Raw genomic sequence first — 57500 nt, forward strand, 5'->3', positions numbered from 1 at the left:
TGGTGCACGCCGCGGCGACCCCGGGCAGCAAGGGCTTCGCCGTGCCGGACACCGCGAAGGAGCTCGTCGACGCCTGAGCCGCATCACCACGACACAGCCTCGGGACCCGGGCCTCCACCAGGAGCGCCCGGGTTCCGGCGTGAGCGCCCCTTGGCGCGGCTTGAGCAATCCAGGTCCCGGACCGGTGGGAACGTTCCCATTGACAGCGCCGTGGCCAATCGATCACCCTGCCTATCGGTATTTCCCGATGGAAGGATGTCACCGATGGTTCAAGCCATGGGCCGGCTCGCCGACCGCGTGCTCGCGCGCCTCGCCCCGACGACGCAGGCCGACGCGGGATGCACGTACGAATGGGAGACGTGTTACTGCAAGGGCGGCCTGCGGTACCGCCGCAAGTGCATGTACGGCTGCTCGGGCGTGCCGAACCACTGCTACTCCTGCACGGTCACCGGCACGTGCTGAACCACACGACGGCCGGGCGCGCCGCGGCGGGCCACCGATGCCGGTGACCGCGGTCGCCGCCGGTGCGCTGGCCGTCGTGTTCGCGATGGCGGTCGCCGGGAAAGTTTCATCCCGGTCGTTCACCCGGTTCCGGCGCAGCGCGGCCGCGCTGTGGCCGGGACCGGGCCGCCCCGGCACCCGCACGGCGACCGCGCTCGCCGGCGCCGTGCTGCTCGCCGAGGCCGCCGTCACCGCCGCCCTGCTGTGGTGGCTGCTGCACCTGGCGACCGGCGCGGGACCCGCCCCGGCGGTGCGTCCCGCGTTCGGCGTCGCCGTGGCGCTGCTGGCCGCGTTCGCCGCCGCGCAGGTCGTCGCGCTGCGCCGGGGTCGTACCGTCACCTGCGCCTGCTTCGGCCGCGCCGACACCCCCGTCAGCCGCGTCGGCGTCGCCCGCAACGTGGCGCTCATCGCCCTCGGGGTGCTCGGCGCCGTCACCGCCGACCGCCCCGGCCCCACCGCCCTGTCCCTGGTCTGCGCGGTCGCCGGTGGCGTCGCCGGACCCATCGTCGCGTCGCTGGAGGACATCGTGTCGCTGTTCCGCATCCCGCAGGCACCAGCGAGGGGGACCGGCCGGTGAACACCGCCCTGCTCGTCGCGGTGCTGCTGCTCACCGCGCTGACCGTGTTCAACCTCGTCGTCGTCCTCGGTGTCGTCCGGCGGCTGCGGGCGTACGAGAACCGCCTCGGCGACCTGGCCGAGCCCCCGCCGGTGGCGACCGTGCGGATCGGCGAGCCCGTCGCCGACTTCGTGGCGTCCACTGTGGACGGGCAGGCGGTCGGGCGGGACTCGATCACCGGCCGCACCCTCGTCGGGTTCTTCTCCCCGGACTGCCCCGCCTGCCACGAGCGCCTCGGTGACTTCCGCACCGCCGCCGTGGGGCACCCGGGCGACGTGCTGGCGGTGGTCGTCGACGACGGCGGCGACACCGGCCCGGTCGTCGGCGCGTTCGCCGGCACCGGGGTCGCCGTCGTCGTGGAGGACCCCGAGGGGCCGGTCGCCCGCGCCTTCGGCGTCCGCGGCTTCCCCGCCTTCGTGCTCGTGCGGGACGGCGGGGTGGTCGAGTCCGTCGGCTATCAGGTGCCCGTGGCGGCGTGACCGACATGACGGGACGCGCCACCGCCGCCCTCGCGCCCGCCCGCCCGGCGGGCGCGGTGCCGGGGCGCACCATCGCCGCCCTCGCGTCCGCCGGGCGGGCGCGGTGACCGGCCGGGTCGCCGCCGCGCTCGCGCTCGCCTGGCGGGCGCGGCCCGCGCTGCTCGCCGGGTACGTGGCGGCCCGCCTGCTCGCCGGGGCCCTGCCGGCCGTCGCCGCCTGGCTCACGAAGGTCGCCATCGACCGGGTCGTGGCCGGCGGCGCGTCCGCGGCCGTGCTCCCGGTCGCCGGTGCCCTCGCCGCCGCCGGGCTGCTCGCCGCGCTCGGGCCGCCCGTGCTGCGCTACGCCCAGGCCGAGCTCGGCCGCGGCGTCGCCGTCATCGCCAAGGACCGGCTCTACGCCGCCGTCGGCAGGTTCACGCTGCTGCGGACGCTGGAGGACCCGGCGTTCCGGGACCGGCTGCGCCTCGCCGAACAGGCCGGCAACGGCGGGCCCGGGCAGGTCGTCGACAGCGTCCTGGGCGTCGCCCAGGCGGCGGTCACGCTCGCCGGCCTGGCCGGGGCGCTGGTCGCCGTGTCGCCGTGGCTCGCCGGCGGGCTCGTGGCCGCCGCCGTCCCCGCCCTCGTCGCCGAGCTGCGCCTCAGCCGCCGGCGGGCCGCGCTCACGTACACGCTGAGCCCGGCCGAACGGCGCGAGCTGTTCTACAGCGACCTGCTCACCGACCTCAGCGCCGCCAAGGAGATCCGGCTCTTCGGCGCCGGAGCGCTGCTGCGCCACCGGATGCTCGCCGAGCTGCGCACCGTCAACGCCGGGCACCGCCGCCTCGACCGCGCGGAGCTCGGCAGCCAGGTCGCGCTCGCGGCGCTGTCGGCGGTGCTCGCCGGGGCCGCGGTCATCTGGACGCTGGTCGCCGCGGCCGGCGGCACCCTCAGCGCCGGTGATGTCGGCGCCGTCGTCCTCGCCGTCGCCGGCGTGCAGGCGGCGCTGTCCGGCGGCGTGCAGCACCTGGCCCTCGCCCACCACGCGGGGCTGCTGTTCGACCACTACCGGGAGCTGCTCGCCGCCCCGGCCGACGAGCCGGCCGGTCCCACCGTTTCCGCCGGCGGACCGCGCGTCGGCGAATCCGGCATCGTCCTGGACGACGTGTGGTTCCGTTACGCCGAGGACCAGCCGTGGGTCCTGCGCGGTGTGACCGCCACCGTCGCGCCCGGCGCCGCCGTCGCCGTCGTCGGCGAGAACGGCTCCGGCAAGAGCACCCTGGTCAAGCTGCTGTGCCGCTTCTACGACCCGACCCGCGGCGCGATCCGCTGGGACGGCACCGACCTGCGCGACCTGCCCGCCGACGAGCTGCGCCGGCGGATCGCCGCGGTGTTCCAGGACTTCATGTCCTACGAGCTGACCGCCGCGGAGAACATCGCGCTCGGCGACGCCGACGGCCGCACCGACCTGGACACCGACCCGGCCCGGCTGGCCGAGCCGGCGCGCCGGGCCGGCATCCACGACACCCTGCTCGCCCTGCCCGGCGGGTACGACACGTTGCTGTCGCGCACGTTCGTCGACTACGACCGCCCCGACGGCGTGCTGCTGTCCGGCGGGCAGTGGCAGCGCCTCGCCCTCGCCCGGGCCCTGCTGCGCGGCCGGCGCGACCTGCTCATCCTCGACGAGCCCAGCTCCGGCCTGGACGCGGAGGCGGAGCACCGCATCCACCGTATGATCGCCGCCCACCGCGCCGGCCGCACCAGCGTCCTGATCTCGCACCGCCTCAACACCGTCCGCGACGCCGACCGCATCCTCGTCCTCGCCGGCGGCCGGATCGCCGAGACCGGGACCCACGAGGAGCTCATGGCCGCCGGCGGCCGTTACGCCGACCTGTTCCGGCTGCAGGCCAGCGGCTACCAGCTGGACCCCGCCTCATGATGTGGCTGACCGTGAGCGCCGTGCTCTGCGCCGCTGCCGCCTTCCTGGTGCGGCGCCGGTGGACGGTGGTCCGGGTCCGCGGCGGCAGCATGGAGCCGGCGCTGCACGACGGCGCGGTCCTGCTCGCCCGGCGCTGGACCGGCCGCCCGCCGTGCCGCGGCGACATCGTCGTGCTGCGCCGCCCGCCGGTCGTCGCCGTCCCGCCCGGCGCCACCCTCGTGCACCGCGCCCCCGGTGTCCCGCCGTGCCCGGGGGAGGGGTGGCTCATCAAACGCGTCGTCGCCGTGCCCGGCGACCCGGTGCCGCCCGGCGTGCCGAACACCGAACCGGGCCCCGTCCCGCAGGGCACCGTCATCGTGTACGGCGACCGCCCCGGCCTCGATTCCAGGCTCTTCGGCCCCGCCCCGATCGGCACCATCCACGCCACCGTCGTGCGGGCGCTGCGCTGAACACCCGATATACCTGAGCGGTGCACCTCGCCGACATCCTCGACGCGGCCGCGGCCGGCCGGTTCCCACCCGCCGACGGCGGCGTGACCGTCGTCGCGCAGCCCGCCCCGCGCGACGCGGGTGTGGTCGCGTTCACCGCACACTCGGTCGTGTTCACCGACGAGGACCCCGCGTGGGTCCACGCGACCCTCGCCGGCCTGGGCTGTGACCCCCTGGCCGCCGCGATGCACCCCAGGTTCCTCACCGCGCTGCTGGACCGTACCGGCCGGACGACCGACACCGTCGACCTGCTGACGGTCGCCCATTCGCTGCCCGGCGCCCCACCGGTGCCCCTGACCGAGGTCGGCGACCCGGAGCATCCACGCGTCCGCAGCGCCCTGCGCCGCCGCGACGACGTGCGCGTCTGGGCGGCCGACGGCGGCGTGCTCATCCTCGGCCGCGGCGTGGCCGGCCGCTGGGAGACGGCGATCGAGGTCGACGAGGCGTCCCGGCACCGTGGCCTGGGCCGCGCCCTGGCCACCGCCGCCCGCCATCTCGTGCCGGACGGCGGCCCGGTGTGGTCGCAGCAGGCGGCCGGCAACGCCCGCAGCATCCGCGCCTTCCAGGCCGCGGGATACCGCCCGGTCGCCTCCGAGGCGCTGCTCAGCCTGCCGTGACGCGTCGCGCGGTTGTTGATACCTAGTGTCCTAGGATGCCGTACGGGGTGTGCCGGGCGCCACCGCCGCCTCAGCCGAGGGCGGCGGCCACGGCGTCGCGCAGGGGTGTCGGCGGGCGGCCGAGGAGCGCCGCCAGGTCCGCCGTCTGCCGCTCCAGCAGCCCGGCCTTCGCCAGTTGCATCAGGAAGCCCAGGGGCGGCGCGACCGTGGTCTCGACGGGCTCGACCGGCCGGCCGGACAGCTCGCCCAGCACCGCCGCGAGGTCCTGGTACGTCCACAGTGGACCGGTGAGGTCGTAGGCCCGGCCGAGGTACTCGTCGCTGGTCAGTACCGTGGCGGCGGCGACGGCCAGATCGGCGCGCAGGGCGGTGTTGAGGCCGCGGCCGCCGGTGCCGTGGGTCACGGTGCCCGAGGTGACCGCGTCGCGGAGGCCGGGATTGACGAACGCCTCGGTGTAGAACGGGTGCCGCAGGATCGTGGCGGGCAGGCCGCTGCCGGCGAGCGCGCGCTCGGTGGCGTGGTGGGCGGCGTTCGGGCCGTCGCCGCCGCGGTCGGCGCCCAGGAAGCTGGTGTAGGCGAAGGCCCGCACGCCGGCGTCCACGGCCGCGTCGATCGCCGCCCGGTGCTGGCGGACGCGCACCTCGGTGTCCAGCACAGGGGAGGAGATGAGCAGCAGCCGTTCGGCGCCGCGCAGCGCGTCGCGCAGCGACGCGGGGTCGTCGTAGTCGCCGCGGCGGACGAGGGCGCCGCGGGCGGCCAGGTCCGCGGCCCGGCCGGGGTCGCGGACGGCGGCGACCACCGGCCGGTCCGGGTGGCGGGTCAGCAGCTGCTCGACGACGATCCGGCCGAGGGCGCCGGAGGCGGCGGTGACAACGATCATGGGGCCAGGCAACAGCGGTCCGCCGGACCGCGCCAGCGATTTACCAGACGCCGGTGGCCGCGGTCCGCTCGGCGTAGCCGGCGAAGTCGCGCGGCTCCCGGCCCAGGACGGCCCGCACGTCGCCGGTGGTGTACGCGTTGCGCCCGTCCAGGACCGTGGTGAACAGGTACATGAGCAGCGGCGCCACCTCGGCCGGCAGCCCGGCGGCGTAGTCCTGCGCCGGCACCCGCACGAACCTGACGTCCCGCCCGGTCGCGGCGGCGATCTCGGCGACGGCGCCGGCGAACGTGAGCAGCCGCGGCCCGGTCAGCTCGTAGACCCGCCCCTGATGCCCGTCCCCGGTCAGCGCCGCCACCGCCACGTCGGCGATGTCCTCGGCGTCCACGAACGGCTCCGGCACGTCGGCGACCGGCAGCGCGACCTCGCCGCCGGCGACCGCGTCGCGCAGGTAGTCCTCGGAGAAGTTCTGGTTGAACCAGCTGCAGCGCAGCACCGTCCACTCGACCCCGGCGTCGCGCACGACCGCCTCGCACGCCGCGGCCTCCTCCTCGCCGCGCCCGGACAGCAGCACCAGCCGGCCGACCCCGGCGGCCACCGCCTGGCGGGCGAACGCGGCGATGTCCTCCTGCGCCCCGGGCACGGCCAGGTCGGGGTGGTAGGAGACGTACACGCCGCGGACACCGTGCAGCGCGGGCGCCCAGGTCGCCCGGTCGGACCAGTCGAAGGGCAGCGGCGCGGTGCGGGATCCGACGCGGACCGGGACGCCGGCGTCCCGCAGCCGGTGCACGACGCGACGGCCGGTCTTGCCGGTGCCGCCGAGGACCAGGATCTCGTTCGTCATGCGTTCATTGCAGTCCACGCCGCTGAGACGTTCCATAGCCGAGACGCGCGGGCGCATACGCGGTCGTCTCAGCGGCGGGCGCGGCAGCCGGCGTGGGGGACGGTGGCGCAGGCGGCTGGTGGTGCCGCGGCCGCGCGGACGCCCGGTGGCAGCGGGTCGGGGTTCGGTGGCTTCGCGGCGCCGGTGAGCCAGGCGGCGAAGAACGCGGCCAGGTCCTGCCCCGACTCGTGCTCGGCGAGGGCGACGAAGTCCGGCGTCGAGGCGTTGCCGTGGCGGTACGTGGCAGTCCAGGTCCGCATGGTGCGCCAGAACGCGGCCTCGCCGATACGCAGCCGCAGGGCGTGCAGGGTCATCGCGCCTCGCTGGTACACCGAGACGACGAAGGGGGAGTCGGCGGCGGGGTCGTACGGGGGCGGGTTCCAGAACAGGTCGTCGACCGGGGTGTCGTAGAACTGGTTGAACTGCTCCCGCACCGTCATGAACCCGTCGTGCTCGCCCCACAGCCACTCGGCGTAGGTGGCGAAGCCCTCGTTGAGCCACAGGTCGCGCCAGTACCGCACGGACACGCTGTCGCCGAACCACTGGTGGGCCAGCTCGTGGGCGACTATGCCGTCGTCGAACGGGTTGGGGCCGTCGGCGAAGAAGCCGGCCGGGTAGATCGGCCGGGTCTGGGTCTCCAGGGCGAACAGCAGCGGGTCGTGCTTGTCGACGATGGCGCCGTTGGCCTCGAACGGGTACGGCCCGAACAGCGTCTCCAGGTAGTCGGTGATCTCGTCGGTGCGGCCGACCGCGTCGTCGGCGAGGGTCGGCGGCAGCGTCTCGTCGACGGCGATGATGGTCTGCCGGCCGTCGTGCGGGTGCTGGTCGAGGCGCCACCGGCCGATCGCGATGGTGCTCAGGTAGCTGGCCATCGGGCTGGTCGACGCCCACCGCCACGTGGTCCAGCCGGCGCGGGTCGTCGAGCCGCGCGGGATGCCGTTGCTCAGTGCGGTCAGCCCGGCCGGTACCGTGATCGCGACGGTGTACGTGGCCTTGTCCCGCGGGTGCTCGTTCACCGGGAACCAGGACGCCCCGGACTGCGGCTCACCCGCGACGAGCGCCCCGTCGGCGGTCGGCATGAACAGCGACTCGAGTGGGATCTCCGGGATGCGGAACGTGCGCGGCACCCCGCCGTAGCGCACGGCGACCACGAACGGCCGCCCGGCCGGCAGCCCGCGCGCCGGCGTGACGACGAGCTCGTCGCCGTCCCGGGCCCAGGTGGCGGGCCGCCCGTCGACGGTGACCCCGGTGACGGTCAGGTCCATGAGGTCGAGGTTGAACCGGGACAGGGACTGCGTGGCGGTGGCCGTGATCGTGGCGTGCCCGTCGAGGTGACGGGTGTCGGGCTGGTACCGCACCGCGAGGTCGTAGTGGCGCACGTCGTACCCGCCGTTGCCGGCGGTCGGGTACTGCGGGTCGCCGATGCCGGCGGACCCGGGTGTGAACGGCCCGCCGGTCGCGGTGGCCGCGGTGGCGGGTGCGGCGGGCAGCAGCAACGCGAGTGCCAGGGCCATGGACAATGCGCGCATCGAGTCCCCCGATCGGTCGAAGCGGTCCACAAGGACCGTCGTCCCGTGGGCCGGCCCGCGCAACGCCGGGTGGGGATCTGTGCACCTGCGGGGGTTTGTCGTACCGGTGGGCAACCGGGCACCCGTTTCGCCGGTCCCGCCGCGCTCGCTCGCCCCGTCCCACCGCATCACGGCACCGACGGCATCACTTCGCGGCCATGCCGATGCGCGGTCGTGGCAGCGCCGTGAGGAGCAGGTCAGGAGACCGATGGCGGCCAGCGGTATCCGCGCCACTGGTCCCACGTCGCGAATCCAGCCGGTGGGTCACCGATGGGTTCGCTGCCGTCGAGTTCGCCGGGAGTCGGTATCTCGATTCTGGCCGCCCATTCGGCGAGTTCCTCGTCGGACATGAGCCAGGTCGTGTGTGGCGCTCGGGCCTGGCGCTGGTCACGCCGTCTGCGCTGTTCGGCCGGCGTGAGCTCGAAGTACCGCATCTGCACCGTCGCACCCCGGTCGGCTGCTGCCTGCCGCAGGGCGGAGCGCTCATCGCGACTCCAGAGGCCGAAGTCGATGACGACATTGTTGCCCAGTTCGAGGGCACGCAGCCCGATGTCGATGAGCCGTCCTTCGATCACGTCCCCGGCCGATGGTGGATTCTCGGGCCCGAAGAGCGCCTTCACCCATTCGTCCTTCGTGAGACGCAGCGCTTCCTGCTCGATCTCGATACGTTGAGCGGCGGTGGTCTTTCCGGTACAGGGGAGTCCTACCGTCAGAAACAGCGTCGGTCGCCGCATCATCGCTCCTTCCGGCCGGACAGAACGCCTCACCATCGCCGACAGCCGTGCGTCCCGCAAATCTCGCGCGGCAACCGGGGTACGGGTTGAAGCTGCACGGCTGGTCAGGTGTGTGACGCGTTGGTGGTGTTCCTCCGGTATGTTCCTGCGCGGGCGGCGGCGACGGCGGCGTTGGCCGCGCGGTCCGCGGCGGCGTTGTCGAGGTCTTCGCCGGTGACGAGGAACCGGTAGTACAGCGGCGCGGAGACGGCTCGGATGACCTCCTGGGGGTCGGTGTCGGCGGGGAGTTCGCCGCGGGCGACGGCCTGCTCGACGCAGGGTGCCCATTCGTTGATGCGGGTGTCGTAGAAGCGGCGCAACGCCTGCGCGGTCCGGGTGTCGCCGGTGGCGGCGGCGATGATCGCTTTGAACAGCGCGCCCTGGCGCTGGTCGGTGAGGGTGCGCTGGACCAGTTGGGCGTTGGCGGTCAGGTCGCCGAGCAGCGTGCCGGTGTCGGCGCGCGGCAAGGACTGCTCGGCCATGTCCAGCAGCAGATCGGTCACCAGATTGGCCACCGTGCCCCAGCGGCGGTAGACGGTGGTCTTGCCCACGTCGGCGCGGCGGGCGACGTCGGCCAGGTCGAGTTGGGCGATGCCTCCTTCGGCCAGTGCGTCGCCGGCGGCGCGCAGGACCGCGGCGCGGACCCGGGCGGTGCGACCGCCGGGCCGGACGGTGCCGGGTTCAACGGGATCGGTCATAACGGGTCTCCAGTTCCATTAATGCACCGCCGCGTGCTAGCGTCGAGCTAACGGAACGACAGTACCGTTAACGAGGGAGATGTTCATGGAGTACAGGCGGTTGGGAGCGTCCGGGCTCACCGTGCCGGCACTGAGCTTCGGTGCCGGCACATTCGCCGGGCAGGGCCCCCTCTTCGGGGCGTGGGGCAGTACCGATGCCCAAGAGGCACGCCGGCTCGTGGACATCTGCCTGGACGCGGGCGTCACGCTGTTCGACACCGCCGACGTCTACTCCGACGGCGGGTCAGAACGCGTCCTCGGACAGGCGATCAAGGGCCGCCGGGACCGGGTGCTGGTGTCCACCAAGACCGGCCTGCCGACAGGCGAAGGCCCCGGCGACGCGGGCACCTCGCGCGCCCGGCTGATCCGCGCCTGCGAGGGCGCGCTCCGCCGGCTCGGCACCGACTACATCGACCTGCTGCAACTGCACGCGTTCGACGCCGGCACCCCGATCGACGAGGTCCTGTCCACCTTGGACGACCTCGTCAGGGCCGGCAAGGTGCGCTATGTCGGAGTCTCCAACTTCTCCGGTTGGCAGCTGATGAAATCCCTCGCGACCGCGCGGCATCATGGATGGCCCCGGTACATCGCGCATCAGGTGTACTACTCCCTCGTCGGCCGGGACTACGAATGGGAGCTCATGCCGCTCGGCCTCGACCAGGGCGTCGGCGCGCTGGTGTGGAGCCCTCTGGGCTGGGGCAGGCTCACCGGACGCGTCCGGCGCGGCCAACCATTGCCCGCCGGCAGCCGACTGCACCAGACGGCCGACTTCGGCCCACCGGTGACCGACGAGCACCTGTTCGACGTCGTCGACGCGCTCGACACGATCGCGCAGGAGACCGGCCGGACCATCCCACAGGTGGCCATCAACTGGCTGCTGCGGCAACCGACGGTTTCCTCGGTCATCATCGGCGCCCGCAACGAACGCCAGCTCCGCGACAACCTCGACGCGGTCGGCTGGAGCCTGACACCGCAGCAACTCGCGTACCTCGACACTGCCAGCAGCCGCACCGCACCGTACCCGTACTTTCCGTACTACCGGCAAGCCGGATTCGCGCGGCTCAACCCGCCGCCGACACCCCGGGCCGCGTAGCCCGCGCCGCCTGATACGCCGCGGCGACCGCCCAACCAGCACCGGACCCGAAGGCGCACATGACACGCGGGATGCCCATGGGCGTCCGGTGGCTCGTGGCGTGTGGTGAACTGGGGTGTGCAGATGCGTCCCGCGGAATTGGCGGCGATCCGTGCCGGTGACGTCGACGTGGCGTTCCGGCGGTGGGAGCGGCCCCGGGTCAGGGTCGGCACCCGGATGCGGACCGCGGTCGGGCTGGTCGAGATCACGTCCGTGGACCGGGTGCCGGTGCGGTCGCTGACCGCCGCGGACGCCCGCCGGGCCGGCGCGCCGTCGCTGGTCGCGCTCCGGGAAGGGCTGGACCGCGTGCATCCGGAGCGTCCGGTGTACCGGATCGGGCTGCGGTACGCGGGCGTGGACCCACGGCACGGGCTGCGGGAATCGGTGCCCGACGCCGCCGAGATCGAGGCGATCGTCGGGTGGCTCGACCGGCTCGACCGTGCCTCGCCGACCGGGCCCTGGACCCGGCAGACGCTGCTGCTGATCGACGAGCTGCCGGCCACCCGGGCGCCCGACCTCGCGCAACGCGTGGGCCGCGACACCCCGTCGTTCAAGCAGAACGTGCGCAAGCTCAAGGAGCGCGGCCTGACCGAGTCGCTGGACATCGGGTACCGGCTCTCGCCGCGCGGCGCCGCCGTCCTGGACCACGAGGGTCATTCCCGGCCGGGCAGGGACCGGCCGGCACCCGAGCCGGGCATCGCGCTGCCCCACCTCGGCGCACCCGCGACCCGTGCGCTCACCGCACTCGGCGTGGTCCGGCTCGAACAGGTCGCCGGCCTCAGCGAGCGCGAGGTGCTGGCACTGCACGGCGTCGGGCCCTACGCCCTGCGACACCTCCGGGCCGCGCTGGACGCGGCCGGGCTGAGCTTCCGCGACGATCCAGGCGTATCGCCGTAGATGCGCGCCGTTCCAGCAGCGTGAGTGCTCCGTCCCACGCCGCGAACGACGCGGCGTGCGGTGACCGGCCGTCAACCGCCGCACCGGGGTGCCGGCCGGCGCCGCAGGACGACCGCGTGGGGCGTCCTCAGGAAGCGGGCGGGGCGAAGTGCTGGACGCCGAACGCGATCGCCGCGGCGATGTCGTCGTCGCCGGTGCCCCAGGCGGCCTGGATGGCCGTGCCCCAGGCGTGGCAGCTGCGGGTGGCGAAGTCCTTGATTTCCGGGGCGTCCTCCCAGCCGGCCGGGTCGAGGTCGGCGCCGTGCAGGTGCAGGTCCAGGCCGAGCAGCGCGAGGTCCCAGCCGCCGCCGATGCCGATGGTGCCGCCGGGGCCGTACTGGCGCACGAGCTCGTCGACGATTTCGGCGGGCGAGGAGTGCTCCAGCTCCAGCACGGTGGTGTCGTCGGGGCCGGCGGTCAGGCGCAGCTCGACCTCGGTGTCCATGCCGCCGCCGAAGGACCAGGTCACCGCGAGCAGGTGCGGCGCCTCGCAGCGCAGGACGCGGCCGCCGGCGTTGTCCTTGAGCTGGAAGGTGCCGCCGAGGCGCAGGTCGCCGTCGACCTGGCCGAGCCACCGGCCGAGGCGGACCGGGTCGGTGCAGGCGTCCCACACGTCGTCGATCGTGGCGTCGTACGTGCGCCGCAGCAGCAGCGAACGTCCCGCGCCGGTGCTGACGGGGTGGGTGCCGACCGCGCGGTGCACGGCGTTGATCTGGTTGACGATGTCGATCACGGGTGTGGTCCTTCCTGTGTGGACGGTGGGGTGCGCGGCGTGCGCCGGCCGCGGGCCAGCTCGGTGCCGAGGGCGTCCAGCCGCTGGGACCAGAACCCGCGGAAGCGCTCCAGCCACGCGTCGACCTCCTGCAGCGGCGCGGCGTCGACGGCGTAGAGGCGCCGGGTGCCGTCGGCGCGCACGGTCGCGAACCCGGACTCGCGCAGCACCTTCAGGTGTTGCGACACCGCCGGCTGGGAGATGCCGAACTCGGCCCGCACGGTCTCGCTGACCGCGCCGGCGGTCTGCTCGCCGTCAGCGAGCAGCTCCAGGATGCGGCGCCGTACGGGGTCGCCGAGCACGTCGAACGCATGCACCGCACGACAATGTCACCCGTGCCTTATATAAGTCAAGCCTGAAATAGGCTCAGTCGATGGTGTGACCGCCGTTGACGGTGATGCGCTCGCCGGTGACGAACGACGCGGCGTCCGACAGCAGCCAGCGCACCGCCTCCGCGACGTCCCCGGGACGGCCGATGCGGCCCAGCGGCACGTCGGCGGTGTACTGCTCGACGGCGTCGGCCGGCACCCCGGCGTGCCGCTCGACCGGGATCCAGCCGGGGGCGACGGCGTTGACGGTGACGCCGTGCGGCCCGAGCTCGCGGGCCCAGGTGCGGACCAGGCCGACCTGGGCGGCCTTCGCCGCCACGTACGCCGACCAGCCGGGCAGCGCCCGGTCGAGCATGTCGGAGCCGATCAGCACCACCCGGCCGGAGCCCGCGGCGCGCATCGCCGGCAGCGCCGCGCGCACCAGCAGTGTGGGGCTCTTGACGAAGAACAGCAGCTGGCCGAGGTGGTCGTCCCAGGTGAGGTCCTCGACGGCGACCTCCGGCTGCGGGCCGGTGGCGTTGGCGACCAGCGCCGTGACCGGGCCGAGCCGGTCGCCGACCGCGGCGACCAGCGTCTCGACGCCCACCTCGTCGGTGACGTCGGCCTCGAACGCCTCGGCGGTGCCGCCCGCGGCGCGGATGTCCGCGACGACCGCCGCGGCCGCCCCGGCGCCGTGGCGGTAGTTGACCGCGACCGCCCAGCCGGACCCGGCGAGGGTCCGTGCGATCGCCGCGCCGAGGCCGCGTGACGCGCCGGTGACCAGTACCACTCCTGCATCGGGCATGGTGCGGGACGGTAGCACCCGCTACACGCCGGCGGTCAGCTCGGCGAGGGTGGCGTTGGTGGCGCGGACCGCGGACAGGTAGGCCATGGCCATGTCGGCGGTGTCGACCGACTGCTGTGCGGGCAGCGCGCCGGCCGGCGGCATCTCCGCCGACGGTGTCATGTACGCGCGGGCGGTGGCCAGCACGTCGCCGAGCGGGCCGCGGCCGGTGGTGAGGGCGTCGACCAGCGACGGGTCCAGGGGCAGGTCCTGCAGCATCCGGTCGGCGGGCTCGTCGAACAGGTCGGCGATCGCCGACAGCAGCCCGCCGATATAGGCCACGTCGCCGGGCACGCCCACGCCGCCGGCGAGGAACTGGGCGAAGCGGGCCCGCACCAGCACGCCGCTGAGCTGCTCAGGATCGGACTCGGTGAGGTCGGCGACCAGCATCAGGGTCACCCACTGGCGGATGCGGTTGAGCCCGAGCGTGACGACGGTGTCGCGGATCGACGACACGGTGCGGTTGAGGCCGGTCGCGGCGGCGTTGGTGGCGCGCAGCAGCCGCAGGCTGAGCGCGGCGTCCTGGCCGACCAGGTCGACGACCTCGTCCATGTCCACGTCCTCGGCGCTGAGCGCCTGCAGCATCCGCAGCCGGGTCAGCCGCGCCGGGGCGAGGGTCAGCGTCGAGTTGACGTGCGGGCGGCCCAGCACGTCGCCCTGGAAGAGCTCGAAGCCCAGCCGGTACGCCAGGTGCAGCGCCTCCGGCGTCTCGAGGCGCTCGGCGATCAGCCGCAGGTGCCCGTGCCGGCGGCACTCGGCGACGGCGGCACGGACCTCCGGCTCGGTCGCGTGCAGCATGTCGATCTTCACATAGGTGGCGAGGGGCAGCAGCGGCTCGTGGCCGCCGCCGAGCGTGAAGCGGTCCAGCGCGACGGTGTAGCCCTGCTCGACGAGCTCGGTGACGCCGGCGACGACGGCGTCGTCGACCATGGTCGTCTCGAGGATCTCCAGCACGGCGTGGTTGCCGTCGAACGGCAGCGGCAGCCGGCCGGTGAGGAAGTCGCGGGTCAGGTTGACGAAGCACACCCGGCCGCCGGCCAGCTCCTGCAGGCCGAACTCGGTGAACGCGGCGACCAGCACCCGGGCCGTGGCCTGCGAGTCGCTGCGGTCGGCGCCGGACGCGGTGGCCCTGGCCCGGAACAGCAGCTCCTCGGCGACCATCACGCCCTCGCGGTCGTAGATGGGCTGCCGGGCGACATGCACGACGTGACCGTTCTCGGGTGCCTCCGCTTGCTCGCTCACCAGGCCATGATCGCGCGTAAACCGGGCTAATGGTGCTGAATCGCCTATATACCCTCGGCGGCGGGACCGGGTGCCCGCCGCGGACCTTGGCGACCCGCAAATGACCAGCTCATGACATGTCGGCGAACTTCCGCGACCGCCCCTGCCGAGCGGTGGCCGGCCGCCGCCGGCGTGACGATCCGGACCCTCGGCAAGGGCCTCGTGGAGATCGCCCCGCCCCAGGGCCTCGCCGCGGAGTCCGCGTCCGCGGCGGTCATCCTGTCCTCCAGCCACCTCGGCTTCGCGCTGTCCACCACGCACGTGGCCGCCGGCTCGATCCTCGGCAGCGGCGTCGGGCGGCCCGGCGCCCTGGTGCGCTGGGCGGGACCTCGCCGCGCAGTCGCAGCGCAGCGCCGACCCCATCAGCACCGACGACATCGAGACATGATCAACGGCGCGGTGCTGCAGCCGGCCTCCGCCGAGGACGTCGCCCGGGTGTCCGCGTACCTCGCCGCCGGCGGCTGGCCGCTGGCCGACCCGCCGCCGGAGTGAAGCACCACCGTCGACGCCGCCGTCCGCCTCGCGTACACCGGGTGCTGCATCCGCGTTCGCCTGGCGGACGGCGGCGCACCATAGCGTCGGCCGATGCGACGACTCCTGACGCTCACCGCGGTGGCCGTGCCGCTGCTGCTCGCCCCGGCGGCCGCCGACGCCGCACCCTCCCCGTCGACCGCCTCCACCGCACCGCCGTCGGGCCTGCGGACCGTCACCCCGGTCCTGGAGACCCCGCCCCTGTACGACGACGCGGAAGGCGGCGACGCGGACGCCGACGACCCGGCCATCTGGGTCAACGAGCGCGACCGCGGCGCCAGCCGGGTGATCGCCACCGCCAAGAACGGCGGCCTGCGCGTGTACGACCTGGCCGGCCGGGAGCGGCAGGCGATCGCCACGCCGCCGGCGCCCGGGCCGCAGGACGCCGCCGGGCGGTTCAACAACGTCGACCTCGTGCACGGGTTCCGGCTCGGCGGCCGCGGCGCCGACCTCGCCGTCGTCACCGACCGGGGCCGCGACCAGCTGCGCTTCTACCGCATCGACCCGGCCGGCGGGCCGCTCACCGACGTGACCGCCCCGGGCGTGCCGTTCGCGTTCAGCGCGGGCCAGGCCGAGGTCAACGACCAGCGCACCGCGTACGGGCTGGCGACCTACCAGGACTTCGACGGCACCTGGTACGCCGTGGTGAGCCGCCGCAGCACCAGCGAGGTCGGGCTGTTCCGGCTCGTCGCCGCCGGCGCCACGGTCACCTACCAGCGCGTCGACCGGCTCAGCCTGCCCTCGACGTTCCGGCTGCCGGACGGCTCGTCGTGGTCACCGTGCGCCGACCCCGGCGACGGCCCTCAGGTCGAGGGCAGCGTCGTGGACCCGGTGACCCGGGTCGCGTACCTGGCGCAGGAGACCGTCGGCCTGTGGCGGGTCCCGGTGTGGGGCGGCCGGTTCCGCGGCGCCCCGCAGTCGGTGGAGCGCACCCGCGAGTTCGGCGTCCCGGCCCACTTCGACGAGGCCGAGGACGACTGCGTCGTGGACTACGCCAGCGACCCCGGCTACGGCGGCCGCATCGCCGCGGACGTCGAGGGCCTCACCATCCTGCCCACCGGCACCCTCAACGGCACGCTGCTCGTGTCGAGCCAGGGCGACAACACGTTCTTCACCTACGACCGGCTGACGCTGCGCCCGACCGGCCGGTTCGCGGTCGTCGACGGCGCCCGCGCCGACGGCTCCCAGGCGTGCGACGGCGCGGCCGTGGTCGCCACCGCCCTGCCCGGCTTCCCCGGCGGGCTGCTCGTCGTGCACGACGGCGAGAACACCCCGGTCGTCGGCGACCGGGAGAGCACCAACTTCAAGTTCCTCGACGCCGGGTTCCTGCGCGGCGGCCGGCGCGCCTAGCGTGCCGCGGCCGGACCGTGCCCGGGCACGGTCCGGCCGTTTGCCTCGCCCGTGGAGGGGCAACCCACAGGGCATGGACGATCCCGCCGCCTCCGTCACCGTGTGCGAGGACGGGCCGCTGCTGCTGCGCGGCCAGTTCACGCTGCTCACCCAGGACGGCGAGGAGGTCGACCCCGGCCGCCGCACCGTCGCGCTGTGCCGCTGCGGCCGGTCCGCGATCAAACCGTTCTGCGACGGCACCCACAAGATGGTCGGCTTTCAGGCCCCCAGCGCCCCCACCGGCGAGCGCCCGTTGAGCGGCGCGTCGGCCTCGCCGCCGGCGCCGCGCAGCGACGACTGACCCGCCCGCCAGCGGTCCAGCACGTACCCGGCGAACCGGCCGTCCAGCTCCAGCGCGCACGCCGCGCCGAACAGCACCGTCGCGCCCTGCCGCGGCTCCTGCCCGCAGAACCCGCCGCACAGGTCGTACGCGGCGATCTGCTCGTGCACCGCGTCGGCCTCCACGTGCTCGTCGTAGAAGCGGGTCGCGGCCGCGTCACCACCGAGGCGGCGCAGGCCGTTGCCGTACCGCCGGTTCGGCAGCGACGAGGTCATCTCGAACACCGCCAGCTGCCCCAGGATCGCGCCGCGCAGCCGGCGGTGCAGCCCGAACAGCGACATCAGGTTGTTCGTGGCGAGGGTCACCGCCGGGACCACGTCGAGATACGCGCCGTAGCTGTCGTCCAGGTCGAGCTTTCGCATGGTGGCGCGGAACAGCTCGGCGTGCATTCGCTCGGCCCGGCCACCGCCGTACTCGTCGGACTGGATCTCCACCAGTGCGGCCTTCACCCGGCCGGCCAGCCGCGGGATCGCCCACGTGTGCGGGTCCGCCTCCCGCTGGTGGTAGATCGAGCGGTGGATGACGAACTCGCGGAACTGCTCGATCGTCGCCCGGCTGGTCAGGAACTTCGACAGCGACGGGCTGTCGTCCGCGTCGACCAGCGCGGTGAGCGCGTGCGGCACCTCCTGCGGGGGCGGCGGCGCCTGTACCGGCACCATCGCGCGCAACGCCTCCTCGAAGCGCTCCTCGGCGGCGTGGCGCAACGACAGCAGCGACGGCTGCCACTCCCACCGCTCGTCGACCCCGTCGAAGCCGCGGTAGTGCAGCTCATAGCAGATGTGCAGGCTCAGCTGCAGATCCTCGTCGGTGCACGCGTCGCCGGTGGTGGACAGCTCCCGCCAGGTGCCGGCGGGCAGGTCACGCGGCGGCCCCGACAGCATCGCGGTCAGCGTGTCGGAGACGGGTCCTCGGGCAAGGGGCAGGCGCATGGCCGTTCGTATTCCCTCGTCCGGGGCCGGTTAAGCAGGATCTTCGAGGGGAAGCGGGGGGCTATGACCTCACTCGCCGACGCACCCGTCCGTGCCGACACCGCGCTGCTGCGCCTCGGTGACGCCCTCAAGGACGCCGGCTACGCGTTCACCGCCGTCACCCCGGCGACCTACGAGCGGGTCAACGGCCGCCCCGGCAACGCCCGCGGCCGCGCACTGCGCGACGTGCTCGGCTGGAGCCGCCCGTTCGGCCCCGGCGACCTGCCCGACCGGTTCGTGACCCTGCTGGACGAAGCCGGCGTGCTGCACCGCGACGGCGACCTGTGGCGCGCCACCGTGCGCTGCTCCAGCTACGACGGCGGGCTGTTCTTCCACTCCGCATACCCGCCGAACGCGCCGGACGCGGTGTTCTTCGGCCCCGACACGTACCGCACCGCCGACGCCGTCGCCGGGCACCTGCGGACCCAGGACCGGCCGCCGCGGCGCGCCGTGGACATCGGCACCGGCAGCGGCGCCGTGGCCGTCACCGTCGCCAGGCACGCCCCGCACGCCGAGGTCCTCGCCGTCGACATCAATCCCGCCGCGCTGCGCTTCGCCGCCGTCAACGCCACCCTCGCCGGCTGCGGCGACCGGGTCCGCGCCGTGCGCAGCGACCTGCTCAGCGCCGTGGACGGCACCTTCGACCTCATTGTGTCCAACCCGCCGTTCATGATCGACCCGGACCGGCGCCCGTACCGGCACGGCGGCGGCGAACACGGCCACGACCTGCCGCTCGCCGTGCTCGACACCGCGGTCCAGCGCCTCACGCCGGGCGGCTCGCTCGTGCTGTTCAGCGGCACCGGCATCGTCGACGGGCACGACCCGCTGCTCGCCGCGGCCGACGAGCGGCTCGCCGGCACCGACCTGCGGTGGAGCTACCGCGAGGTCGACCCGGACGTGTACAGCGAGAACCTCGACGACTCCTACGCCCACGCCGAGCGCATCGCCGTCGCCGTGCTGACCGCCACGCGCGCCGCCTGACCCCGCCGCCGGTTTCCTCCGTCCTCGAAAGGCGCGTCGATGTCGCTGACCGCGTCCAGCCCTGCCGAAATCGCCGGCGTCCTCGCCGGGCAGACCCCGACCGTCGGCGTCGAAGAGGAGTTCCTGCTCCTGGACGAGCGCACCTGGCACAACGCGCCCGTCGCCGACGCCGCCCGGGACGCGCTCGCGCCCGCGGTCCGCGAACAGACCCGCGTCGAGTTCCGCCGCAGCATGATGGAGATGGTCACGCCCGTCTGCGGCACCCTGCCGCAGCTGCGCGAGCACCTCACCGCGAACCGGGCCGCGGCCGCCGCGGCCGCGCGGACCGCCGGCGCCCGGCTCGTCGCGGTCGCCGCCACCCCGGTCGCCGAACCGGACCGCACCGTCGAGGACACGCCCCGCTTCCACGCCATCTCCCGCCACTACGGCCCGATCGCGCACGACCCGGCACTGTGCGGCTGCCACATCCACGTCGGTGTCGCCGACCCAGAGGTCGCCGTGCAGGTCTGCAACCACCTGCGGCCGTGGCTGCCGCTCATCCAGGCGATGACCGCCAACTCGGTGTTCCACGCCGGCGCCGACACCCACCACGCGAGCTGGCGCAGCATCCAGCTGGAACGCTGGCCGAGCCTGGCCCCGGCGCCCTACCTCACCTCGGTCGCCCACTACGAACGCACCGTCGCCGAGCTCGTCGGCAGCGGCGTCATGCTGGACGACTCCATGGTCCTGTGGTGGGTCCGACCGTCGAAGCGGTACCCGACCGTCGAGATCCGCGTCGCCGACGTCTGCCCCACCGCCGCCGACGCCGTCCTCGTCGCCGGGCTCGTGCGGGCCCTCGTCACCACCGTCCTGGACGACATCGCCGCCGGCCGCCCCGCGGTGCGCCCACCGGAGCACCTGCTGCGTGCCGCCCACTGGAACGCCGCGCACCAGGGCCTCGCCGGCACCCTCATGGACCTGCGCGGCCGCCGGGCCGTCCCGGCCTGGGACATGGTCGACCTGCTCGCCGACACCGTCGCCCCGGCCCTGCACCGCCACGGCGACCACGCCCTCGTCACCGCCGAGCTGGCCCGCCTGCGCACGGAGGGCACCGGCGCCGACCGCCAGCGCCGCGCCGGTGACCTGCCCGCGGCGATGCGCTCACTCGCCGACCTGACCGTCCGCGCCTGACCGCTACCATCCCTGCTCGTGAACAGCCCCGCGAACGGCCCGGTGAACAGCCTCGGGAACACCGAGCCGAAGATGGTCCTCGTCGTACGTACCGACCTCGGCATGGGCAAGGGCAAGATCGCCGCCCAGGTGGCCCACGCCGCGGTCGCCGCCGTCCTGCAGGGGCCGCACGGCACCGTGTTCACCACCTGGCTGCGCGCCGGCCAACCGAAGGTCGTGCTCAAGGTCACCGGCGAGGCCGCCCTCACCGACCTGTGCGCCCGCGCCACCGACGCCGGCCTGCCCGTCCAGGTCATCCACGACGCCGGCCGCACCCAGGTCGCCGCCGGCACCGCCACCTGCTGCGCCATCGGCCCCGCCGTCCCCGCCGACATCGACCCGGTCACCGCCGCCCTGAGCCTGCTGTGACCGACCGGGAAGCGACAACACCAAACAGTGGTCAATTCACTAATTGACTTCTGCTAATGCGGCAGGTGAATATTCGAAATCGTCGCGGGCTTACCGCAATTTTTCCTCAAGGTCCGTGGTGCGCACTCGGGAGCGCGGTAGCGGTTGCTTATGGTTCGCGAGGCCAATTCGCGGACGAAAGGCAGATGTCGTGGGATCCAGCACCCGGATGGTCGTGGCCCTGGGCGCGGTGGCCGCCATCGCCGCCGGCTGCGGCACGACCTCGGCCGCCGACGCCGGCCGGCCGCTCGTGGTGCGGCTGTACGGATCCGACGCGAACATGTCCAGCTCACTCAAGGACAAGCTCACCGACGCGCCAGGGCTGCTGGCCGGCATGACCGGGACCTCGCCGCTGCTGGAGCTGTCCGAGGCGTTCCAGCAGCGGCTGCGCGGCGTCGACCCGACGCTGGCCGACTACGGCTACGCCGCCGAGGCGTACGACGCGGTCATGCTCGCCGCCCTCGCCGCCGAGTCGGCGCGCACCACCGTGCCGACCACGGTCGCGAAGTACGTCGTGGCCGCCTCGACCTCCGGCGCCGTCTGCGAGTCGGCCGCCGCCTGCCTGCAGCTGGCCAAGGCCGGCAAGGACTTCGCCTACCGCGGCGTGTCGATGCGCCGCAGCGGCCTCAACGACAAGGGTGAGCCGTCCTCGGCCTCCTACGGCACGCTGCACTTCGGCCGGGACAACACCATCAACACCAACCTGACCGAGTACATCGGCGCCGGCGACGAGTCGCTCGCCTCCACCGCGCCGGCCCCGCCGTTCACCGCGTACCCGGCGCCCGGCGCCGGCAAGCGGCCGCCCGCGCTGAAGGTCGGCGGGCTCATGCCGCACACCGGCCGGCTCGCCTTCCGCAGCCCGCCCCGCTTCGCCGCCGCCAAGCTCGCCGTCGCCGACGTCAACGCCGCCGGCGGTGTGCTCGGCCAGCCGGTCGAGTGGGTCGACGGCGACGACGGCACCGACCCGTTCGTCGCCGCCGCCACCGTCGACCGGTTCGTCAACCTCGGCGTGCAGGTCATCATCGGCGCGTCCTCCTCCAGCGTGACGAAGGCGGTCATCCCGAAGATCGCCGCGGCCGGCCGGATCCTCATCTCCCCGTCGTCCACATCGGACGAGCTGAGCGCCGTGCCCGACAACGGCCTGTTCTTCCGCACCGCCCCGGCCGACACCCTGCAGGCCCGCGCGCTCACCGACGTCATCATGCGCGACGGCATGCGCAAGGTGACCATCCTGGCCCGCGAGGACGCCTACGGACTCGGGCTGCAGAAGAACGTGAAGGCGAACCTGGTCGCGTCCGGCATGCCCGAGGCCGCGGTCGACCTCGTGACCTACTCGACCAGCAGCGAGAACTTCTCGGGTCTCGCCGCGCGGGTGCGGTCCAACGCCCCCGACGCGGTGCTCATCCTCGGCTATGACGAGACCGCGCTCATCGTCAAGGCCCTGTACGCCCAGAAGATCGGCACCGCCGCCGCGCTCGGCCTCTAGAATCCCCGGTATGGCGGGTGGATTCGACTGGAACGGCTTCGAGCGGGCGGTCACCGACGCGGTCGTGGGCGCCGTCCGCGCCGCCGTGCGGGAGCGGCCGGCGCGGCAGCCGTGCACGGTCGCGGCCCTCGGCGAGATCCACCGCGAGCCCGGCGGCGTGATCGCGATGCCACGCCTCGCGATGACCACCGTCGACGCGCTGCCCGGGCACCCGGCCGGAGACCCGGACTGGCTGCCGGAGCACGCCGGCTGGCAGCGGGCGCTCACCGGGTTCGCGTGCCGCGCCGGCCTGCCCGAGTGGCACGACGCCTTCCAGCGGTACCTGACGGCACTGACCCAGGCGGGCCGGTCCTCGCGCCGGCAGCTGCGCGACGTGCGGGCCGTCGACGCGGACTTCGTGGTGCTCGTGCTCGACGACGAGCACCGCGAGACGCTGCTGCGAAGGGTCCTGCCGGCCCCGGAGCTGCACCGGCTGTTCCCCGACCTCGACCGGCGCCACGCCGCGGCGGCGCCCTCGTCCATCGCGCACCTCGGCCCCACCGGCGCACTGGTCGACGCCCGGCGCTGACGATCCCGTCCCCGTGCCCGCCGGGTCGGCCCGTCGCGGCGTATCGGTGGCTGTTCGTACGGTGACCGCTGCTGCGCCGGGCACTACCTTGTGCGCATGCGCGTAGATGCGGTGCGGCTCGGCATCGACTTCGGCACGTCGAGCACGGTCGCCGTCGTCGGCCAACCCGACGGCCAGGTCCGGCCCCTGCTGTTCGGCGAGACACCCATCCTGCCGTCCGCGGTGTGCCTGGACCTGCGGGCGCCCGACGCCGGCTTCCTCGTCGGCCGGGACGCGATCCACGCCGGCCGGGCCCACCCCGACGCGTTCGAGCCCAACCCGAAGCTGCGCGTCGACGACGGCTCCGTGCTGCTCGGCCCGGCCGAGCTGCCGGTCACCACGCTGATCGGGGCGGTGCTGCGCCGGGTCGGCGCCGAGGCCGAGCGGGTCGCCGGCGCCCCCGTCGGCGAGGTCACCCTCACGTACCCGGCCTCATGGGGGCCCCGGCGGCGATCCGTGCTGCAGGAGGCGGCGCGGCTGGCCGGGCTGGGGGAGCCGGCCATGGTCGCGGAGCCGGTCGCCGCCGCCGCGTACTTCGTCGACGCCCTCGGCCACGCCGTGCCCGTGGGGCAGTGCGTCGTGGTGTACGACTTCGGCGCCGGCACGTTCGACGCCTCGGTCGTCGGCCGGACCGGCGACGGCTACACCGTGCTGGCCGAGGAGGGCCTGCGCGACGCCGGCGGCCTGGACATCGACAACGCCGTCGTCGCGTACTTCGGCGCGACGTACGGCGTGGCCAACGGCGACCTCTGGCGGCGCCTCACCCACCCGGAGACCCCGGCGGACCGGCGGGCCTCCCGGCACTTCTGGGACGACGTGCGCACCGGCAAGGAGATGCTCTCCCGCTCCTCGTCGACGTCGATCTTCCTGCCGCTGGTGGAGACCGACGCGCTGCTCGGCCGGGAGCAGCTGGAGCACCTCGCCCGGCCGCTGCTGGACCGTACCGTCGCCGCGACCGTCGCCGCGATCCGCGCCGCCCAGGTCGACGCCTCCCGCATCGCCGGGGTGTTCCTCGTCGGCGGCTCCAGCCGCATCCCCCTGGCCGCGACGCTGCTGCACCGGGCGCTCGGCATCGCACCGACGATCATCGAGCAGCCCGAGCTGATCGTGGCGGGCGGGAGCCTGATCGCCTCGGCGACCGCGCCCGCCCCACTGCCCGCAGCGGGGCCGGTGTCGGCGTCGGTCCCCGTGTCGCCGGGCGTGCCCGTGTCTCCGGCGGTCCCCGTGTCGCCGCCGGTGTCCGGGACGGTGGGCGTGTCGCCGGCCGTGCCCGGGGTGGGCGTGGCGCCGGCCGTGCCCGTGTCTCCGGCGGCGCCGATGCCGGCCGGTCCGGTGTCGGCCGATCCGGTGTCGCCGGCTGTGGCGGTGCCCGCGGACCCCGTGCCGGCCGCCGCCGCGTCGCCCGCCGCATTGTCGATGCCGGGCGCTCCGGAAACCGCCCAGGCGCCCATGTACACGCTGCCGTCGTCCAACGTGCCGTCGACGTTCGAGCAGCCGGTGCCGCCGGCGCCGTGGGAGCAGACGCCGGCGGGCCCGTTCGCCGCCGCGCCGACGAGCGCGGCTCCCGGCAGCGCCGTGCCGACCAGCGCCGCGCCGGTGTCGCCCGCCGTGAGTGCCTTCCCCGTGTCGCCGGCCGCCGCACAGATCCCCGCCGCCCCGGACGCCTCCTGGCCCGGCGCCGTGGACGCCGCCTGGCCGCCGGCCGCGCCGCCCACCTCCGACGCCTCCTGGCCGGCCGAGCCGCCGGCGTGGTCCGCGGCGCCGCCCACCGCACCGTCCGGCGCGGCGCCGGTCGACCTCCTCGCCGGGCCGCGTGCCGCGACCGTCGTGCGGGGCGCCGGGATCGCCGTCGCGGTGACCGCGATGCTGCGGTTCCTGCTGACGTTCGGCGACGCCGGGCCGTCGTCGTTCGTGCGGCACGACGGGTATGAGCTGGTCTTCGACTACCTCGCCCTGGCCGCGCTCGTCGCCCTGGGCGGCTGGGCGGCCGTCCGCCCCGCGCGGTCGCGGCCCGCCCTGGCGGTCATCGCCGGGCTGACCCCATGGGCGGCGCTGCCGATCGTCGGCGATCTCGTCTCGATCGCCCGGTACTTCGACTGGACCGACGAGTACGCGCTGATGACGCCGGTGCTCGCCGGGCAGCTCCTCGCGCTGGTCGTGGTCGCGGGGCTGGCCGCCCTGGCGGCGCTCGGCGGCCGTGGCGCGGGACGGCTGCTGCCGCTCGGGCTCGGCGCCGTCGCGCTGTGGACGCCCGCCGCCGCGCTGCTGTGGCTCGTGTCCAACTCCACCGAGGTGATCGGCTCGGCGCAGGTGATCCGCATCGGGGTCGCCGTCGCGGTCGGCAGCACCGTCGTGTATGCGGCGGCCGGCTCGCGGGCGTGGGCGGGCTGGACCGTCGGCGCCTGGATCGGCGGCGCGCTGCTGTGGATGGCCGCGGCCGGCATCAGCGACCGCGGCGAGGACATGCAGGTCCTGCCGGCGCTGCTGATGATCGTGCTGCTCGCGGTGGCCGCCGTGCTGCTGGTGGTGCGGCTGCGCAAAGGCGGTGGCACCGGCGGAGGCGCCGAGGTGCGCCCCGCCCGGCTGGCGAAGGGGCCGGCCGCCGTCGCGCTCGCCGCCGCCGGGATCGCCGCCGCCGGATTCGTGCTCATCGTGTACTGGCAGGTCGAGTCGTGGTCGTACCAGGTCGAGCCGTACTACGTCGCGCAGATGTTCTTCTTCGAGGCGTCGTTCCTGGCGCTGCTCGGCGGGGTGCTGCTGCTCGCGGTCCGGCGCAGCGCGGGAACGGCCGCGTACTGCGTCGGTGCCGCCGCCGGGCCGCTCAGCCTGTTCGGCAGCCCGGACCAGATGAGCGGCATGAGCTGGTGGTTCATCTCCGGGCTGGTCTCGTTCGCCGTGTCGACCCTGGTCCTGGCGGTGGTGCTGCTGCGCGCCGCGCCGACCCGGCTTTCATGGCCGACGCTCGCCGCCGCCGGCTGCCTGGTGCTGCTGGCGTGGGCCACGAGCACCGACGTGTACGACGACGACGCCGACCTGTGGCCGCGGGCCCTGCTCTGGATCGCGATCCCGGCCGTGGTGCTGTGGAAGGGCGGCGCGGTCACCGCCGGCACGCTGCTCGGCCTCGCCGCCGGCACGCTCGGCCTGCAGTTCTACACCGTCCACGACCAGATCCACGACGGCTCCGCCCTGCTGCTGGGCGCCGCGTTGCTCGCCACGCTGGCGACCGGGCTGCTCACGCTCCGGTCGGTCCCGGAAGGGGAGCCGGTCGCCCCGGGCCAACCCCGCTGAGCCGCCCGCAGCGGTCAGCGGCGGACGAACCCGAGGGCCTCGTCGGCGAGGGACTCCCATGACACGGTGCCCGCCGGGTCGACCGCGAGCCACTCCCGCATCGGGGTGCCCTTGTTGGCGTCCCACCGCACCCCCTGGCCGTCCGCCACGAGCGCGTCGACCCGCGCCCGCGGCAGCTTCACGACCAGCCGGTCCTGCACCAGCATGGCGAAGATCCTGGCGTCGACGCGCAGCGCCTTCGCGCCGAACCGCCCGCCGGGCCCCGGCACGGTGACCCCCTGCTGCGTGCTGAGCCGGTCGACGAGCGCGTCGAAGCGCACCTGCGGCGGGTCGCCGGGGCCGGTCGGAGCTGCCATCCGCAGAGCCTACCGCCGACGGGCGTACCATCGGGCGATGCCCGAGCTGCGGCGGCTGGACGCCGGCCACGCGCCGGCGGTCCTGGCCTTCGAGCTGGCGAACCGGGCGTACTTCGCCGCCTCGATCTCCGACCGCGGCGACGACTTCTTCGACCGATTCGCCGAGCGGCACGACGCGGCGCTGGCCGAGCAGGCGGCCGGCACCTGCGCGTGCTACGTGCTCGTCGGCGACGACGGCGCGGTACTCGGCCGGTTCAACCTGTACGACATCGACGGCCGCGCCGCGCAACTGGGCTACCGGGTCGCGCAGCACGTCGCCGGCCGGGGCGTGGCGACCGCGACCGTCAGGCAGCTGTGCCGGCTGGCGGCGACCCGGCACGGGCTGCGGACGCTGCGGGCGGCCTGCTCCCACCAGAACGCGGCGTCGCGGAAGGTGCTGACCAACGCCGGTTTCGTGCCGGTCGGCCCCGCCGACCCGGCCCATCTCGGAGGCAAGGCGGGCACCTGGTACGAGCGCGACCTCGGGCCGCGTTGAAGGACGGGTCAGAACCAGTGCAGGCAGTGCGGGGGCCGCTCGGCGTAGAAGAGCAGGTCCGCGCGGGCGGCCGCGTCCGGGTGGTGGGCGCGGACGTGCCCGGCGCGCACGAGCGTGCCGGGCGTGGAGCCGCCGAGGTAGATCGAGCCGAGGTCGCGCACGTCCAGGGAGAGGTCGGGGTCCCGGTCCGTGGGGACGCAGCCGGCCTTGCCGTCCCGCACGGTCAGCAGGTAGCGGTGGTGCTCGCCGAGGAACGGGTCGTCGACGTCGAGGACGAGCTCGCCGTCGGTGAACCAGCCGCGCGCGGTCAACGCCCGCGGTACGTCCAGCAGCCGCACCCAGAGCCAGTCGGAGTCGCTGCTCACCTGGGCGGCCCGGAAGTCCGCCAGCTGCCAGCGCAGCGGGTGCCCGGGCGGGAGGTGCTTGAACGTGACCTGCGTGACGAGGTCGTGGCCGAGCAGGAAACCGATGAGGGCGGTGGTGACGGCGTCGTCGGCGGCGACGGTCTCGTCGACCGTCAACGTGCCGTCGGTGAGCGTGTAACTGGCGTAGCCGTCCGGGACGCCGCCGGCGTCGCGGTGCACGGCGACATACCGCGGCGTCCGAGCGATCGGGGGTTGCCCCGCGCCGAGGGCCCACCAGCGGGGCGGCCGGGACAGCGCGCCGGGCTGGGCGCGGCGGTACCGGTCATAGACCTGCTCGAGGAGCTCGCCGCAGTCGGCCCGCCGCAGCAGCTCGACCGAACCGGCCGGGGCGGCGGCCGAGGATCCGGGCGTCCGCGGTGCGGCGAAGGCACCCCGGTGGCGGTCCACCGTGATCCGGCCCGTGTAGGTCGCCGGGCCGTAGCCGAACCTGCCGTAGATCCGCGCCTCGGAGGCGAGCAGGACGGCGAGGAACTCCCCGCGCGCCCGCAGCTCGGTGAGCTGGTGCCGCATCATCGCGGTGAGCACGCCTTGGCGCCGGTGCGTGGGCAGGACGCCGACGGCGGTGATCCCGGCGGCCGGGACGAGGATCCCGCCGGGCAGGGTGAGCTCGAACGAGTACGCGGCGGCGGTCCCGACGGGCCGTCCGTCGGCGGCCACGGCCAGCAGCCCGCGGTCCATCTCGAACGCCGACCACCACACGCCACCGCCGTCCTCCTCCGGGGTCTCCGGGTGCAGCCCGAACGCGGCGTGCATCGTGGCGACGAAGACGTCGAGGTCCTGGTCGGTCGTCGGACGGATCTCCACCGGCAACGCTGCCTCCCCCATGGATTCGGGCATGAGTGCACAGTGCAGCGTCGACCCGGCGCCGAGTCAAACGCATTCCGCGCGGGTCAGCCCTTGAGGGCACCCTTGACGAAGCCGCGCACGTAGTACCGCTGCAGCAGCAGGAACAGCAGGACGCAGGGGACGGCGGCGGTGACCACACCGGACAGCAGCGGGCCGTAGTCGACGGCGCCGAGGCTGCCGGACTGCAGGTTGAACAGGGCCACCGGCAGCGTGAACTTCTCGTCGTCGGTGATGAAGATGAGCGGGGCGACGAACTCGTTCCACGAGGCGAGGAACGAGAACAGCGCGACGGTGACGATGCCCGGCAGGACACCGCGCAGCAGGACGTGGCGCAGCACGCCGGTGGGGCCGCAGCCGTCGATGAGGGCGGCCTCGTCGAGCTCGACCGGCAGCGCCTCGAAGGAGTTGCGCATCATGAACAGGCCGAACGGCAGCTGGAACATCGCCAGGACGAGGCTGAGCCCGATGAGCGAGTTCTGCAGGCCGAGCCAGTCCAGCATGATGTACAGCGGGATCAGGATCGTGCTGTGCGGGACCATGAGGATGCTCAGGGTCAGCATGAACAGCAGGTTCCGGCCGCGGAAGGTGAACCGGGCCACGGCGTAGCCGCCCAGGGTGGTGGCCACGACCGTCACCGCGACCGTGACCAGCGCGACGAACGCGGTGTTCGCCATGTACACCGGCAGGCCGCTGCCGTAGTCGAGCAGCTGCCGGTAGTTGTCCAGGCCGAGCGACCCGGTGCCGGTGCGGCCGCGCAGCGACGAGTACAGCGCCCACAGCATCGGGGTCAGGAACAGCACGGCCAGCGCCGCGCAGGTGGTGTAGAACCCCGCGGTCCGCGTCCGTTTCATGCGGCGCTCCTGTCGGTGGTGGAGCCGCGCAGGAACCGCACCTGCGCGCCGTTGATGACGTACAGCACGGCCAGCACACCCACCGAGATCGCGGCGGCGCGGCCGAGGTCCTGGGAGGTGAACGCCTCGCGGTAGATGCCGATGACGACCGTGGCGGTGCCGTGCCGGCCGCCGGTGAGGATGAAGAACTGGTCGAACGCGAGCAGCGAGCTGGTCACCAGCAGCACCAGCACGAGCGCCATGGTGGGCCGCAGCAGCGGCAGCGTGATGCGGCGCATCATCTGCCAGCGGGTCGCGCCCTCGAGGGTCGCCGCCTCGTACAGCAGCGGGTTGATCGACTGCAGCCCCGCCATGATGATGATCATGTAGTAGCCGGCGAACTTCCACGTGATGAGCAGCGCCGTGGAGAACAGCGCGTGCTCGCCGTCGCCGAGCCAGTCCAGGCCGTCGGCGCCGAACAGCGCGGCGACGACGTTCAGCGGCGAGGAGTCCTGGTGGAACATGCCGTAGAACAGCAGGCTCGCCGAGGCCAGGCCCACGGCGGCCGGCAGGAAGAACACGGTGCGGAACACCGCGACCAGCGGGCCGGGGCGCTGCGCGAGCAGGGCGAGCCCGAACGCCATCAGCGTGACCAGCACCGTTGCGACCAGGGTGTACTTGAGGCTGAAGATGATCGCGCTGGTGAACAGCGGCTCGCCGAGCGCGTCGTAGTTCGCCACCCCGTTCGGGGCCGAAGCGCCCAGCAGCGGCCAGTCGTTGAGCGACATCCACGCCATCAGGCCGAGCGGGACGACGAAGAGCACCGCCACGATGACCGCCATGGGCAGCGCGTACAGGAAGCCGGACGACCGTCGCATGCTCAACCTCCACCCAGTGACGCGGTGATGCTCGCGTTGTGCCGGTCCAGGGTGGCGCCCACGTCGTCGGCGCCGAACACGGCGTCGGCGACGGCGGAGATCCACGGGCCGTTCGGGTCGTTGAAGGTCTTGCCGAACGCCACCGCGTAGGGCGTCTGCCCCTTGCGGGCCAGGGCCGTGAACGTCACCAGCCGCGGGTCCTGCTGGGCGTAGACGTTGCCGTCGAGGTCGCTGCGTACGGTGACGTACCGGTGCTTCGCCACGACCTCGACCTGCGCCCGCTCCGACAGCGTCCAGGCGATGAAGTCCCACGCCTGGTCGGCGTGCCGGCTGTTGGAGCTGATGCCCAGCACGTCACCGCCGACGAACGAGGACGCGCCGCCCTCCAGCCCGGGGATCGCGGCCACCCCCACCTGCAGCCGGTCCTCGATGCTGCGCAGGGCGGTGGCGCCCATCGCCTGCATGCCGACGAGCCCTTCGCCGAACTCCCGCGTCCACGTCGGCCCGCTCTCGTTGCGGGCGGCCCGGGGCGCCAGCCCTTCGGTGTACAGCTGCCGGTACAGCTGGAACACCCGGGTCGCGTCGACGCTGTCCAGCAGGGCGGTGGTGCCGTCCTCGGAGAGCACCTCCGAGCCCGACGCCCAGATCATCGGCCACGCGGTGGCGACCATGCAGTCCGGGCACGCGCCGCCGAAGTTGAACCCGTGCACGCCGCCGCCGAGCGCGGTGAGCTTGGCGGCGAACTCGTGCAGCTCGCGCAGGTTCGCCGGGGGGCGGTCGCCGTCGAGCCCGGCCCGGATGAACAGGTCCTTGTTGTAGAACAGCGCCGCCAGGTCGATGTCGTGCGGCACCCCGTACACCCGCCCGGCGTGGGTGACCGCCCGCATGTGCGACGGTGCCAGGTGCTCGCGGAACCCCAGCGTCCCGACCCGCTCGCCGATGTCGGTGAACACGCCCTGCGAGGCGTAGTTCGGCGCGTAGACCACGTCGATCGCGAGCAGGTCCGGCAGCTGCCGGGTGCCCGCCGCCGCACCCACCCGCTGCTGGTAGGAGTCCGCCGGCATGACCGTGAGCTTGACCTTGTTGCGGTGGGTGCGGTTGTACTCGTCGATCAGCACCCGGCTGAACGCCGCCGTCAGCGACCGCGTCCACATGGTGAGGACCGTGCCGTCGTCGACGGCCGAGGTGCCGGTCGGCGCCGGGCCCTCGTAGGCGCGCTGGCAGGCGGGCATCGCGAGCACGGCCACCAGCGCCACGAGCCGCACCGCCCACCCACGCCGGCCGACCCCGGCACCGTGTGTCCCCATCGACCCTCCGCTCCGAGGGGATGTTAGCGATCACATCGATGTTGTCAACACCGCTAATAGGACGTAAATTCTTGTCACTCCCGGCGCCGGTTGCCGATGTGAGCGATCACCGCGCCGGAGCGCCGTCGCGGCCGTCGGCTAGTGCACCAGCCGCCGCAGGGCCAGCCGCGCGAGCGGCAGGTAGAGCAGCACGGCCGGGGCCGGGCCGCGCACGGTCAGGCCGGTGCGGCTGCCACCGGGCACCGCCTGCACGGTGTGCTCGAGGTGGAGCCGGACGCCGCCCGCCGACACCGACCACGACCAGCCGCGGACCGGCCCGTCGGCGGCGACGTCGAGGATCCGGAACCGCACGGGGAGGCCGCCCGGGCCGCGCACGACGCCGGCGGCCCCCGGCCGGAGGGTCTCGCCGGGGTAGCGCACGGAGCGGATCTGCGGCGACCACTCCGGCCAGCGCCGGGGGCGCACGTAGCGGTCCCACACGTCGTCGGCGTCCCGGGGTCCGCGCACCGACACCTCGCGGCGCAGCTGCGACCAGGCAGGCATCACAGGCACCGCAGTACCCAGATCCGGCGCGATGACGCGGACGGCGGCGCCGCGGGATGCCGGTGTGCGGGGTCGCGGCCGGACGCGCGATGATCGTACGGTGATCGTCATCGACGCCGGGTCGGCGGTGCCGCCGTACGAGCAGCTGCGGCTGCAGTTCGCCCGGCAGATCCAGGACCGCACGCTGCCGGTCGGGGCCAAGCTGCCGACGATCCGCGGCCTGGCGACCGACCTCGGGCTGGCCGCGAACACGGTCGCCCGCGCCTACCGGGAGCTGGAGGAGGCCGGGCTGATCGAGACCCGGGGGCGGGCCGGGTCGTTCGTGTCGGCGACGGGGGACCAGGCGCGCGAGCGGGTCCGCCGCGCCGCCGCCGAGTACGCGGCCGTGGCCGCCAGCGTCGGCGTCGAGGCGGGGGAGGCGCTGCGGATCGTCGAGGCGGCGCTAACGGGCGGCCGGGGCGACGCCGGTTGACTCGCGCACGACCAGGCGGCCGGGCTGGCGCACGACGCCCGAGTGGGCCTCGCCGTCGAGGGCGGCGAACAGGTGCCGCACGGCGGTCGCGCCGAGCTGCTCGAGGTTGAGGTCCACGGTGGTCAGCGGCGGGCGGCACTCGGTGGCGAACACCTCCCAGTTGTCGTAGCCGACCACGGCCACGTCGTCGGGGCAGCTGCGGCCCAGGTCGCGCAGCGTCTCGGTGACGCCGGCGGCGATCTGGTCGTTGCCGCAGAAGATCGCGTCGATGTCGGGGTGCGCCGCGAGGAGCCGGGCCGTGGCGTGCCGGCCCCAGTGCTGCGACCACCGGCCGAACAACGGCTCGCCGACCAGTGACAGCCCGGCCGAGGACAGGCCGTCGGCGAAGGCCAGCGCGCGGTCGCGGGCGGCGCGGTAGCCGTGGTCGCCGGTGATGTGCGCGATGCGCCGCCGGCCCAGCGACGCCAGGTGCTCCGCGGCGAGGTGGGCGCCGCCGGCGTCGTCGGCCACGACGGACAGGTCGGCCGGATCGTCGGACTCGCAGTAGGCGTACACGACCGGCACCGGGATGCCGCGGGTCAGCGACGGGCGCAGGTCGTTGGCGTCGCCGAGGATGATGAACCCGTCGACCTGGCGGGCCAGCAGCGTGCGGATGTAGTGCTGGCGGCGGATCGCGTCGCCGCGGGCGTCGCACAGCAGCACGCTCATCTGCTCGTTGCCGAGCGCGTTCTCGGCGCCGAGCAGCACCGGGATGGCGAAGCGGGCGGCGGACAGCTCGTCGGTGAGCAGGCCGATGGTGCGGGTGTTGCCCGAGATCAGTCCGCGCGCCAGGACGTTGGGCTGGAACGACAGCTCGTCGGCCGCCTGCTGCACCCGCCGCCGGGTCGCCGGTGCCACCTCGTCGCGGGCGTTGAGCGCCTTGGAGGCGGTCGCCACCGAGACGCCGGCGAGCCGGGCGACGTCGGTGAGGGTGACCTGCGCGCGTTTCCTGCTCACGGACAGCCTTTCCGGACCCCGAAAACTTTTCGGCGAGCATACACATGCCGGCTCGCCCGTCACAAGCCGTCACATCCCGGGTGCGGCTCAAGAGCTGGACATCATCCGCGGAAATCGACCGTTGACACGACGATGCGGTGCTGCCACCATTCCGAAAAGGTTTTCGTGAGTTTCGGACCGGACAGGGAAGGCGGTGCCGGGTGACGTCGGACGTAGGGCTGGCCAGCGGAGGGCCGGTGGTCCCGTCCCGCGGGGCGCTGCGCCCCGTCGACCCGCGACGGGTGCAGATCACCGGCGGGTTCTGGGCACAGCGCCAGGCGGTGAACGGCACCGCGACGATCGAGCACTGCCGCACCTGGCTCGACCGCCTCGGCTGGACCGGCAACTTCGCCACGACGGGTGCCGGCACGGCGCGCCGCCGCGGCCGGGAGTTCTCCGACTCCGAGGTGTACAAGCACGTCGAGGCGATGTGCTGGGAATCGGTCCGCCCCGGCGGCACGGACTACGCCGCGCGGCTCGACGAGCTCACCGCGATGATCGCCGGCGCGCAGGCGGCCGACGGCTACCTGCACACCGCGTTCGGCCGGCCCGGGCAGCCGGCGCGCTACAGCGACCTCAACTTCGGCCACGAGCTGTACTGCGCCGGCCACCTCATCCAGGCCGGCGTCGCGGCGGCCCGCACCGGGCGCGCCGCCGGCCTGCTGGAGGTGGCGCGGGGCGCGGCCGACCACGTGTGCGACACGTTCACCGACGCCGGGCTGTGCGGACACCCCGAGATCGAGACGGCCCTCGTGGAGCTGTTCCGGGTCACGGGGGAGCAGCGCTACCTCGACCAGGCGGCCCGCTTCGTCGCGCGGCGCGGGCACCGCAGCCTGCCCGAGCACGAGTTCGGCTGGCGGTACTTCCAGGACGCCGTGCCGGTCCGCGACGGCGAGGTGTTCGCCGGGCACGCGGTGCGTGCGCTGTACCTGGCGGCCGGCGCCGTCGACGTGGCCGTGGAGACGGGCGACGACGCGCTGCTGGCGGGCGTCGCCCGGCAGTTCGACCGGACCCTCGCCCGGCGCACCTACGTCACCGGCGGCATGGGCTCCCGGCACCTCGACGAGTCCTTCGGCGACGACTTCGTGCTGCCGCCGGACCGCGCCTACTCCGAGACCTGCGCCGGCGTCGCCACCGTCATGCTCGCCCACCGGCTGCTGCTGGCCACCGGCGACCTGCGCTACGGCGACATCGCCGACCGGGTCCTGCACAACGTCGTGGCCACCGCCGTCGCCGACGACGGCCAGGCTTTCTTCTACGCCAACACCCTGCACCAGCGCACCGTCACCGAGGCCGTCCCGGCGGACCGCGAGCAGCTGCGGTTCGGCGGCGGGCCCCGGGCGCCGTGGTTCGAGGTGTCCTGCTGCCTCAACAACGTGGCCAGGCTGCTGGCGTCGCTGGGCACCTACCTGGTGACCGAGGACGACGGCGGCATGCAGCTGCACCACTACGCGCCGATGACCGTCGAGGCGGCCGGGATGCGGCTGCGCGTCGACACCGGCTACCCCGACGACGGCGGCGTCGTGGTCACCGTCGAGGAGGCGCCCGACGCCCCGCGCACCCTGACGCTGCGGGTGCCCGGCTGGGCGCGCGACGTCGCGGCCCCGCCGGTGCCGAAGGTGTACCGGCCGGGCGACCAGGTGCGCCTCGACCTGCCGGTGAAGCCGCGCTGGACCTTCCCCGACCCGCGGATCGACGCGACCCGGGGCTGCGCCGCGGTCGAGGCCGGACCGGTCGTCATGTGCGCCGAGTCGATCGACCAGGAGGACGGCGTCACCCTCGACGACATCCAGGTCGACACGTCCGTCGCCCCGCAGGCCACCGCCGTGAAGGGGCGCCTCGTCCAGCCCGTCGAGCGTGACTGGCCGTACACCGGCCTCGTCGACGGCCGGGAAAGCTCGAACCCGATCGTGGTCACCCTCGTGCCCTACCACCGTTGGGCGCGGCGCGGCCCGTCCGCCATGCGCATCTGGCTCCCGATCGCCACCCCATAGAACCCCCACCCGAAATGGAGGTGACGCGATGCCACACCCCCGCTGGAAGTTCAGGCTGGCACTCGCGTTGACGACCGTCCTGACCGGCTCCGTCGGCGCCGCGACCCTGGCCGCCCCACCGGCGTCCGCGGCACAGACCATCGGCTACCCCACGTTCGGCGGGCCCGCCATTCCCGCCCCGCCCGTCGCGATGAGCACGGGCAACACGATGCAGGCCATCTTCGACGCGGAGAGCGGCGGCACCGACTACTGGATGGACCGGCTCCTGGCCCGGCCCGGCAGCGACCCCGCCGGCACCTGGCTGATGACCCGTGGCCGGGGCGTGTTCATGAAGACGCACACCCCGGCGACCCTCGGCTTCGGCGGTGACGTCGCCTACTGGGAGAGCATCAACGGCCAGGGCGCGTTCACCGTCACCGCCGGCACCGGCACCTGGACCGAGCAGGTCGCCCAGCGCTGGCAGGCGCCCAGCCACTGGAAGAGCGTGCACACCAACGGCTCGCTGCGCATCAACCAGACGAAGTTCATCACCCACAACAACGTCGCGGTCGACAACCTCGCGATCACCAACACCGGCACCGCGGCGCAGACCATCGCGCTGCGGGTCACCTCGCCGTACGCCACCGCCGGCAGCGGCAACGAGCTGACCGGCCAGGTGGGCGTCAAGAACGCGCTCACCACCCTGTACCCGCGGCTGTCCGCCGACGGCTTCACCGCCACCAGCGGCGGGCTCAACCGGTCGGTGACGATCCCCGCCGGCGCCACGGTCACCACCAAGGTGCTGCTGGGCTTCGTCGCCAACGAGATCCCGGACTCGCTCACGGAGTACAACACCTACAAGGGCTACAGCGCGGCGACCGCGTTCTCCACCCACGTGCGGGAGTACAACCGCTGGTGGGCGCAGAACGTGCCCTACCTCGACGTGCCCGAGCCGGCGATCAAGAAGAACATCTACTACCGCTGGTGGCTGATGCGCTTCAACTACCTCGACGTCGACATCCCCGGCCAGGACTTCCAGTTCCCGGTGTCGGTCGAGGGCGCGCTGGGCTACAACAACGCGATCGCGCTCACCCAGCCGATGCACATCGACGACCTCAAGTACCTGCGCAACGCCGCCTACTCCTACGGCCCGTGGCTGTCGGTCGGGCAGACGTCCAAGGGCGGCCGGTTCATGGACAACCCCGGCGACCCGGAGAACTGGTCCAACAGCTACACCCAGTACATCGCCGAGGCCGCGTGGCGCAGCTACCAGATCCACGGCGGGCAGCCGGCGATCGCCGGGAACCTCGCGAAATACGCCGAGGGCGACGTCAAGGGCCAGCTGTCCTACTACGACCACAACAACAACGGCCTCATCGAGTACGACTGGGGCGCGCTGACCGGCAACGACGCCGACGCCGTGTCCTTCCACTGGCGCTCCGGCAACATGGACCGGACCGAGTCCGCGTACGTCTACAGCGGCGCGCTCGCCGCGGTCCAGGCGTACACCGCGATCGGCAACACCGCGAAGGCCGCCGAGATGCAGGCGATCGCCGACCGCATCCGCACCGCGATCGTCGCCAACCTGTGGGACTCCACGAACAAGCTCATCGAGCACCGGCACGTCGCCACCAACACCCTCGTGCCATGGAAGGAGATCAACAACTACTACCCGTACTCGGTCGGCGCGATGCCCAACACCGACGAGTACCGGCAGGCGCTGCGGCTGTTCGCCGACCCCGCCGAGTACCCGGTGTTCCCGTTCTTCACCGCCAACCAGAAGGACAAGGCGGCCGCCGCCGCGGCCGGCCAGCCCGGCAGCAACAACTTCTCCACCATCAACTCCACGGTGCAGTTCCGGCTGTACTCCTCGGTGTTGCGCAACTACCCGAACCAGTGGATGTCGGCGGAGGACTACAAGAAGCTGCTGTACTGGAACGCCTGGGCGCAGTACATCGGCGGCAACACCCAGTGGCCGGACGCCAACGAGTTCTGGGCCGACTGGAACGCCGGCACCAGGACCATCGACTACCGGTCCTGGATCCACCACAACATCCTCGGCAGCAGCAACTGGACCGTCATCGAGGACGTGATGGGGCTGCGGCCGCGCAACGACAACCAGGTCGAGCTCAGCCCGATCAACATCGGCTGGCCGAACTTCGCGGCCAACAACCTGCGCTACCGCAACGCCGACCTCAGCGTCGTGTGGGACGACCCGGCCGACGGCGTCGTCAAGTACAGCGGCATCCCGCAGGGCTACTCCGTCTTCGTCAACGGCACCCGGGTCGCCACCGTCGACCGGCTGGTCCGGCTGGTCTGGAACCCGGCCACCGGCGCGGTCACCTTCCCCGCCGGCGGCGGCGCGACCGTGCAGTTCAGCGCGGCCTACGCCGGGCTGCAGGCGCCGGGGCAGGTGACCCAGAGCAGCGCCCAGCTCGTCGACATGTTCAACAAGGCCGGCGTCGACCTCACCTCGACCCTGCCGAACTACGCCCAGGGCGTGGCCACCACCGCGTCCTACACCGCCGGCGGCACCGCCGGCGCGAACGCCGTCGACGGGTTCCCCATCAACGAGCCGCTGTGGGGCACCTACGGGTCGCCGAACGGCACCGACTGGCTGGAGCTCAACCTCGGCCAGGCCCGCACGGTCGACGAGGTGCGGCTGTGGTTCCGCAACGACCGGGCCGCCAACCGGTACCGGCAGCCCAGCTCGTACCAGATCCAGTACTCCACCGGCAGCGCCTGGGTCAACGTGGCCTCGCCGGTGAAGACGCCGGGCACGCCCAGGGCCAACTACAACGTGGTCAACTTCGCCGCCGTCAGCACGACGCGGCTGCGCGTGCTGGTCACCCACGCGTCCGGCTTCAAGACCGCGCTCACCGAGGTCAAGGTCTACCACCGGGGCGGCACGGTGCCCCCACCGGCCGGCGGGAACCTGGCGCTGAGCGCGACCCCCAGCGCGTCCTACACCTCGGCGTGGGAGAGCGTCGCCGCCCTCAACGACGGCATCGACCCGCCCAGCTCCAACGACACGGTCAACCCGCGCTGGGGTACCTGGCCCAACACCGGCGAGCAGTGGGGACTGCTGACCTGGCCGGCCGCGCAGACGCTCGACTCGGCCGACGTGTACTTCTTCGATGACAACGGCGGGGTGCGGCTGCCCGCCTCGTGGAAGCTGCAGTACTGGAACGGCACCGCCTACGTGGACGTCGCCGGCGCGTCGGGCTACCCGCTGGGGCTCAACCAGTACAACCACGTGACGTTCACGGCGGTGAGCACCACGAGGCTGCGGGTGCTGCTGCAGAGCGGCACGGCATCGGTCGGCCTGCTCGAAGTCAAAGCATTCGGTCCGTAGGACATGTACACCGCTCGAAGGCCCCCGGCGATGCGGGACGTCGCCCACCTCGCCGGGGTGTCCCACCAGACCGTGTCCCGGGTGGTCAACGACCACCCGAGCGTCCGGTCCGAGACCCGGGCCAGGGTCCTGGCCGCGATGCGCGCGCTGGACTACCAGCCGAACGTCGCGGCCAGGACCCTCGCCACCAACCGGTCGCAGACCGTCGGCCTGGTCACCTTCGACACCACGCTGTTCGGGCCGTCGTTCATGGTCCACGCCATCGAACGCGCGGCCCGGGAAGCGGGCTACTTCGTCAGCATCGCCAGCGCCAGGGAGCTCAACGTGCCGTCGGTCCACGAAGCGATCCGCCGGCTGCGGGAACAGGCGGTCGAGGGGATCATCACCCTCGCCCCGGTCGCCGCGGCCTGGACGGCACTGGGCCGCTCCCTGCTGGACGTGCCGGCGCACGTGCCGATCGTCGGCATGGGCATCGACGCGCACGCCATGCCCGAGGTGCCGATGGTCGCCGTGGACAACGCCGCCGGCGCCGGCCTGGCCACCCGGCACCTCATCGCCCTGGGCCACCGCACCGTGCACCACGTGGCGGGCCCGGCCGAGTGGCCGGAGGCCCGCGAGCGGATGGAGGGCTGGCAGCGCGCGCTCAACGACGCCGGCCTGCCGGTGCCGCCGGCGCTGCCCGGCGACTGGAGCGCGCGGTCCGGCTACGCGGCCGGCCGGGCGCTCGCCGCGGACCCGGCGGTCACCGCCGTGTTCTGCGGCAACGACCAGATGGCGATCGGTGTGCTGCGCGCCATGCACGAGGCCGGCCGGCCCGTGCCCGGGGCGGTCAGCGTCGTCGGGTTCGACGACATGCCGGAGGCGCCGTACCTGCAGCCTCCCCTGACGACCGTCCGGCAGGACTTCGCCGAGCTCGGCCGGCGCAGCATGCATCTGCTCGTCACCCAGATCGCGGCGGGCGTACGGCAGACCGGGCAGCACCGGTCCGCCCCTGACCTCGTCGTGCGTGAAAGCACCTCCGCTCTTGCTTTTCGATAACGCTCACAAACAATGTGTCAGGAGGAAGACCTTGCATCGTCTACTGAGCGGCACCGTCGCCGCCGCACTGCTGCTGGCGCTCGCCGCCTGCGGCGGGAAGGACGCACCCGTGGCGTCGGGTGAGGCCGCCGACAGCGGTGCCGCGCTCACCCTGTGGACCCGGGCCGCCACCGAGTCGGTGTCCAAGGCGTACGCGGCCGCCTACAACGCCACCCACAAGAACCAGGTGCAGGTCACCGCGTACCCGAACGAGGAGTACCCGGCGAAGCTCGCCTCGGCCGCCGGCGCCAGGGCGCTGCCGGACCTGTTCGCCTCCGACGTCGTGTTCGCGCCGCAGTACGCCTCGCAAGGGCTGTGGCTGGACATCACCGACAGGTTCAACGCCCTGCCGGTCAAGGACAAGGTCGCCCCGGCGCACGTGCGCAACGGCACCTGGAACAAGAAGCACTACGCGGTCCCGCACACCATCGACATGTCGGTGATGCTGTACAACAAGGACCTGTTCACCAAGGCCGGCCTCGACCCGGAGAAGCCGCCGACGTCGCTGACCGAGTTCGCCGCCGCCGCCCGCGCCGTGGACAAGCTCGGCGGCGACATCAACGGCACCTACTTCGGCGGCAACTGCGGCGGCTGCAACGTGTTCACCCTGTGGCCGTCCGTGTGGGCCGCCGGCGGCGACGTCATGAACGCCGAGGGCACCGCCAGCACCATCGACTCCAAGGAGATGGCCGAGGTCTTCGCGCTCTACCGCAAGCTGTACGAGGAGGGCGTCGCCGCGCCCGCGTCCAAGGACGAGGCCGGCCCGACCTGGCTCGGCGCCCTGCAGAGCGGCAAGATCGGCATCGCGCCCGCGCCGTCGGCGTGGCTCGGCATCATCGAGGAGAAGGCCACGTTCAAGGTCGGCATCGCCCCGATCAGCGGCATCAACGGGGGCGAGTCGACGTTCGTGGGCGGCGACTCGATCGGCATCGGCGCCACCAGCAAGCACGCCGCGCAGGCCTGGGACTTCCTGGCCTGGACCCTCGGCGACGAGGCCCAGGTCGAGGTCGTCGCGAAGGGCAAGGGCGTGCCGACCCGCACCGACCTCGCGTCGAACAAGTACTCCTCCGCCGACCCGCGCATCGTCACCATCAACAACCTGATGGGCAAGGGCCGCACCCCGTACGCGAAGAACTTCAACGCCACCTACAACGACCCCCAGAGCCCCTGGAACACCGCGTTCCGCGGCGCGCTGTTCGGCGACGCGCAGAAGTCCCTCGGCGACGGCGCCACGGCGCTCACCGCCTCCCTGAAGAAGTAGTCGCCGGGCCCGCCTTGCGCCATGAGGGCGGGCCCCCGTCCCGGAGATCGATGATGACGTTGCTGGCGCCAGCGCGACCGACGGTCCTGCCGTCGGCGCCGCCGCGAAGGAAACGCAACAAGCAGTGGATCGGCGCCCTGTACGCCGCGCCGACCGCGTTCGTGGTGGGCATGTTCTTCGTCGTGCCGCTCGCGCTGGTCGTCTGGATGTCCCTGCACCACTGGCCGCTGCTCGGCGCGCCCACCCTCAACGCCCCGGAGAACTACGCCGGGCTCGGCGAGGACGAGCTGCTGCGCACCGCCGTGTGGTTCACCCTCAAGTACACGGTGGTCGTCACCGTCCTGCTGTTCGCGCTGTCGTTCGGCCTGGCGCTCATGGTCCAGCACCGCGGGCGCGGCGTCGGGCTGCTGCGCACCGCGTTCTTCCTGCCCGCCGCGGTCGGCTTCGCCAGCGCGTCGCTGCTGTTCCTCGGCCTGCTCAGCGACGAGATCGGCCCGGTGAACGACCTGCTGGCCGGCGACGGCTACCTGTCACTGACCAGCGGCAGCCCGAACACCGCGCTCGGCTCCGCGGTCGTGCTCGTGCTGTGGCGCTTCGCCGGGTTCAACATGCTCATCCTGCTCACCGGGCTGCAGGCGATCCCGCTCGACGTGTACGAGGCGGCCCGGCTGGACGGCGCGACCCGCTGGCAGATCTTCCGCCGCATCACGGTACCGCTCATGCGGCCCACCATCGCGCTCGTGCTCACCCTCATGATCACCGGCTCGTTGCTCGCCTTCGACCAGTTCTGGATCCTCACCCGCGGCGGCCCCGACAACAGCACCACGTCGCTGGTCATGGTGATCTACCGGGAGGCGTTCATCGAGCTGGACCTCGGCTCCGCCGCCGCGATCTCGGTGGTGCTGCTCGGGGTGCTCATCGTGTTCAACGCCATCCAGCTCGGCGTGCTGCGCCGGCGATCGCAGTAGGAGCCGTGCAGATGACCCGCAGGATCAGCGCCGCCGCGCTCGCCATCCTGTTCCTCTTCCCGCTGCTGTGGAGCGCCTGGGCCTCGGCGCGCACCCCGACCGGCTTCGGGATGGAGAACTACCGCCGGCTGTTCACCTCCGACAACGGCATCCGCGCCGAGCACGTCCTGAACAGCCTCACCGTGTGTACGCTCACCGTCGGCGGCACGCTGCTCGTGGCGACCCTCGGCGGCTACGCCTTCGGCCGCTTCCAGTTCCCCGGCAAGAACGCGCTGTTCCTGCTCACCCTGGCGATCCTCATGGTGCCCTACGCGACGATCCTCATCGCCCTGTACGTGCTGCTGGAGTGGATCGGGCTGCAGGACTCGCTGCTCGGGCTGAGCCTGGTGCTCATCATGTTCCAGCTGCCGTTCTCCATCTTCATGATGCGCAACGCGTTCGAGGCGATCCCCCAGGAGCTGGAGGAGTCCGCGCTCATCGACGGGTGCACCAGCTTCGGCGCGCTCACCCGCATCATGCTGCACGCGGTGCGGCCCGGGCTGATCACCGTCGGGCTCTTCGCGTTCCTCACCTCGTGGAGCGAGTTCTTCGCCCCCCTCATCCTGCTCAACTCCACCGACAAGTTCACCGTCATGCTCGCCGTGGTCAACATGCGCACCGCGTCGTTCGGCGCCATCGACTACGCCGCCCTCGAGGCCGGCGTCACCTTCATGGCGGTGCCCTGCCTGCTGCTCTTCCTGGTCCTGCAACGCAGCTACGTCCGGGGCTTCATGTCGGGCGCGCTGCGCGGCTGACCCGCGCCCTGCAACACGGCGGACCGTCCACCTCGGACGGCCCGCGGACACCCCATACCCTCGGGAGGGACCCATGTCCTCACCACCGGTGACCCGCCGCAGCGTGCTGCGGACCACCGCCGTTGCCGCCGGCGCCGCCACCGTCGCCGGCCCGCTGCTCACCGCGCCGGCGGCGCACGCCGCCCGCCCGGACGCCGGCGTCTCCGCCTACCCGTTCCCGCTCACCGCCGTGCAGCTGCTCAGCAGCCCGTTCAGCGCCGCCGCCGGGCGCATCCACGCCTACCTGCTGTTCCTGGACAACGACCGGCTGCTGCACACCTTCCGGCTCAACGTCGGGCTGTCCTCCACCGCCACCCCGTGCGGCGGGTGGGAGTCCCCGGCCACCGAGCTGCGCGGGCACTCCACCGGCCACCTCCTGTCCGCGCTCGCCCAGGCGTACGCCAGCACCGGCAACACCGCCTTCAAGACCAAGGGCGACCAGCTCGTCACCGTCCTGGCCCAGTGCCAGGCGCGGGCCGGCGCCGCCGGCTACAACACCGGCTACCTCAGCGCCTTCCCGGAGAGCTTCATCGACCGGGTCGAGGCCCGTCAGGCCGTCTGGGCGCCGTACTACACGCTGCACAAGCTCATGGCCGGGCTGCTCGACATGCACCAGCTCGCCGGCAACGCCCAGGCCCTCACCGTGCTCACCGGCATGGCCGCCTGGGTGAAGTTCCGCAACGACCGGCTCACCCAGGCGCAACGGCAGAACATGCTCGACACCGAGTTCGGCGGCATGAACGAGGTCCTCACCAACCTCTACCAGCTGACCGGCGACGCCGCGCACCTCGCCGCCGCGCAGCAGTTCGACCACGCCGAGATCTTCGACCCGCTCGCGGCCGGCACCGACAACCTGAACAACTACCACGCCAACACCCAGATCCCGAAGGTCATCGGCGCGATCCGCGAGTACCACGCGACCGGCACCACCCGGTACCGCGACATCGCCGTCAACTTCTGGGACATCGTCACCCGGCGGCACACGTACGCGATCGGCGGCAACTCCAACGGCGAGTACTTCAAGGCGCCCGACCGCATCGCCAGCGAGCTGTCCGACACGACCGCCGAGTGCTGCAACACCCACAACATGCTCAAGCTCACCCGGCAGCTGTTCTTCACCGACCCGGCCCGCGTCGACTACCTCGACTACTACGAGAAGGCGCTCTACAACCACATCCTCGCCTCGCAGGACCCGACCTCGGCGCACGGCTTCCAGTGCTACTACGTGCCGCTGCGCGCCGGCGGCATCAAGACCTACAGCAACGACTACAACAGCTTCGTCTGCTGCCACGGCACCGGCATGGAGAGCAACACCAAGTTCGGCGACAGCATCTACTTCCACGACGGCGCGGGCACCCTTTTCGTGAACCTGTTCATCCCGTCGGTGCTGACCTGGTCCGCGCGCGGGGTCACGGTCCGCCAGGAGACCGGCTTCCCGGAGGCGGGGTCGACCCGGCTCACCGTCACCGGGGCCGGCACGTTCACCATGAAGGTGCGCATCCCGGCGTGGGCCACCGGGGCCACCGTCCGGGTGAACGGCACGGCGCAGGCCGGCCCGGCGCCCGGCACGTTCGCCACCATCGCCCGCACCTGGGCCTCCGGCGACGTCGTCGACGTGACCCTGCCGATGGCGCTGACCCGCGAGGCGGCCAACGACAACAGCAGCGTCCAGGCGGTGAAGGTCGGCCCGATCGTCCTCGGCGGGCTCTTCGGCACGAACAACCTCAGCGCGCTGCCCGTGCTCAACCCGGCGTCGCTGACCGCGACGGCGACCCCGCTGCAGTACACCGCCGGCGGCGTCACCCTCCAGCCCTTCTACAAGGTCCACGGCCAGCGCTACAGCGTCTACTGGTCGGTCACCACCACCACCACCCCGCCGCTGCCGCTGTTCGTCGCGCACTACCAGTTCGACGGCAACGGCACCGACGCCACCGGCAACGGCCGCACCGCCACGGTCGTCAACGGCGGCTACGTCACGGGCCGCACCGGCAGCGCCGTCAACCTCAACGGCAGCAACGGCTACGTGGCGCTGCCGACCGGCATCCTGGCCGGCGCGACCGACTTCTCCGTGGCCCTGTGGGTCCGCGTCGACGCGCTCGCCACCTGGGCCCGCGTCTTCGACTTCGGCAGCGGCACCGGCGTCAACATGTTCCTCACCGCCCGCTGCGGCTCCGGCACCGCCCGCTTCGCGATCACCGCCACCGGCGCCGGCGGCGAGCAGCGCATCGACGCCCCCGCCGCGCTGCCCGCCGGGGCGTGGACGCACGTCGCGGTCACCCGCGGCGGCAACCTCGGCGTGCTCTACGTCAACGGCGCCGAGGTCGCCCGCAACACCGCCCTCACGCTCGGCCCGGCGAACCTCGGATCCACCACCCAGAACTGGGTCGGGCGGTCCCAGTACGCCGACCCGTACCTCGACGGCGCGGTCGACAGCCTGCGCCTGTACAGCCGTGCCCTCACCGCCGCCGAGGTCGCGGGCTTCGCGTCCAGCGGCACCTGACCGTCGCAAGGAGGCTCCTCATGCGTCGACCCCTCGCCCTCATGCTGCTGGTCGCGGTAGGCGTGCCGATCCTCACCCAGCCGGCGTCGGCCGCACCCGTCACGTTCACCAGCACGATCGTCGGCCAGTCCGGCGGCCAGTGCGCCACCGTGCCCAACGGCGCGCCCACCAACGTCCTGCAGCTCGTGCTGGCCGGCTGCACCGGCGCGGCCAGCCAGAACTTCACGTTCGTGCCGGTGGCGAACACGACCGGCACGTACACGGTCAACACGCTCACCGCCGGCTCGTGCGTCGACGTGACGGGCCGGTCCACCGCCGACCACGCGACGATCATCCAGTACACCTGCAACGGCCAGACGAACCAGCAGTTCCGGCTGCAGGCGGTCACCGTCGCCGGCGCCACGAACACGTTCAACCTCGTCGGCGTCCAGTCGGGCAAGTGCGTCGCGCCGGGATCCACCGGCCTGGTGCAGCTGCCGTGCTCGTCCGCCCTGGTGTGGCGCCTGCCGTCCTACAACGGCGGCACGACCACCCGGACCTTCACCAACCCGCTCGACCCGCAGGGCCCCGACCCGTGGCTCACCTACTACGACGGCTACTACTACCTGGCCTCCACCACCTGGAACCGCACCATCACCATGCGCAAGAGCCGCACCCTCGGCGGCCTGGCCACGTCACCGGAGACGGTCATCTTCAACCTGACCCGGCCCAACGGCGCCGGCACCATGTGGGCGCCGGAGTTCCACCTGCTCACCGGCCCCAACGGGCAGCGCTGGTACTTCTACTACACGGCCGGCGCCGAGCCGTACAACCTCGGCACGCAACGCATCCACGTCCTGGAGAGCGCCGGCCTGGACCCGATGGGCCCCTACACGTTCAAGGCCGACCTGCTCGACCCCACCCAGGACAACACGTGGGAGCTCGACCCGAGCATCCTGCAGCTCAACGGTCAGCTGTACCTGCTCGGCACGTTCTACAACGGCTCCCAGCCGATGTTCATCCGCCCGTTGAGCAACCCGTGGACCGCCAGCGGCACCCGCCGCATCCTGTCCACCCCGACCTACAGCTGGGAGACGGTCGGCGGCGCCGTCAACGAGGGCGCCGAGGTGCTGCAGCGCAACGGCAGGACCTTCATCGTCTACTCGGCCAGCCACTGCTCCACCCCTGACTACAAGCTCGGCATGCTCACCTACACCGGCGGCGACCCGCTCAGCTCCTCGTCTTGGGTGAAGTCCCCGCAGCCGGTGTTCCAGCGCTCCGACGCCAACTCGGTCTACGCCCCGGGCCACAACGGCTTCTTCAAGTCACCCGACGGCACCGAGGACTGGATCGTGTACCACGCCAACAGCTCCACCAGCGGCGGCTGCGACATGAACCGCAGCACCCGCGCCCAGAAGTTCACCTGGAACGCCGACGGCACCCCCAACTTCGGTGTCCCGGTCGCGCTCGGCACCCAGCTCGCGGTGCCGTCAGGGGAACCAGCCTCCTGAGCTCCCGCAGCGATGGGCGGGGCCGCCGGTCCCGCCCATCCAGGGTGCCCGTCCAGAAGGTGCAATGCCGTGACAGACCGGCGACTCGGTGCGACGAATTCCCCGAGTCGCGTTTCGGGCGCCCGTCCGATACAGGAGGGTGCCCGATGCGGCGTGTCAACCGCGGTCACGCGCGGGCGGCGATTACCGGTTGTCGTCGCGCGGGTCCACGTCGCGGCTGCGGCTGCCCGACTTCGCCGGGCCCCGGCTGACCAGGTAGCCGATCGTCAGCAGCGTGATGTACCACCAGGCCTTGCCGGCCGCGAAGTAGTCGGCGCCGTTCCGGGCGGCACCGTCCCCGACCGTCTGGGAGGCGATCAGCACGCCGATGACCGCGGCGAGGTACACGAACAGTTCGGTGGTCATCCACGACGGCTTGGTCTCATCACCGTGACGGTGGACGATCCGCGTGTCATGGTCGGTGTTCGTCCTGAGTGTGCTCGAAGCCATGGTGTCTGCCTGAGTAGAAACGCTGCGCATTCCGGGGGTGGTGACGCGCAATTCGTTCTTGACAGCGCAGTCACCCGTGCGGTTCTTCAGTAAACGCGAGACTGATAATGCCAACGCGCCCGGTAATTCGCGGTCCGGTTTCCGAGGAGTGCGGCGGCCGCACAGGATTCAGGCCCGCATCGGGGGCGGACCCGGGCCGACGTCCGTACGCATGGCCGCGTGTCGCACGTCGTCACGTGCGGCCGGCGGCCTCCCGCAGATCGCGGCGCAGCCGCGGCACGTCCTGGTACCGGATGCCGTGCCATCCGGCCTCGCGTGCCGCGGCCACGTTCGCCGGGCTGTCGTCGACGAACACGACCGCCGCGCCGGGCGCGCCGAGGTGGCCGGTGACGGCGGCGAAGACGGCCGGGTCCGGCTTGCGACGGCCGAGGCGGTGGCTGAAGAACAGGTGGTCGAACCGGGCGAAGACCTCGGGGTACCGGCGGGTCAGCGCCTCCTCCTCCAGCGGCCCGTTGTCCGTGAGCAGCGCCAGGACGCGGTCGCCGCGGTGCCGGTCGAGCGCGTCGAGGACGCCCTCGTCGGGCCGGAAGGCGCTGCACCAGGCGTCGTCGAGGTCGTCGTCGAGGTTGTCGTCGCCGCCCGTCGCGGCGAGGACGGCGCGGATCCGGGTGCGCACCTGCGCCGCGGAGCCGTAACGCCCCCGGTCGCAGTCGGCGCTGAAGCCGGACCGCCACAGCCGCGCGTCGATCTCGTCCGGGCTCAGCGCGCACGCCCGGGCGAGCCGGTCCAGGCGGTGCGCATGGTCGAAGCGGCACACCACGCCGCCGAGGTCGACGACCAGGAAGCGGGCGCTCACGGCGGTGTCGGCGAAGTGTCGCCGGTCGCCGCGGCCCGGATCTCGTCGAGCAACAGCGCCAGGTCGTCGTCGGTGGTCGCCGGGTTGAGCAGGCAGGCGCGCAGGGCCTCGGCCCCGGCCAGGCGCGTGCCGGTCAGGAACGCGCGCCCGCGCCGCTGGACGGCGCCCGGGATCCGCTGGTTGAGCGCGTCCAGGTGGTCGTCCTGGCCGGTCGGGCGGTACCGGAACGCGACGATCGAGGCGCCGGCCGGGGCCAGCAGCTCGAAGTCGGCGGCGGCGGTGATCATCGCGGCGAGGGTGTGCGCCCGCCGGACCGTCGTGCCGACCAGCCGGACGATGCCGTCCCGGCCGAGGTGCGACATGGTGGCCCAGGTGCGCAGGGCCCGGAACGGGCGGGTCTGCTCCGGGCCGTACTCGGAGAACCAGCCGAGCCCGCCGTCCCGCTCGTCCCGCAGGTAGGCGGGCACCAGGCTGAAGGTGGCACGGGTCAGCGCCGGGTCGCGCCACAGCACGCAGCCGCTGTCGACCGGCACGCCGAGCCACTTGTGCGGGTCCAGCGCCAGCGAGTCCGCGCGCGCCAGGCCCGCGTAGCCGGCCGCGGCACCGCCGGCGAGCGCGCCGAGCGCGCCGTACGCGCCGTCGACGTGGAACCACATCCGGTGCTCGGCGGCGACGTCCGCGACGGCGTCCAGCGGGTCCACCGCACCGGTGTTGACGGTGCCGGCGGTCGCCGCCACGCAGAACGGGCGCAGCCCGGCCCGCGCGTCCCGGTCCACCAGGCCCCGCAGCGCGCCGACGTCCATGCGGAACCGGTCGTCCACCGGCACCACCCGCACCTGCCGGTTGCCCAGGCCCAGCAGCTCGGCCGCCTTGCGCAGGCAGCTGTGCCCCTCGGCGGACACGTACATGACCAGCGGCGCGAGACCGTAGAGCCCGTCCGCGCGGACGTCGACGCCCACCCGGTCCGCGGCCCGCTGCCGGGCAGCGGCCAGCGCGACCACGGTCGCCATCGAGGCGCCGCTGGTCAGCAGCCCGCCGCCGGGCCGGTGCGGGTAGCCGACCAGGCCGGCGAGCCACCGCAGCACGGTGTGCTCCAGCAGGACGCCGGCGTGCTCGCCGCCGGCACAGCTCGGGTTCAGGGCGGCGGCCAGCGGTGCGACGAGGACGCCGGCCGGCGACGGCGCGGAGTTCACCCAGCCGAAGAACCGGGGATGACCGTTGCCCATCGGGTACGGCAGGATCCGGGTGCGGACGTCGTGGACCAGGTCCACCAGCGGCCGGCCCGCCACCGGCAGCTCCTGGCGGGTCAGCCAGGCGTGGTCGGGCTCCGGCACCGGCTGCCACACCGGCCGGTCGCCGACCCCGGCCAGATGGTCGGCGGTCACGTCGGCGGCGATGCGGGCGGCCCGCCGCAGCTCATCCATCGCCGCCCCCGAGCGCCATCACCAGGTAGTAGACGCAGTCCTCGGCCCCGCCGTTGGCGAACCCGTGCCGGCAGTCGCCGGGGAAGTAGGCGGAGTCGCCCGCGCCCAGGGTGGACGCCTGACCGTCGATGGTGAGCGTGAGCTGCCCCGACTCGACCGCCACGTACTCCCGCGAACCCGGCCGGTGGGGCGAGAACTCCCCGGCGTCGACGCCGGGCCCCAGGGTGGTGCGCATGAACTCGAACTCGACGCCGGGCAGCACCGGGGACAGGATGCGCCGCTCCCACCCGGCGGGGTCGCGCACCACCCGGTGCCGTTCGCCGCGCAGCACCACCAGCGCGTCCCCGACGGGCTCGTCCAGCAACCTGGCGATCGACGTGCCGAGCGCCGTCGCCAGCCGGTCCAGCACCAGCACGGTCGGCGTCTTCAGGCCCCGCTCGACATCCGACACCATGCTGCGGCTGACCCCGCTCAGCTCGCCCAGCTGCTCCAGCCCGAGCCCCTGCGCCCGCCGGCGGGCCCGGATCCGGGCGCCCAGCTCGGCCATCGACAGCCCGCTGGAGAGCAGGCCCATGTTGTCGGACACGCCTCCACCATAGCAGAGGCAATTCCGCTATCAAGGAAAGCGCTCACCTGGTTGCAGGCCGTGGAAGCCTGGACAGGTCGAGATGAGTGCCGCCCAGTGCGCCCATCTGGCTTCCAGGTACGAGCGCCTGGTGACCTGGCACCCGCCAGGGTCTTGCTGAACGAGAGCCGCCGCGGGGCTACTCGGGGGCGGTCGTCAGGGTGGCTAGGAGGTCGCCGACCTCGCGGGTGCGGGGATGGCCCGCGCCCTGGACGGTGGTCATCCGGTCCAGGACGGCCCGCAGCTCGGTGATCGCGGCGGACCGGTCGCCGGCGAGGGCGCGCAGCTGGGCGCGGTGCTGGCGGGTCCGCAGCGCCCGGGGGTGCTCGACGCCCATGGTGCGTTCGATGTCGGCGAGGACCGCGTCCAGGGCGGCGACCGCCGGGCCCGGGGCGCCGGCCATGCCCTGCCAGTACGCGTGGTTCGCGCGTGCGGTCAGCGTCAGCGGGTGCTCGGCGCCCATGCCGCGCACCGCGTCGGCGACCACGACCGCGAGGCCGCCCGCGGCCGCGTCCGGGCGGCCCGCGAGGCCCTCCCAGTAGGCGAGGTTGTGGCGGCAGGTCAGGGTCTCCTCGTCGAGGGGGCCGCGGGTCGCCTCCAGGCCCGCCGCGGCGCGCCGGTGCACGGCCACGGCGCCCTCGGGGTCACCGGCCTCGCCGGTCCAGCGGCCCAGGTCGGCGAGGTTGGGGTAGTACGCCGGGTGGCCGGTGCCGGCGGCCGCCTCGAGCCGGGCGGCGTAGGCCGCGTACGCGTCGCGGGCGCCGGCGGCGTCGCCGGTGTGGCCGATGCCCAGCGCGGTGTGCCGGTACGCGTCGAGCGTCGCCGGGGCGAGCGGGCCGAGCACCCGTTCCATGCGCGGCAGCAGGGCCCGCAGCTCCTCGAGGGCGGCCGCGCCCGCACCGGACTCCAGGCGCCAGTACGCGGCGTCGGAGAGGATGCACAACGTGTCCGGGTCGTCGGGGCCGAGCGCCTCGACCGCCGTGCGACCGAGGTCGGCCAGGGCGTCGCAGGCCGTGGCGGCGTCGCCGAGGCGGCCGGTGCTCGCGGCGACGCGGGCGCGCAGCACCAGCACGTCGCGGTGCCGCTGGCCGAGCCGGTCCAGGGCGGTCGCCAGCAGCAGCGTGTCGCGGTCGCGGGCGGCGCCGGGGCGGCCGGAGTCGCTGAGGTGCCCGCCGAGCCGGCGCAGGACCGGGTGCATCCCGCCGGACCACAGGTGCTCGCCGGCGAGCGCGTCGAGGGTGTCCGCGCACCGGAACAGGGCGCCCGCGGTCTCCTGGTCCCGCGCCCGCGCCCAGCACTCCTCGACCGCGTCGGCGGCGGCGACCGCGACCGCGCCGGGCGCCGCGGCCGTCTCCCGGGTCGCCCGCTGCACGAGCGGGTGTACGGCGACCGACACGGGCCCGCGCGCCGGGTCGTGCACGACCAGGCTCAGCCGGTGCAGCGCCCGCAGCGCGAGCAGCGCGGCGCGTTCGGACACCGGCTCCGCGGGGGTGCCCGCGCCGGCCAGCCACGCGCGGGCCGCGGCGCTGCGCGGCACCACGTCCGGGATGTCGTCGGCGGCCAGCAGCGACAGCAGGTCGAGCATCGCCCTGGCGTGGCCGGGCGGCACCAGCGCGGCGGCCCGGTCCAGTGCCAGCTGCCACGTCTCGGCGACCGTGCCGTCGTGCCCGTCCGCCGGCGACGTGGGCGGGAACAGCTCGCCGACCGTCTCCCGCCGGTCGGCGAGCAGACCCAGGTACGCCTCGACGCCGATGCCGCTGTCGATGACGAACGCGGCCGCCTGCGACAGCGCGAGGGGGTAGTGCCCGAGGGCGCCGGCCAGCGCCGCGACGTGCCCGTCCGCCGCGTCCCCCAGGCGGGCCCGCAGGTAGCCGGTCGACTCCTGCGGGGTGAACATGCCGACCTCGACGACCTCGACCGCCGGGCCGGTCAGCGCGGCGTCCCGCCGGCGGGTGGTGACCAGCGCCCGGCCGGCCGGTCCGATCGGCCACAGCCCGTCCAGCGCCGCCGGGTCGTCGACGTCGTCGAGGACCACCAGCCACGGGCGCTCGGCGGTGCGCAGCCACGCGATGAACAGGTCGGCCTGGGTGTCGTCGTCGCCGCCGGGACCGTCCGGCTGGGCCCGGCCCTCCCGGGACAGGGCGCGCCAGGCCCGCGCGTACGTCGCGCGCACCGACTCCGGGGTGCCGGCCGCCGTCCACACCAGCACCGCGCCGCGGCCCCGGGTCCGGTGGAACGCGGCCGAGGCGAGCTGGGTCTTGCCGACGCCGCCGGTGCCGCGCAGCACCACCCGGCGCACGCCGTCGCCGCCGAGCGCGGTGTCGACCGCCGTGGCCAGTGCGGCCCGGTCGCACAGGCCGGCGGCGTCCGTCGGCGGGTGGCCGACCACCACGTCGTGCGCCTGCTCCACCGGAGGGTCCGTCGGGCGGGGTGCCGTGCGGTGGTCGTACGCCGCGCGCCACAACCGCTGCCAGGGTGCCACGGCGGCGCCCGGGTCGAGGGCGAGGACCAGCGCCATCAACCCGTCGAAGTCGCGGGGCACCGACTGGCCGCTGACCCATTCGCCGAGCCGGCGCGCGTTGACGGCGGCGTGCCGCCCCGACGGCAGTGCGGTCCGGCTCGCCCGGCGCGCGAGGGCCTCGTCGGACAGGTCGGCGCGGCGCCGGCGCAGCTGCGTGAGCGCGGCGGCGAACACCGACCGTGGGTCGTCGGTCACCCGAAGATCCTATGTGTCCTCCCGCAACGGCCCGGTCCGGGGACCGCGCGGCGCCGGTGGGCGCCGACCTGACCAGTATCGATGCGGCAGGCTCCGGATCCGGGAGGGTGCGCGGCCGGCGGTGCGGTGCGTACGGTCGCCGGCACGACTCTGGGAGGCAACATGGCTGACGACGCCCGCAGCACGCCCGCCGTCTGGCGGATCCTCATCATCCTGGGAGTGGTCGGCAACGCCGCCGGCCTCATCGCAGGGGTGCCGGTCCTGACGTTGGTCGGCGGCCCGCTCGCCATCGTCGGGGTCGTCGGCCTGCTGGTCGCGCGGCGCAAGGCGCAGGCCGCGGCCGAGGCGGCCGCCGCCCGGTCGCGGACCCGCCGCCGCGCCGCGTCGTAGGCGGCTGACGGGCCGGGCACCCGGACGCGCGGTGGGGGCGCCCGGGTGCCCGGCTCAGCCCAGTGTCAGGGTCAATCGGCCGGGCAACCGGCCGGGCGGTGCGGTACGTGTCTTACCCGATGATGATGCGAATGCTCCGGCGAGGGGACCGGCGGGCACACGACGAGGAGTTCGTCGCGTACTACGCCGCCCGGGCCGGCCACCTGAGAAACACCGCATACCTGCTCTGCGGCGACTGGCACCTCGCCGAGGACCTCACGCAGACGGCGTTCACGAAGCTGTACCGGGCGTGGGCGCGCATCGACCGGCACGACGTGCTCGACCAGTACGCGCGACGGGTCCTGCTGCGCGCGTTCCTGGACGAGCACCGTCGACCGTGGCGGCGGGAACGGTCCGTGCTGCCCGACGACGAGACGCTCGACGCGGTGGTGCCCGAGCACCGCGGCGTCGAGGACCGGCAGGTGCTCAAGACCGCGCTGCTGCGCATCCCGAAGGGGCGGCGGGCGGTGCTGGTCCTGCGGTTCTGGGCGGACCTGTCGGTCGAGCAGGTCGCCGAGATCCTCGGCTGCTCCGCCGGCACCGTCAAGAGCCAGACCGCCCGCGGCCTCGACAACCTGCGCGAGGTGCTCGGCGACACCTTCCAACCCACCATTCCGGGAGGACAACGATGACGATCAACGACGTCAGGGAGCTGTGCGAGCTGACCCTGGGCGTGGACGCGCCCCCGTTGCGGACGGCGGACCGGGCGCTCGCGATCGCCGCGCGGGCCTCGGCCCGCCGGGACCGGCTCGTGGCCGCGTCCGTCGGGCTGGCCGGGGTGACCGTCGCCGCGGCGCTGGTGACCCCGGCGCTGCTGCCCGCCTCGGCCCCGGCGCCGGCCGTCGTGGCCGCCCCGGCGCCGTCCGTGTCCACGGCGGTGCCGTCCGTTGCGCCGGTACGGTCGGCGACCGCCCCCGCGTCGCACGACCGCCGCATGTACGACGTGCTGGTCGCCGCCCTGCCGGCGGGCTACCACGGCAGCACCCGCTACCCGTTCGCGGAGCCGTCGCAGTCGCCGATCCGCATCGACTCGCCACCGCCGTCGACCCCGCTGTACATCCACGCGTACGCCGAGGTCACCGTCTCCGACGGCCGCGGTGAAGGGGATCTGTTCGCCGCGATCGCCGCCGACGGCAGCCCCCTGCCGACCGGCGGGGACCTGTGCGCACTGCCTGAGGCCGGCCGTGAGTGCCGCGTGATCGACGTCGCCGGCGTGCCGGTCCGGGTCGGCCTCGAGGACGACGAGCTGGGCGGTGACGTGCTGGTCGCCCGCCGGTACCTCGACGGCGGCTTCCTGATGCTCGCCGCCCAGCGCAGCGTGCCCGAGATCGGCCTCGGCACCCCGCAGCGGCAACCCAGCCTCAAGCCCGCCCTCGGCGCGCCGTTCCTCACCGCGGAGCAGCTGGCCGCCATCGCCGCGAACCCGGCGATGCTGCCCTGAGACCCCGCGCGGTGGAGGCGGCCCTGGCCTCCACCGCGCGGCCGGGTGGTGTTCACACGCCGCCGCGTGGGTATCCGCGCCGGGGCCCCGGGCGGCGGGCCAGGCGGGCGGTCGGCGAATCCACCACGCTCGACCGGGGCGCGCCGGGCCTGGGCCGGCGGGCCGCCCTCGCCGCCGCCGGGGCGTGCTTCATGGGCTGCCTCGCGGGACTGTTCGCCCAGCCCGCGGGGGACGCCGCCACGGTCACGTACCAGTCCGGGACCATCGTGAAGACCGGGACGCGCGTCGCGGCCTGGTTCACCGGCCGCGGCGAGGCCCGCCGGACGGCGGCGCGGGGCGCGCTGCCGGGGCCGGTCGGCATCGGCGGCTACGTCGGCGGGAGCGTCGCCGGCGCGCTGGTCGCCGGCCGCCCGGCGGTGGCCTTCGCCGTCACCGCGGCGGTGCTCGTCGCGCTCACGCTGTGGCCGGCCCGCCGCCGGCGGCGAGGGTGTGACCGGGCGTCACGATGCGTCGCCGTCGCGGTCCTGCCTGCCGGGCAGCGGGACGGGGCTGACGTCATGGCCGAGGTCGACGATGGCACGCAGCAGGTAGGCGCCGAGGCGGCGAAGGATGTCCACGCCGAACAGCATGGCAATCGTCGATGCAGTGGCGATCGGGCGGCGATGGTGCGGCGGCTGCCGGACGGCTCCACGCGTAGTCCAGCGGCGCGAGCGCTCCGTCGCGCAGGACGCCGACGGCGGCCCGAGGCGCCGAGGCCGGCGACAGTACCTGGACCCGATCTATCACCCGGAACCCGTCGATCATCACACCGGCCGGTCACCCGCGGCGCCGGAGCCGCCGCCGCACCCTTGAGGTGTCACGGACCGACACTCCCGCCGGCACCGCAGCGACGCATTCGCCGCAGCGGTGTTCCACATTGCGACCTGGCGGGCCTGAGCAGTGAGGAACTGCTGCGAGGTTGAGCTGCACTCCGTGGGCACCCCTGGGTGCCGGAGCTCGGCCGGCCCGCCGACCCGGACAGCGGAGCGCGGTGAACAGTCACCCGCGCAGGTAGTCAGTACGCTTTGAAGTAGTTCGGACCGTTTGCGGGAGTATCGGATGGAGTCAGGCGGGTCGCCGCCGGGCCGGGATCCATCTGGCCTGGTGGAGGTGCTGCACGAAAACTGTCATACGCGGGTGACTCGCGTGCTGGTCGCTGGCCGTGTGGTGGTCCGGAAGGAGCTGTTGGGACCGGACGCTCAGCGGCGGGTGCAGCACGAGCTGGCGATGCTGGGGCGGTTGCGTGGCGTGGCGGGTGTCGCGCAACTGGTGGATGCGCCCGGGCTGCCGGGGTCGGTGGTCATGCAGGACGTCGACGGCCGATGCTTGGCCGAGCTGGCCAAGCCGTTGGCGGTCGACGAGCTGATCGAGCTCGCGGTGGGGTTGGCCCGGGCGGTGGCGGGGATGCACCGCCGGGGCGTGATGCATCGCCACATCACGCCGGCGAATGTCGTGGTTTCCGGCGACGGCGTGCCGTATCTGGTGGATTTCGCGTTGGCGTCGCCGTTCGCCGGTGTGCGCCCTGAGTTCACGCATTACACGGACATTTTGGGGACCTTGGCGTACCTGGCGCCGGAGCAGACGGGGCGCACCGCGCGATCGGTGGATCAGCGTGCCGACCTGTACGGGTTGGGTGCGACGTTGTACGAGTTGGCGACGGGTGGGCCGCCGTTCGGCTTCGGTGATCCGTTGCAATTGACCCATGCGCATCTCGCGCATGTGCCGGTGCCGCCGGTGAAGATCAATCCGGACGTTCCGGAGTTGTTCTCCGAGGTGGTCATGCATCTGTTGGAAAAGGAGCCGGACAACCGGTACCAGACGGCGGAGGGGGTGCTGCACGACCTGGAGCGGTTGCGGGACACGGCTCCGGGGGCGGAGGTGTCGCGGGTGGGTGAGCGTGACGTTCCATTGCGGTTGTCGCCACCGTCGCGGTTGGTCGGCCGGGACGCGGAGGTGGCGGCGCTGGAGACGGCGTTCACCGAGTCGCTCTCGGGCGGATGTCGTGGGGTGCTGGTCGGCGGGGTGCCGGGAGTGGGGAAGACGGCGCTGGTCGATGAGTTGCGGCCGGTGGTGACGGGCGGTGGCGGCTGGTTCGTCTCGGGGAAATTCGACCAGTATCGACGGGATCTGGAGTTCGACGCGGTACATCAGGTGCTTCGTGGGTTGGCCCGGCTGCTGCTCGCCGAGCCGGAGGACGAGCTGACCCGGGTCCGCGAGCGGATCTTGGCGGCAGTCGGGCCGAATGTGGGGTTGCTGACCGCGGTGCAGCCGGAACTCGCGGCGTTGTTGGAGGTGCGGTCGGCGGATCCAGGGGATCCGCTGACCGCGCAGGTGCGTTCACAGCGGATCGCGGTGGAGGTGCTGCGCGCGGTCGCCTCCCGGAAACGGCCGCTGGTCGTGTTCGTCGACGACCTGCAGTGGGCGGGGCGCACGCCGCTGGGCGTGGTCGACCTCCTGTTGAGCGAGGAGCAGATCGACGGCCTGTTGCTGGTGAGCGCGTACCGCGAAGGCGACGTGGACCCGCCGCACCCGTTGTCCGGGCCGTTGTCCCGGTGGCGTGAGCATCCGCAGGTGCGGCATCTGCGGTTGGCGAACCTGCCGGTGTCCGATTCTGTCGCGTTGGTTGCGGAGATGCTGCACGTGGACCGGGCCTCGGCGGCGGGTCTGGTCGAGTTGATCAGTCCGTATCTGTCCGGGAATCCGTATGAGACGGTGGAGCTGCTCAACGCGTTGCGGCGGGATGGTGTGGTGACCGCGACGGCCGCCGGTTGGCGGTGGGACGCCGCGTCGCTGCGTGCGTATGTGGGTGGCTCCGATGTGGCCGCGTTGTTGGCGACCGGTGTCGCCGCCCTGTCAGGCGGGT

General features: G+C 73.5%; 52 protein-coding genes and 1 pseudogene (1 of these 53 running past the window's edge). 31 read left to right on the top strand and 22 right to left on the bottom strand.

Translation table 11 applies throughout. The annotated features are described in order from the left end of the window. Nucleotides 1-264: 264 nt before the first annotated feature. The 6 genes from OP18_RS07740 to OP18_RS07765 all read left to right on the top strand — a co-directional run bounded on the left by OP18_RS07740 (nt 265) and on the right by OP18_RS07765 (nt 4616). Complete coding sequence (locus OP18_RS07740) at nt 265-462, top strand: hypothetical protein (protein ID WP_156089352.1); 198 nt, start codon at nt 265-267, stop codon at nt 460-462. Nucleotides 463-499: 37 nt separating this feature from the next. Further along, the gene (locus OP18_RS07745) at nt 500-1078 is read left to right on the top strand and encodes a MauE/DoxX family redox-associated membrane protein (protein WP_033358095.1); all 579 of its coding nucleotides are present in this window, start codon (nt 500-502) and stop codon (nt 1076-1078) included. Further along, a complete protein-coding gene (locus OP18_RS07750) occupies nt 1075-1596 on the top strand; it encodes a TlpA family protein disulfide reductase (protein WP_033358096.1) in 522 nt (173 codons plus the stop codon). Before OP18_RS07745 ends, OP18_RS07750 begins: the two co-directional genes overlap by 4 nt. Nucleotides 1597-1699: 103 nt before the next feature. Further along, nucleotides 1700-3511 carry an ABC transporter ATP-binding protein gene (locus OP18_RS07755; RefSeq protein WP_033358097.1) on the top strand — a complete coding sequence of 604 codons (1812 nt, stop codon included), beginning with the start codon at nt 1700-1702 and terminating at the stop codon, nt 3509-3511. Nucleotides 3512-3522: 11 nt separating this feature from the next. Then, nucleotides 3523-3960: a S26 family signal peptidase gene (locus OP18_RS07760; protein WP_162189753.1), complete on the top strand. Its 438-nt coding sequence runs from the start codon at nt 3523-3525 to the stop codon at nt 3958-3960. Nucleotides 3961-3980: 20 nt separating this feature from the next. Further along, the gene (locus OP18_RS07765) at nt 3981-4616 is read left to right on the top strand and encodes a GNAT family protein (RefSeq protein ID WP_033358098.1); all 636 of its coding nucleotides are present in this window, start codon (nt 3981-3983) and stop codon (nt 4614-4616) included. A gap of 70 nt (nt 4617-4686) precedes the next feature. Here the strand turns inward: OP18_RS07765 and OP18_RS07770 are convergent, their stop codons facing one another. From OP18_RS07770 to OP18_RS07790, 5 genes are all read right to left on the bottom strand, one after another. Further along, nucleotides 4687-5496 carry an NAD(P)H-binding protein gene (locus OP18_RS07770; protein WP_033358099.1) on the bottom strand — a complete coding sequence of 270 codons (810 nt, stop codon included), beginning with the start codon at nt 5494-5496 and terminating at the stop codon, nt 4687-4689. A gap of 40 nt (nt 5497-5536) precedes the next feature. Further along, nucleotides 5537-6373, bottom strand: coding sequence for an NmrA family NAD(P)-binding protein (locus tag OP18_RS07775; RefSeq protein WP_052386356.1), 837 nt, complete (start codon nt 6371-6373; stop codon nt 5537-5539). 32 nt (nt 6374-6405) lie between these two features. Then, nucleotides 6406-7905, bottom strand: coding sequence for a M1 family metallopeptidase (locus tag OP18_RS07780; RefSeq protein ID WP_081970558.1), 1500 nt, complete (start codon nt 7903-7905; stop codon nt 6406-6408). A gap of 236 nt (nt 7906-8141) precedes the next feature. Further along, nucleotides 8142-8678, bottom strand: coding sequence for a P-loop nucleotide/nucleoside kinase family protein (locus OP18_RS07785; protein WP_245635288.1), 537 nt, complete (start codon nt 8676-8678; stop codon nt 8142-8144). A 104-nt stretch (nt 8679-8782) separates the two neighbouring features. Further along, a complete protein-coding gene (locus OP18_RS07790) occupies nt 8783-9415 on the bottom strand; it encodes a TetR/AcrR family transcriptional regulator (protein WP_033358102.1) in 633 nt (210 codons plus the stop codon). A gap of 85 nt (nt 9416-9500) precedes the next feature. Here OP18_RS07790 and OP18_RS07795 point away from each other — a divergent pair, with 85 nt between their 5' ends. Both OP18_RS07795 and OP18_RS07800 read left to right on the top strand, forming a co-directional pair. Continuing rightward, a complete protein-coding gene (locus OP18_RS07795) occupies nt 9501-10547 on the top strand; it encodes an aldo/keto reductase (protein ID WP_033358231.1) in 1047 nt (348 codons plus the stop codon). Nucleotides 10548-10670: 123 nt separating this feature from the next. Continuing rightward, nucleotides 10671-11483, top strand: a complete 813-nt coding sequence (locus OP18_RS07800; protein ID WP_245635289.1) for a hypothetical protein — start codon at nt 10671-10673, stop codon at nt 11481-11483. A 127-nt stretch (nt 11484-11610) separates the two neighbouring features. Here the strand turns inward: OP18_RS07800 and OP18_RS07805 are convergent, their stop codons facing one another. The 4 genes from OP18_RS07805 to OP18_RS07820 are packed head-to-tail and all read right to left on the bottom strand — an operon-like array spanning nt 11611 to nt 14688. Continuing rightward, the gene (locus OP18_RS07805) at nt 11611-12255 is read right to left on the bottom strand and encodes an SRPBCC domain-containing protein (protein ID WP_033358103.1); all 645 of its coding nucleotides are present in this window, start codon (nt 12253-12255) and stop codon (nt 11611-11613) included. Further along, nucleotides 12252-12611 carry an ArsR/SmtB family transcription factor gene (locus tag OP18_RS07810; protein ID WP_033358104.1) on the bottom strand — a complete coding sequence of 120 codons (360 nt, stop codon included), beginning with the start codon at nt 12609-12611 and terminating at the stop codon, nt 12252-12254. Before OP18_RS07810 ends, OP18_RS07805 begins: the two co-directional genes overlap by 4 nt. Nucleotides 12612-12660: 49 nt before the next feature. Next, on the bottom strand, nt 12661-13407 hold the full coding sequence (locus OP18_RS07815; protein ID WP_033358105.1) for an SDR family NAD(P)-dependent oxidoreductase: 747 nt from the start codon (nt 13405-13407) through the stop codon (nt 12661-12663). 21 nt (nt 13408-13428) lie between these two features. Continuing rightward, complete coding sequence (locus OP18_RS07820; protein ID WP_052386357.1) at nt 13429-14688, bottom strand: EAL and HDOD domain-containing protein; 1260 nt, start codon at nt 14686-14688, stop codon at nt 13429-13431. Between the two features lie 177 nt (nt 14689-14865). Here OP18_RS07820 and OP18_RS54855 point away from each other — a divergent pair. From OP18_RS54855 to OP18_RS07835, 3 genes and pseudogenes are all read left to right on the top strand, one after another. Next, nucleotides 14866-15075: pseudogene (locus tag OP18_RS54855) on the top strand (inorganic phosphate transporter); the annotation flags it as partial. Nucleotides 15076-15312: 237 nt separating this feature from the next. Then, nucleotides 15313-16608 carry a phytase gene (locus tag OP18_RS07830; RefSeq protein ID WP_033358107.1) on the top strand — a complete coding sequence of 432 codons (1296 nt, stop codon included), beginning with the start codon at nt 15313-15315 and terminating at the stop codon, nt 16606-16608. A gap of 73 nt (nt 16609-16681) precedes the next feature. Continuing rightward, nucleotides 16682-16948: a CDGSH iron-sulfur domain-containing protein gene (locus OP18_RS07835; protein ID WP_033358108.1), complete on the top strand. Its 267-nt coding sequence runs from the start codon at nt 16682-16684 to the stop codon at nt 16946-16948. Here the strand turns inward: OP18_RS07835 and OP18_RS07840 are convergent. Beyond that, the gene (locus OP18_RS07840; protein ID WP_052386358.1) at nt 16867-17916 is read right to left on the bottom strand and encodes an iron-containing redox enzyme family protein; all 1050 of its coding nucleotides are present in this window, start codon (nt 17914-17916) and stop codon (nt 16867-16869) included. The two genes, OP18_RS07835 and OP18_RS07840, sit on opposite strands and share 82 nt — an antisense overlap. Nucleotides 17917-17979: 63 nt before the next feature. Between OP18_RS07840 and OP18_RS07845 the strand changes: the two genes are divergently transcribed. The 6 genes from OP18_RS07845 to OP18_RS61775 all read left to right on the top strand — a co-directional run bounded on the left by OP18_RS07845 (nt 17980) and on the right by OP18_RS61775 (nt 25934). Then, the gene (locus tag OP18_RS07845; protein ID WP_052386359.1) at nt 17980-18936 is read left to right on the top strand and encodes a methyltransferase; all 957 of its coding nucleotides are present in this window, start codon (nt 17980-17982) and stop codon (nt 18934-18936) included. A 39-nt stretch (nt 18937-18975) separates the two neighbouring features. Beyond that, nucleotides 18976-20106 carry a carboxylate-amine ligase gene (locus OP18_RS07850; RefSeq protein ID WP_052386360.1) on the top strand — a complete coding sequence of 377 codons (1131 nt, stop codon included), beginning with the start codon at nt 18976-18978 and terminating at the stop codon, nt 20104-20106. Nucleotides 20107-20124: 18 nt separating this feature from the next. Beyond that, nucleotides 20125-20514 (top strand): peptidyl-tRNA hydrolase Pth2, encoded by a 390-nt coding sequence (gene pth2 / locus OP18_RS07855; RefSeq protein ID WP_245635290.1) that lies wholly within the window; start codon nt 20125-20127, stop codon nt 20512-20514. 190 nt (nt 20515-20704) lie between these two features. Next, nucleotides 20705-22039 carry an ABC transporter substrate-binding protein gene (locus OP18_RS07860; RefSeq protein WP_156089353.1) on the top strand — a complete coding sequence of 445 codons (1335 nt, stop codon included), beginning with the start codon at nt 20705-20707 and terminating at the stop codon, nt 22037-22039. A gap of 10 nt (nt 22040-22049) precedes the next feature. Next, a complete protein-coding gene (locus OP18_RS07865; protein WP_033358109.1) occupies nt 22050-22607 on the top strand; it encodes a hypothetical protein in 558 nt (185 codons plus the stop codon). Nucleotides 22608-22703: 96 nt separating this feature from the next. Beyond that, complete coding sequence (locus OP18_RS61775; protein WP_081970497.1) at nt 22704-25934, top strand: Hsp70 family protein; 3231 nt, start codon at nt 22704-22706, stop codon at nt 25932-25934. Nucleotides 25935-25948: 14 nt separating this feature from the next. On the opposite strand, the gene OP18_RS59535 is transcribed toward OP18_RS61775, so the two are convergent. Next, a complete protein-coding gene (locus tag OP18_RS59535) occupies nt 25949-26290 on the bottom strand; it encodes a hypothetical protein (protein ID WP_033358110.1) in 342 nt (113 codons plus the stop codon). Between the two features lie 37 nt (nt 26291-26327). On the opposite strand from OP18_RS59535, the gene OP18_RS07880 reads away from it, so the two are divergent. Next, nucleotides 26328-26825, top strand: coding sequence for a GNAT family N-acetyltransferase (locus OP18_RS07880; RefSeq protein ID WP_033358111.1), 498 nt, complete (start codon nt 26328-26330; stop codon nt 26823-26825). 8 nt (nt 26826-26833) lie between these two features. On the opposite strand, the gene OP18_RS07885 is transcribed toward OP18_RS07880, so the two are convergent. The 5 genes from OP18_RS07885 to OP18_RS07905 all read right to left on the bottom strand — a co-directional run bounded on the left by OP18_RS07885 (nt 26834) and on the right by OP18_RS07905 (nt 31654). After that, nucleotides 26834-28087, bottom strand: coding sequence for a GNAT family N-acetyltransferase (locus OP18_RS07885; protein WP_245635291.1), 1254 nt, complete (start codon nt 28085-28087; stop codon nt 26834-26836). Nucleotides 28088-28140: 53 nt separating this feature from the next. Continuing rightward, nucleotides 28141-28947 (bottom strand): carbohydrate ABC transporter permease, encoded by an 807-nt coding sequence (locus tag OP18_RS07890; protein WP_033358113.1) that lies wholly within the window; start codon nt 28945-28947, stop codon nt 28141-28143. Next, the gene (locus OP18_RS07895) at nt 28944-29804 is read right to left on the bottom strand and encodes a carbohydrate ABC transporter permease (protein WP_033358114.1); all 861 of its coding nucleotides are present in this window, start codon (nt 29802-29804) and stop codon (nt 28944-28946) included. The genes OP18_RS07890 and OP18_RS07895 overlap by 4 nt, the downstream gene beginning before the upstream one ends. A gap of 2 nt (nt 29805-29806) precedes the next feature. Beyond that, nucleotides 29807-31111, bottom strand: coding sequence for an ABC transporter substrate-binding protein (locus tag OP18_RS07900; RefSeq protein WP_033358115.1), 1305 nt, complete (start codon nt 31109-31111; stop codon nt 29807-29809). A gap of 138 nt (nt 31112-31249) precedes the next feature. Beyond that, entirely contained in the window at nt 31250-31654 is a 405-nt protein-coding gene (locus OP18_RS07905; RefSeq protein WP_156089354.1) for an SRPBCC family protein, read from the bottom strand. A gap of 100 nt (nt 31655-31754) precedes the next feature. Here OP18_RS07905 and OP18_RS07910 point away from each other — a divergent pair, with 100 nt between their 5' ends. Beyond that, a complete protein-coding gene (locus OP18_RS07910; RefSeq protein ID WP_033358116.1) occupies nt 31755-32126 on the top strand; it encodes a GntR family transcriptional regulator in 372 nt (123 codons plus the stop codon). On the opposite strand, the gene OP18_RS07915 is transcribed toward OP18_RS07910, so the two are convergent. Then, nucleotides 32097-33122, bottom strand: a complete 1026-nt coding sequence (locus OP18_RS07915) for a LacI family DNA-binding transcriptional regulator (protein ID WP_033358117.1) — start codon at nt 33120-33122, stop codon at nt 32097-32099. The two genes, OP18_RS07910 and OP18_RS07915, sit on opposite strands and share 30 nt — an antisense overlap. Nucleotides 33123-33322: 200 nt before the next feature. On the opposite strand from OP18_RS07915, the gene OP18_RS07920 reads away from it, so the two are divergent. The 8 genes from OP18_RS07920 (at nt 33323) to OP18_RS07955 (ending at nt 46618) form a co-directional block, all read left to right on the top strand. Beyond that, entirely contained in the window at nt 33323-35155 is a 1833-nt protein-coding gene (locus OP18_RS07920; protein WP_033358118.1) for a glycoside hydrolase family 127 protein, read from the top strand. 28 nt (nt 35156-35183) lie between these two features. After that, nucleotides 35184-38489: a galactose-binding domain-containing protein gene (locus tag OP18_RS07925; protein ID WP_033358119.1), complete on the top strand. Its 3306-nt coding sequence runs from the start codon at nt 35184-35186 to the stop codon at nt 38487-38489. A 30-nt stretch (nt 38490-38519) separates the two neighbouring features. Further along, the gene (locus OP18_RS07930) at nt 38520-39527 is read left to right on the top strand and encodes a LacI family DNA-binding transcriptional regulator (protein ID WP_081970499.1); all 1008 of its coding nucleotides are present in this window, start codon (nt 38520-38522) and stop codon (nt 39525-39527) included. Between the two features lie 31 nt (nt 39528-39558). Further along, nucleotides 39559-40827, top strand: a complete 1269-nt coding sequence (locus OP18_RS07935) for an ABC transporter substrate-binding protein (protein ID WP_033358121.1) — start codon at nt 39559-39561, stop codon at nt 40825-40827. Between the two features lie 50 nt (nt 40828-40877). Continuing rightward, complete coding sequence (locus tag OP18_RS07940) at nt 40878-41795, top strand: carbohydrate ABC transporter permease (protein WP_156089355.1); 918 nt, start codon at nt 40878-40880, stop codon at nt 41793-41795. Between the two features lie 11 nt (nt 41796-41806). Beyond that, a complete protein-coding gene (locus OP18_RS07945; protein WP_033358122.1) occupies nt 41807-42589 on the top strand; it encodes a carbohydrate ABC transporter permease in 783 nt (260 codons plus the stop codon). Nucleotides 42590-42662: 73 nt separating this feature from the next. After that, complete coding sequence (locus OP18_RS07950) at nt 42663-45128, top strand: glycoside hydrolase family 127 protein (protein ID WP_033358123.1); 2466 nt, start codon at nt 42663-42665, stop codon at nt 45126-45128. A gap of 20 nt (nt 45129-45148) precedes the next feature. Continuing rightward, nucleotides 45149-46618 carry a family 43 glycosylhydrolase gene (locus tag OP18_RS07955; protein WP_033358124.1) on the top strand — a complete coding sequence of 490 codons (1470 nt, stop codon included), beginning with the start codon at nt 45149-45151 and terminating at the stop codon, nt 46616-46618. A gap of 183 nt (nt 46619-46801) precedes the next feature. Here the strand turns inward: OP18_RS07955 and OP18_RS07960 are convergent, their stop codons facing one another. The 5 genes from OP18_RS07960 to OP18_RS07980 all read right to left on the bottom strand — a co-directional run bounded on the left by OP18_RS07960 (nt 46802) and on the right by OP18_RS07980 (nt 52728). Continuing rightward, the gene (locus OP18_RS07960; RefSeq protein WP_245635292.1) at nt 46802-47023 is read right to left on the bottom strand and encodes a hypothetical protein; all 222 of its coding nucleotides are present in this window, start codon (nt 47021-47023) and stop codon (nt 46802-46804) included. Nucleotides 47024-47339: 316 nt separating this feature from the next. Further along, nucleotides 47340-47963, bottom strand: coding sequence for an HAD family hydrolase (locus OP18_RS07965; RefSeq protein ID WP_052386363.1), 624 nt, complete (start codon nt 47961-47963; stop codon nt 47340-47342). Beyond that, on the bottom strand, nt 47960-49387 hold the full coding sequence (locus OP18_RS07970) for a pyridoxal phosphate-dependent decarboxylase family protein (RefSeq protein WP_033358126.1): 1428 nt from the start codon (nt 49385-49387) through the stop codon (nt 47960-47962). The genes OP18_RS07965 and OP18_RS07970 overlap by 4 nt, the downstream gene beginning before the upstream one ends. Then, nucleotides 49380-49973: a helix-turn-helix domain-containing protein gene (locus OP18_RS07975; protein ID WP_245635293.1), complete on the bottom strand. Its 594-nt coding sequence runs from the start codon at nt 49971-49973 to the stop codon at nt 49380-49382. The genes OP18_RS07970 and OP18_RS07975 overlap by 8 nt, the downstream gene beginning before the upstream one ends. 178 nt (nt 49974-50151) lie before the next feature. Next, nucleotides 50152-52728 carry an NB-ARC domain-containing protein gene (locus OP18_RS07980; RefSeq protein ID WP_052386364.1) on the bottom strand — a complete coding sequence of 859 codons (2577 nt, stop codon included), beginning with the start codon at nt 52726-52728 and terminating at the stop codon, nt 50152-50154. 162 nt (nt 52729-52890) lie between these two features. Here OP18_RS07980 and OP18_RS07985 point away from each other — a divergent pair, with 162 nt between their 5' ends. From OP18_RS07985 to OP18_RS08005, 4 genes are all read left to right on the top strand, one after another. After that, nucleotides 52891-53118 (top strand): hypothetical protein, encoded by a 228-nt coding sequence (locus OP18_RS07985; protein ID WP_033358127.1) that lies wholly within the window; start codon nt 52891-52893, stop codon nt 53116-53118. A gap of 131 nt (nt 53119-53249) precedes the next feature. After that, nucleotides 53250-53789 (top strand): SigE family RNA polymerase sigma factor, encoded by a 540-nt coding sequence (locus OP18_RS07990; RefSeq protein WP_033358128.1) that lies wholly within the window; start codon nt 53250-53252, stop codon nt 53787-53789. Further along, nucleotides 53786-54598: a hypothetical protein gene (locus OP18_RS07995; protein WP_033358129.1), complete on the top strand. Its 813-nt coding sequence runs from the start codon at nt 53786-53788 to the stop codon at nt 54596-54598. Before OP18_RS07990 ends, OP18_RS07995 begins: the two co-directional genes overlap by 4 nt. A 1176-nt stretch (nt 54599-55774) precedes the next feature. After that, nucleotides 55775-57500, top strand: partial view of an AAA family ATPase gene (locus OP18_RS08005; RefSeq protein ID WP_162189754.1) — the start only. The gene runs 3677 nt beyond the window's last position; the window shows 1726 of its 5403 coding nt (coding positions 1-1726); it begins with the start codon at nt 55775-55777; the stop codon falls past the right edge of the window.

It is taken from the genome of Dactylosporangium aurantiacum (genome assembly GCF_000716715.1).
GTDB classification, from domain to species: domain Bacteria; phylum Actinomycetota; class Actinomycetes; order Mycobacteriales; family Micromonosporaceae; genus Dactylosporangium; species Dactylosporangium aurantiacum.

Coding starts and splice junctions, on each gene's coding strand:
- OP18_RS07950 (WP_033358123.1), top strand. CDS start 42,663: ATGTCCTCACCACCGGTGACCCGCCGCAGCGTGCTGCGGACCACCGCC.
- OP18_RS07890 (WP_033358113.1), bottom strand. CDS start 28,947: ATGAAACGGACGCGGACCGCGGGGTTCTACACCACCTGCGCGGCGCTG.
- OP18_RS07785 (WP_245635288.1), bottom strand. CDS start 8,678: ATGCGGCGACCGACGCTGTTTCTGACGGTAGGACTCCCCTGTACCGGA.
- OP18_RS07775 (WP_052386356.1), bottom strand. CDS start 6,373: ATGGAACGTCTCAGCGGCGTGGACTGCAATGAACGCATGACGAACGAG.
- OP18_RS07900 (WP_033358115.1), bottom strand. CDS start 31,111: ATGGGGACACACGGTGCCGGGGTCGGCCGGCGTGGGTGGGCGGTGCGG.
- OP18_RS07835 (WP_033358108.1), top strand. CDS start 16,682: ATGGACGATCCCGCCGCCTCCGTCACCGTGTGCGAGGACGGGCCGCTG.
- OP18_RS07960 (WP_245635292.1), bottom strand. CDS start 47,023: ATGACCACCGAACTGTTCGTGTACCTCGCCGCGGTCATCGGCGTGCTG.
- OP18_RS07745 (WP_033358095.1), top strand. CDS start 500: ATGCCGGTGACCGCGGTCGCCGCCGGTGCGCTGGCCGTCGTGTTCGCG.
- OP18_RS07945 (WP_033358122.1), top strand. CDS start 41,807: ATGACCCGCAGGATCAGCGCCGCCGCGCTCGCCATCCTGTTCCTCTTC.
- OP18_RS07770 (WP_033358099.1), bottom strand. CDS start 5,496: ATGATCGTTGTCACCGCCGCCTCCGGCGCCCTCGGCCGGATCGTCGTC.
- OP18_RS07800 (WP_245635289.1), top strand. CDS start 10,671: ATGCGTCCCGCGGAATTGGCGGCGATCCGTGCCGGTGACGTCGACGTG.
- OP18_RS07885 (WP_245635291.1), bottom strand. CDS start 28,087: ATGCCCGAATCCATGGGGGAGGCAGCGTTGCCGGTGGAGATCCGTCCG.
- OP18_RS07955 (WP_033358124.1), top strand. CDS start 45,149: ATGCGTCGACCCCTCGCCCTCATGCTGCTGGTCGCGGTAGGCGTGCCG.
- OP18_RS61775 (WP_081970497.1), top strand. CDS start 22,704: ATGCGCGTAGATGCGGTGCGGCTCGGCATCGACTTCGGCACGTCGAGC.
- OP18_RS07930 (WP_081970499.1), top strand. CDS start 38,520: ATGCGGGACGTCGCCCACCTCGCCGGGGTGTCCCACCAGACCGTGTCC.
- OP18_RS07845 (WP_052386359.1), top strand. CDS start 17,980: ATGACCTCACTCGCCGACGCACCCGTCCGTGCCGACACCGCGCTGCTG.
- OP18_RS59535 (WP_033358110.1), bottom strand. CDS start 26,290: ATGGCAGCTCCGACCGGCCCCGGCGACCCGCCGCAGGTGCGCTTCGAC.
- OP18_RS07780 (WP_081970558.1), bottom strand. CDS start 7,905: ATGCGCGCATTGTCCATGGCCCTGGCACTCGCGTTGCTGCTGCCCGCC.
- OP18_RS07940 (WP_156089355.1), top strand. CDS start 40,878: ATGATGACGTTGCTGGCGCCAGCGCGACCGACGGTCCTGCCGTCGGCG.
- OP18_RS07925 (WP_033358119.1), top strand. CDS start 35,184: ATGCCACACCCCCGCTGGAAGTTCAGGCTGGCACTCGCGTTGACGACC.
- OP18_RS07840 (WP_052386358.1), bottom strand. CDS start 17,916: ATGCGCCTGCCCCTTGCCCGAGGACCCGTCTCCGACACGCTGACCGCG.
- OP18_RS07795 (WP_033358231.1), top strand. CDS start 9,501: ATGGAGTACAGGCGGTTGGGAGCGTCCGGGCTCACCGTGCCGGCACTG.
- OP18_RS07830 (WP_033358107.1), top strand. CDS start 15,313: ATGCGACGACTCCTGACGCTCACCGCGGTGGCCGTGCCGCTGCTGCTC.
- OP18_RS07790 (WP_033358102.1), bottom strand. CDS start 9,415: ATGACCGATCCCGTTGAACCCGGCACCGTCCGGCCCGGCGGTCGCACC.
- OP18_RS07970 (WP_033358126.1), bottom strand. CDS start 49,387: ATGGATGAGCTGCGGCGGGCCGCCCGCATCGCCGCCGACGTGACCGCC.
- OP18_RS07850 (WP_052386360.1), top strand. CDS start 18,976: ATGTCGCTGACCGCGTCCAGCCCTGCCGAAATCGCCGGCGTCCTCGCC.
- OP18_RS07990 (WP_033358128.1), top strand. CDS start 53,250: ATGCTCCGGCGAGGGGACCGGCGGGCACACGACGAGGAGTTCGTCGCG.
- OP18_RS07895 (WP_033358114.1), bottom strand. CDS start 29,804: ATGCGACGGTCGTCCGGCTTCCTGTACGCGCTGCCCATGGCGGTCATC.
- OP18_RS07995 (WP_033358129.1), top strand. CDS start 53,786: ATGACGATCAACGACGTCAGGGAGCTGTGCGAGCTGACCCTGGGCGTG.
- OP18_RS07985 (WP_033358127.1), top strand. CDS start 52,891: ATGGCTGACGACGCCCGCAGCACGCCCGCCGTCTGGCGGATCCTCATC.
- OP18_RS07865 (WP_033358109.1), top strand. CDS start 22,050: ATGGCGGGTGGATTCGACTGGAACGGCTTCGAGCGGGCGGTCACCGAC.
- OP18_RS07740 (WP_156089352.1), top strand. CDS start 265: ATGGTTCAAGCCATGGGCCGGCTCGCCGACCGCGTGCTCGCGCGCCTC.
- OP18_RS07880 (WP_033358111.1), top strand. CDS start 26,328: ATGCCCGAGCTGCGGCGGCTGGACGCCGGCCACGCGCCGGCGGTCCTG.
- OP18_RS07905 (WP_156089354.1), bottom strand. CDS start 31,654: ATGCCTGCCTGGTCGCAGCTGCGCCGCGAGGTGTCGGTGCGCGGACCC.
- OP18_RS07815 (WP_033358105.1), bottom strand. CDS start 13,407: ATGCCCGATGCAGGAGTGGTACTGGTCACCGGCGCGTCACGCGGCCTC.